General features: G+C 65.4%; 44 protein-coding genes, 1 tRNA gene, 1 pseudogene and 1 riboswitch (2 of these 47 cut by a window edge). Of the genes and pseudogenes, 16 read left to right on the forward strand and 30 right to left on the reverse strand.

Annotated elements, in window-relative coordinates; translation table 11 throughout:
* Window positions 1-230, reverse strand: partial view of a glycine--tRNA ligase gene (locus JS531_RS03170; protein WP_214312546.1) — the beginning only. Its footprint begins 1246 nt before the window's first position; the window shows 230 of its 1476 coding nt (coding positions 1-230); the start codon lies at window positions 228-230; its stop codon lies off the left edge, out of view.
* A gap of 180 nt (window positions 231-410) precedes the next feature.
* Window positions 411-520: riboswitch (TPP riboswitch) on the forward strand.
* Between the two features lie 83 nt (window positions 521-603).
* Between JS531_RS03170 and JS531_RS03175 the strand changes: the two genes are divergently transcribed.
* Entirely contained in the window at window positions 604-1440 is an 837-nt protein-coding gene (locus JS531_RS03175; RefSeq protein WP_240542016.1) for a hydroxyethylthiazole kinase, read from the forward strand.
* 85 nt (window positions 1441-1525) lie between these two features.
* Window positions 1526-4276, forward strand: coding sequence for a phosphomethylpyrimidine synthase ThiC (thiC, locus tag JS531_RS03180; protein ID WP_214312550.1), 2751 nt, complete (start codon window positions 1526-1528; stop codon window positions 4274-4276).
* An 85-nt stretch (window positions 4277-4361) separates the two neighbouring features.
* Here the strand turns inward: thiC and JS531_RS03185 are convergent, their stop codons facing one another.
* Window positions 4362-5570, reverse strand: coding sequence for an AAA family ATPase (locus tag JS531_RS03185; RefSeq protein WP_214312908.1), 1209 nt, complete (start codon window positions 5568-5570; stop codon window positions 4362-4364).
* Between the two features lie 98 nt (window positions 5571-5668).
* Between JS531_RS03185 and thiD the strand changes: the two genes are divergently transcribed.
* The 3 genes from thiD (at window position 5669) to JS531_RS03200 (ending at window position 8634) form a co-directional block, all read left to right on the forward strand.
* Window positions 5669-6478 (forward strand): bifunctional hydroxymethylpyrimidine kinase/phosphomethylpyrimidine kinase, encoded by an 810-nt coding sequence (gene thiD, locus JS531_RS03190; protein ID WP_214312552.1) that lies wholly within the window; start codon window positions 5669-5671, stop codon window positions 6476-6478.
* Window positions 6479-6495: 17 nt separating this feature from the next.
* Window positions 6496-6960 (forward strand): thiamine-binding protein, encoded by a 465-nt coding sequence (locus JS531_RS03195; RefSeq protein WP_214312554.1) that lies wholly within the window; start codon window positions 6496-6498, stop codon window positions 6958-6960.
* Between the two features lie 267 nt (window positions 6961-7227).
* Complete coding sequence (locus tag JS531_RS03200; RefSeq protein WP_240542007.1) at window positions 7228-8634, forward strand: MFS transporter; 1407 nt, start codon at window positions 7228-7230, stop codon at window positions 8632-8634.
* Window positions 8635-8767: 133 nt separating this feature from the next.
* Here the strand turns inward: JS531_RS03200 and gmk are convergent, their stop codons facing one another.
* From gmk to JS531_RS03250, 11 genes and pseudogenes are all read right to left on the reverse strand, one after another.
* On the reverse strand, window positions 8768-9352 hold the full coding sequence (gene gmk / locus JS531_RS10970) for a guanylate kinase (RefSeq protein WP_236034456.1): 585 nt from the start codon (window positions 9350-9352) through the stop codon (window positions 8768-8770).
* A 222-nt stretch (window positions 9353-9574) separates the two neighbouring features.
* Window positions 9575-10483 (reverse strand): annotated as a pseudogene (gene pyrF / locus JS531_RS10975) (orotidine-5'-phosphate decarboxylase); the annotation flags it as partial.
* Window positions 10484-10520: 37 nt separating this feature from the next.
* Complete coding sequence (gene carB / locus JS531_RS03210) at window positions 10521-13904, reverse strand: carbamoyl-phosphate synthase large subunit (protein ID WP_214312564.1); 3384 nt, start codon at window positions 13902-13904, stop codon at window positions 10521-10523.
* 1 nt (window position 13905) lies between these two features.
* Entirely contained in the window at window positions 13906-15126 is a 1221-nt protein-coding gene (gene carA / locus JS531_RS03215) for a glutamine-hydrolyzing carbamoyl-phosphate synthase small subunit (RefSeq protein WP_346427752.1), read from the reverse strand.
* Between the two features lie 192 nt (window positions 15127-15318).
* A complete protein-coding gene (nusB, locus tag JS531_RS03220; RefSeq protein ID WP_214312574.1) occupies window positions 15319-15732 on the reverse strand; it encodes a transcription antitermination factor NusB in 414 nt (137 codons plus the stop codon).
* Between the two features lie 64 nt (window positions 15733-15796).
* Complete coding sequence (gene efp / locus JS531_RS03225; protein ID WP_214312576.1) at window positions 15797-16354, reverse strand: elongation factor P; 558 nt, start codon at window positions 16352-16354, stop codon at window positions 15797-15799.
* A 242-nt stretch (window positions 16355-16596) separates the two neighbouring features.
* The gene (gene tuf / locus JS531_RS03230; RefSeq protein WP_214312578.1) at window positions 16597-17796 is read right to left on the reverse strand and encodes an elongation factor Tu; all 1200 of its coding nucleotides are present in this window, start codon (window positions 17794-17796) and stop codon (window positions 16597-16599) included.
* A 138-nt stretch (window positions 17797-17934) separates the two neighbouring features.
* The gene (gene fusA / locus JS531_RS03235; protein ID WP_214312592.1) at window positions 17935-20061 is read right to left on the reverse strand and encodes an elongation factor G; all 2127 of its coding nucleotides are present in this window, start codon (window positions 20059-20061) and stop codon (window positions 17935-17937) included.
* 30 nt (window positions 20062-20091) lie between these two features.
* Window positions 20092-20562, reverse strand: coding sequence for a 30S ribosomal protein S7 (gene rpsG / locus JS531_RS03240; protein WP_214312600.1), 471 nt, complete (start codon window positions 20560-20562; stop codon window positions 20092-20094).
* A gap of 5 nt (window positions 20563-20567) precedes the next feature.
* Entirely contained in the window at window positions 20568-20939 is a 372-nt protein-coding gene (rpsL, locus tag JS531_RS03245; protein WP_094667405.1) for a 30S ribosomal protein S12, read from the reverse strand.
* Between the two features lie 360 nt (window positions 20940-21299).
* A tRNA-His gene (locus JS531_RS03250) sits at window positions 21300-21375 on the reverse strand.
* A 660-nt stretch (window positions 21376-22035) separates the two neighbouring features.
* On the opposite strand from JS531_RS03250, the gene JS531_RS03255 reads away from it, so the two are divergent.
* Window positions 22036-23073 (forward strand): aminotransferase class I/II-fold pyridoxal phosphate-dependent enzyme, encoded by a 1038-nt coding sequence (locus tag JS531_RS03255; protein ID WP_214312602.1) that lies wholly within the window; start codon window positions 22036-22038, stop codon window positions 23071-23073.
* 34 nt (window positions 23074-23107) lie between these two features.
* Here the strand turns inward: JS531_RS03255 and JS531_RS03260 are convergent, their stop codons facing one another.
* The gene (locus JS531_RS03260) at window positions 23108-24283 is read right to left on the reverse strand and encodes a glycosyltransferase (RefSeq protein ID WP_214312604.1); all 1176 of its coding nucleotides are present in this window, start codon (window positions 24281-24283) and stop codon (window positions 23108-23110) included.
* Window positions 24284-24301: 18 nt separating this feature from the next.
* Window positions 24302-25495 (reverse strand): aminotransferase class I/II-fold pyridoxal phosphate-dependent enzyme, encoded by a 1194-nt coding sequence (locus JS531_RS03265; protein WP_214312606.1) that lies wholly within the window; start codon window positions 25493-25495, stop codon window positions 24302-24304.
* Between the two features lie 234 nt (window positions 25496-25729).
* Here JS531_RS03265 and purT point away from each other — a divergent pair, with 234 nt between their 5' ends.
* From purT to JS531_RS03280, 3 genes are all read left to right on the forward strand, one after another.
* Window positions 25730-27037 carry a formate-dependent phosphoribosylglycinamide formyltransferase gene (gene purT / locus JS531_RS03270; protein WP_214312608.1) on the forward strand — a complete coding sequence of 436 codons (1308 nt, stop codon included), beginning with the start codon at window positions 25730-25732 and terminating at the stop codon, window positions 27035-27037.
* A gap of 103 nt (window positions 27038-27140) precedes the next feature.
* Complete coding sequence (gene purC, locus JS531_RS03275) at window positions 27141-27893, forward strand: phosphoribosylaminoimidazolesuccinocarboxamide synthase (protein ID WP_214312610.1); 753 nt, start codon at window positions 27141-27143, stop codon at window positions 27891-27893.
* A 99-nt stretch (window positions 27894-27992) separates the two neighbouring features.
* Window positions 27993-31745, forward strand: coding sequence for a phosphoribosylformylglycinamidine synthase (locus JS531_RS03280; RefSeq protein ID WP_214312618.1), 3753 nt, complete (start codon window positions 27993-27995; stop codon window positions 31743-31745).
* Window positions 31746-32023: 278 nt separating this feature from the next.
* Here JS531_RS03280 and JS531_RS03285 read toward each other — a convergent pair whose 3' ends face one another.
* Both JS531_RS03285 and JS531_RS03290 read right to left on the reverse strand, forming a co-directional pair.
* On the reverse strand, window positions 32024-32686 hold the full coding sequence (locus JS531_RS03285; RefSeq protein ID WP_214312620.1) for a DUF4230 domain-containing protein: 663 nt from the start codon (window positions 32684-32686) through the stop codon (window positions 32024-32026).
* A gap of 157 nt (window positions 32687-32843) precedes the next feature.
* A complete protein-coding gene (locus tag JS531_RS03290) occupies window positions 32844-33671 on the reverse strand; it encodes an FxLYD domain-containing protein (RefSeq protein WP_240542008.1) in 828 nt (275 codons plus the stop codon).
* 588 nt (window positions 33672-34259) lie between these two features.
* Here JS531_RS03290 and JS531_RS03295 point away from each other — a divergent pair.
* Both JS531_RS03295 and JS531_RS03300 read left to right on the forward strand, forming a co-directional pair.
* Entirely contained in the window at window positions 34260-34892 is a 633-nt protein-coding gene (locus JS531_RS03295; RefSeq protein ID WP_214312626.1) for an XRE family transcriptional regulator, read from the forward strand.
* 60 nt (window positions 34893-34952) lie between these two features.
* Window positions 34953-35513 (forward strand): DNA-deoxyinosine glycosylase, encoded by a 561-nt coding sequence (locus JS531_RS03300; RefSeq protein WP_214312628.1) that lies wholly within the window; start codon window positions 34953-34955, stop codon window positions 35511-35513.
* A gap of 20 nt (window positions 35514-35533) precedes the next feature.
* Here JS531_RS03300 and JS531_RS03305 read toward each other — a convergent pair whose 3' ends face one another.
* Complete coding sequence (locus JS531_RS03305; RefSeq protein ID WP_214312630.1) at window positions 35534-36745, reverse strand: SPFH domain-containing protein; 1212 nt, start codon at window positions 36743-36745, stop codon at window positions 35534-35536.
* 26 nt (window positions 36746-36771) lie between these two features.
* Window positions 36772-37311 carry a hypothetical protein gene (locus JS531_RS03310; RefSeq protein WP_214312632.1) on the reverse strand — a complete coding sequence of 180 codons (540 nt, stop codon included), beginning with the start codon at window positions 37309-37311 and terminating at the stop codon, window positions 36772-36774.
* A gap of 384 nt (window positions 37312-37695) precedes the next feature.
* On the opposite strand from JS531_RS03310, the gene JS531_RS03315 reads away from it, so the two are divergent.
* Window positions 37696-38343, forward strand: a complete 648-nt coding sequence (locus JS531_RS03315) for an XRE family transcriptional regulator (RefSeq protein WP_236034446.1) — start codon at window positions 37696-37698, stop codon at window positions 38341-38343.
* A gap of 36 nt (window positions 38344-38379) precedes the next feature.
* Here JS531_RS03315 and JS531_RS03320 read toward each other — a convergent pair whose 3' ends face one another.
* Both JS531_RS03320 and JS531_RS03325 read right to left on the reverse strand, forming a co-directional pair.
* Window positions 38380-38598, reverse strand: a complete 219-nt coding sequence (locus tag JS531_RS03320; protein ID WP_214312634.1) for a hypothetical protein — start codon at window positions 38596-38598, stop codon at window positions 38380-38382.
* Complete coding sequence (locus JS531_RS03325; protein WP_240542009.1) at window positions 38595-40241, reverse strand: type VI secretion protein ImpB; 1647 nt, start codon at window positions 40239-40241, stop codon at window positions 38595-38597. The genes JS531_RS03320 and JS531_RS03325 overlap by 4 nt, the downstream gene beginning before the upstream one ends.
* 212 nt (window positions 40242-40453) lie before the next feature.
* Here JS531_RS03325 and purF point away from each other — a divergent pair, with 212 nt between their 5' ends.
* The 3 genes from purF to purD all read left to right on the forward strand — a co-directional run bounded on the left by purF (window position 40454) and on the right by purD (window position 44479).
* Window positions 40454-41998 (forward strand): amidophosphoribosyltransferase, encoded by a 1545-nt coding sequence (purF, locus tag JS531_RS03330; protein ID WP_214312638.1) that lies wholly within the window; start codon window positions 40454-40456, stop codon window positions 41996-41998.
* 105 nt (window positions 41999-42103) lie between these two features.
* Complete coding sequence (gene purM, locus JS531_RS03335; protein ID WP_214312646.1) at window positions 42104-43141, forward strand: phosphoribosylformylglycinamidine cyclo-ligase; 1038 nt, start codon at window positions 42104-42106, stop codon at window positions 43139-43141.
* Between the two features lie 66 nt (window positions 43142-43207).
* Window positions 43208-44479 carry a phosphoribosylamine--glycine ligase gene (gene purD, locus JS531_RS03340; protein ID WP_214312648.1) on the forward strand — a complete coding sequence of 424 codons (1272 nt, stop codon included), beginning with the start codon at window positions 43208-43210 and terminating at the stop codon, window positions 44477-44479.
* A 166-nt stretch (window positions 44480-44645) separates the two neighbouring features.
* Here purD and JS531_RS03345 read toward each other — a convergent pair whose 3' ends face one another.
* The 6 genes from JS531_RS03345 to purE form a co-directional block, all read right to left on the reverse strand.
* Window positions 44646-46067: an aldehyde dehydrogenase family protein gene (locus tag JS531_RS03345; protein WP_214312650.1), complete on the reverse strand. Its 1422-nt coding sequence runs from the start codon at window positions 46065-46067 to the stop codon at window positions 44646-44648.
* Between the two features lie 144 nt (window positions 46068-46211).
* Window positions 46212-48260, reverse strand: coding sequence for an LTA synthase family protein (locus JS531_RS03350; protein ID WP_240542010.1), 2049 nt, complete (start codon window positions 48258-48260; stop codon window positions 46212-46214).
* 280 nt (window positions 48261-48540) lie between these two features.
* Complete coding sequence (locus tag JS531_RS03355; RefSeq protein WP_214312654.1) at window positions 48541-49458, reverse strand: zinc ABC transporter substrate-binding protein; 918 nt, start codon at window positions 49456-49458, stop codon at window positions 48541-48543.
* 217 nt (window positions 49459-49675) lie between these two features.
* Window positions 49676-50089 carry a Fur family transcriptional regulator gene (locus tag JS531_RS03360; RefSeq protein ID WP_214312663.1) on the reverse strand — a complete coding sequence of 138 codons (414 nt, stop codon included), beginning with the start codon at window positions 50087-50089 and terminating at the stop codon, window positions 49676-49678.
* 9 nt (window positions 50090-50098) lie between these two features.
* Complete coding sequence (gene purK / locus JS531_RS03365) at window positions 50099-51316, reverse strand: 5-(carboxyamino)imidazole ribonucleotide synthase (protein WP_214312665.1); 1218 nt, start codon at window positions 51314-51316, stop codon at window positions 50099-50101.
* Complete coding sequence (gene purE / locus JS531_RS03370) at window positions 51300-51797, reverse strand: 5-(carboxyamino)imidazole ribonucleotide mutase (protein ID WP_214312667.1); 498 nt, start codon at window positions 51795-51797, stop codon at window positions 51300-51302. Before purE ends, purK begins: the two co-directional genes overlap by 17 nt.
* Before the next feature lie 258 nt (window positions 51798-52055).
* Here purE and JS531_RS03375 point away from each other — a divergent pair, with 258 nt between their 5' ends.
* Window positions 52056-54143 (forward strand): 1-deoxy-D-xylulose-5-phosphate synthase, encoded by a 2088-nt coding sequence (locus JS531_RS03375; RefSeq protein ID WP_214312668.1) that lies wholly within the window; start codon window positions 52056-52058, stop codon window positions 54141-54143.
* Window positions 54144-54249: 106 nt separating this feature from the next.
* Here the strand turns inward: JS531_RS03375 and JS531_RS03380 are convergent, their stop codons facing one another.
* From JS531_RS03380 to JS531_RS03390, 3 genes are all read right to left on the reverse strand, one after another.
* A complete protein-coding gene (locus JS531_RS03380) occupies window positions 54250-55791 on the reverse strand; it encodes an ABC transporter permease (RefSeq protein WP_214312670.1) in 1542 nt (513 codons plus the stop codon).
* Complete coding sequence (locus JS531_RS03385) at window positions 55788-57143, reverse strand: CARDB domain-containing protein (protein WP_240542011.1); 1356 nt, start codon at window positions 57141-57143, stop codon at window positions 55788-55790. Before JS531_RS03385 ends, JS531_RS03380 begins: the two co-directional genes overlap by 4 nt.
* Window positions 57144-57248: 105 nt before the next feature.
* A protein-coding gene (locus tag JS531_RS03390; protein WP_236034450.1) for an ABC transporter ATP-binding protein crosses the window boundary here: on the reverse strand, window positions 57249-57671 show its 3' portion. The gene runs 285 nt beyond the window's last position; only the last 423 of its 708 coding nucleotides appear in the window; its start codon lies beyond the right edge, outside the window; it ends in the stop codon at window positions 57249-57251.

A 57671-nucleotide genomic window follows, 5' to 3' on the forward strand; every position in this document is an offset into this window, starting at 1 on the left:
GCGACCCACACGGGGGTCGGCAGGATGATGGACGTGTCGACGCCGACGACGTCGGGACGGGTGACGACCATCGAACGCCACCATTCGCGCTTGATATTGTCCTTCAGCGCGACGCCGAGCGGGCCGTAATCCCAGGCGGAACGGGTTCCGCCGTAGATCTCGCCGGCGGGGAACACGAAACCGCGACGCTTCGCGAGGGATACGACTTCATCAAGTTTGGACTGAGCCACAATGCACCTTCTGGTTTGAACGGTTTGGGGTCTTACAACCGCTTCAGCCTACCTGCATACGCCGACCGGCCGCCGACCGGCCCCGCTACCACGCCTCGCCGGGACCCGCCAGAGGCGACGCCCACGGATGTGCGATTCCGTCACATCTTGTCCATATCGCCCCCTAGCGTCTGAAACGATAACGAAATGCAGGGGAACCCGCGGCACTCCGGCGGGTTGAGATGGGCGCACGGCCCGACCCTTTGAACCTGTTGGTTAAGACCAGCGTAGGGAGCAGTGACAGATGAGCGATTTCTCGCATACCCATCGCAACGGCTGCGATGCCGATTCCCACGTCCCGTCCGACGACCGCCTCGCCGAGCTTCGCGAACACATGAGGCACGCCGTCGAACAGGTGCGGGCCACGACGCCGATGGCCCAGTCGTTCACCAACTTCGTGACCATCAACCTCGTCGCCAACGCCCAGCTCGCCGCCGGCGGCGCTGCGGCCATGAGCTTCCTGCCGGACGACGTCATCGACACGGCGGCCATCTCCGGTGCCGACTACATCAACGTGGGCACGTTGCTGCCGTTCTACAAGGACGCGCTGCCGAAGATCGCCCGCGCGTTCCACAAGGCCGGGCACCGGTGGGTGCTCGATCCGGTGGCCGCCGGCATCGGCGAGACGCGCACCGAGATTCTCAGGTCCTTCCGCGCCGCTCCCCCGACCATCGTGCGCGGCAACGCCTCCGAAATCATCGCCCTGACGGATATGTGGGGACTCGCCGAAGAGGCCGAACCCGGCAATACGCCGGTCAGCCGCCCTGCGGGAGTGGAATCGGTCGACGAAGTCGACGCCGCGATCGAACCGGCGAGGCGACTTGCCCGTCATCTGGCCTCCCTCGCGCCTGACGGCAAGGCAGCGGTGGCCGTCTCGGGTGCCGTCGACCTCGTGACCGATGGAGCGACCGTCTACCGGCTGCCCGGCGGCAGCCCGATGATGACGAAGATCACCGGCGCCGGCTGCTCGCTCGGCGGCGTGACCGCCGTCTATCTCGCCGTGACCGACCCCCTCGTCGCCGCGCTCGCCGCGACCGCCCTCTACAACCGTGCCGGCGAGACCGCCGAGGCGGCATCGCATGGTCCGGGCTCGTTCCAGGTCGCATTCCTCGACGCCCTGTGGAATACGACCCCCGATCAGGTGGCCGCAAGCGAGATTCACCTCGCCTGAGTTCCACCGGCGGACCCACGGCGACCATCAGGACCCGCCATCCGCTACCAGACTTGATCCAACAACCAACCAAAAGGAACAAGAAATGAGCAACGAATATCCCTACGCCTCGATGCGCGATTCGTTCGACCTGTCCGCGTACTTCGTGGCGGGCCCCGAGGACTGCAAGGGCCGTCCGCTGACCGACGTGGTCGACCAGGCCCTGCGCGGCGGCGCCACGTTCATCCAGCTGCGCGCCAAGGGCGCCGACGCCTCCGAGCTGACGGACATGGCCCGCGACATCGCGCAGATCATCGAGGACAACGGGAAGTCCGACTCCGTGGCATTCGTCATCGACGACCGCGCCGACGTGGTGTGGCAGGCCCGCCGCAAGGGCATCAAGGTCGACGGCGTGCACATCGGACAGACCGATATGGAACCGCGCGAGGCCCGCGCCCTGCTCGGCGACGAGGCGATCGTGGGCCTGTCCGCCGAGACCGAGTCGCTGGTCCGTCTCATCAACGAACTGCCAGACGGCTGCATCGACTACATCGGCGCCGGCCCGCTGCACGTCTCCTCCACCAAGCCCGAGGCCTCCGTGGGCGGCAACGACGGATCCGGCAAGACCCTGGACGCACGTCAGATCGACACCATCTGCTCCGCCTCCGACTTCCCGGTCGTGGTCGGCGGCGGCGTGACCGCGGCCGACATGGCCATGCTCGCCGGCACCAAGGCCGCCGGCTGGTTCGCCGTCTCCGCGATCGCGGGCGCCGGGAACCCGGAGGAAGCCACCCGTGCGATGGTCGAGGGCTGGAAGGCCGTGCGCGGCGACAAGCGTCACGGCTACGCGCCTCGCATCGTCACCCACACGCCGGCCGCCGACACGCAGGCCACGCAGGAGGGCGCCGCCAAGCCGGGCGCCGAGGCCACCGAGAAGAAGTTCACGAACGCCAAGGAAGCGAAGGAGGCGCAGAAGCTCGCCAAGCAGCAGCGCGTCGACATCGCCGCCCGCGGCTCCAAGCAGCGCGACAAGGCCCACATCCGCAAGACGAAGTCCGTACCGTTCTCCTACGAATACGGCTCCTACGCCCTCGAGGTGCCGTACACCGAGATCAAGCTCTCCGACACGCCCGGCGTCGGCCCGAACCCGCCGTTCATCGACTACAACACCGAAGGTCCGAAGTGCGATCCGAAGGAGGGCTTGAAGCCCCTGCGCCTCGACTGGATCCGCGACCGCGGCGACGTCGAGGAGTACGAAGGCCGCGCCCGCAACCTCGAGGACGACGGCAAGCGCGCCATCAAGCGCGGCCGTGCCACGAAGGAATGGCGCGGACGCAAGCACCAGCCGCTGCGCGCCAAGGACCACCCGATCACCCAGATGTGGTACGCCCGCCACGGCATCGTCACCCCGGAGATGAAGTACGTGGCCGAGCGCGAGAACTGCCCGGTGGAGCTCGTACGCTCCGAACTGGCCGCCGGCCGCGCCGTCATGCCGTGCAACATCAACCACCCGGAGGCCGAGCCGATGATCATCGGCTCCCGCTTCCTCACGAAGCTCAACGCGAACATGGGCAACTCCGCCGTCACCTCGTCCATCGACGAGGAGGTGGAGAAGCTCACGTGGGCCACCAAGTGGGGCGCCGACACCGTGATGGACCTGTCCACCGGCAACGACATCCACACCACCCGCGAGTGGATTCTGCGCAACTCCCCCGTGCCGATCGGCACCGTGCCGATGTACCAGGCGCTGGAGAAGGTCGAGGACGACGCCTCGAAGCTCAGCTGGGAGCTGTTCCGCGACACCGTGATCGAACAGTGCGAGCAGGGCGTCGACTACATGACGATCCACGCCGGCGTGCTGCTGCGCTACGTGCCGCTCACCGCGAACCGCATGACCGGCATCGTCTCCCGCGGCGGTTCGATCATGGCCGACTGGTGCCTGCGCCACCATCAGGAGAGCTTCCTGTACACGCACTTCGACGAGCTGTGCGACATCTTCGCCAAGTACGACGTGGCGTTCTCGCTCGGCGACGGTCTGCGCCCCGGCTCCCTCGCGGACGCCAACGACGCGGCGCAGCTCTCGGAGCTGATGACGCTCGGCGAGCTCACCCAGCGCGCGTGGGCGAAGGACGTGCAGGTCATGATCGAAGGCCCGGGCCACATCCCGTTCGACACGGTGCGCATGAACATCGAACTGGAGAAGGCCGTGTGCTCCGGCGCCCCGTTCTACACGCTGGGGCCTCTCACCACCGACACCGCCCCCGGCTACGACCACATCACGTCCGCGATCGGCGGCGTGGAGATCGCCCGTTACGGCACCGCCATGCTGTGTTACGTGACCCCGAAGGAGCACCTCGGTCTGCCGAACAAGGACGACGTCAAGCAGGGTGTGATCGCCTACAAGATCGCCTGCCACGCCGCGGACATCGCCAAGCACCACCCACACGCGCAGGATCGTGACGACGCGATCTCGAAGGCCCGCTTCGAGTTCCGTTGGCTCGACCAGTTCAACCTGGCGTTCGACCCGGACACCGCGATCGCGTTCCATGACGAGACGCTGCCCGCCGAGCCGGCCAAGATGGCGCACTTCTGCTCGATGTGCGGTCCGAAGTTCTGCTCGATGGCCATCTCGCAGAACATCCGCAAGGCGTTCGGCGGTGCGGCCGCCCAGGAGCAGATCGTGAAGGATTCGCTCGCCGGCCGCATCCCGGCCTCCGCCGACACCGCTTCGGCCGCGGCCGACGGCGTCGTCTCCGCCAACGTGCTGAGCCCCGAGGAGATTCGCGCCGGCCTCGACGCGATGAGCGAGAAGTACACCGCCCAGGGCGGCAAGCTCTACTCCACCGCCACCGAGTAATCCGGCCTCCTCGACCGGTCCGATGATGAAGCCCTCTCCTCGTTCCCGGGGAGAGGGCTTCATCATCGGGTGCGATTCCCTGCGGCTATCCCCGATGCGCGCGCAGCTCCGGGCGGCGTTCGACGCGTTCGAACGCGGTCGTGAGATCGGCGGCGCGGATCGCGGCGCGACAGTCCTTGGCGGCGACGAGCGCAGCCTCCGTCCAGATGGCGCATACCTCGGCGCCGCTCCACCCTTCGGTGCGCCGTGCGATGTCCGCGAGGGGCAACTCCCCCTCGGTCGAAAGCGCACGTTCCTGCACTTCGAGGATTGCAAGTCGATCGTGCTCGCTCGGCATCGGGAACGGAATCTGCCAGTCGAATCGGCCCGGGCGCAGCAGCGCCGGGTCCACATCCTCGATGCGGTTCGTGGCGGCGACGACCACCACGTTGCCTTTGGACGCGAAACCGTCCATGAGCGTCAACAACTGCGCGACGAGACGCTTGCCGACGCCGTTCGTGTCGGTGTCGCGCGAGGAGGCGATCGAATCGATCTCGTCGAAGAAGATGATGGCGCGCTGGTCGGCCTGCGCGGCGGCGAAGATCATGCGCAGCGTCTCCTCGCTGTCGCCCACGTATTTGCTCACGATGGTCGGACCGGAGACGAGGTAGAACTGCGCGTCGGCCACGTTGGCGATGATGCGCGCCAGATGCGTCTTGCCGGTGCCGGGTGCTCCGGTGAAGATCACGCCCTTGATCGGTTTCGCGCCGATGGCACGCATCTGCACGCTGTTGCCGAGCTGCGTCTCGATGAGCTCCTTGGCACGCGTGACTACCTGCTCGTAGCCGCCGAACGACGAGAACGTGAGGTCAGGGTCGGCGCTCGGCGTGATCCGATACTGTTTGATGTCGTCGTCGTGGTCGGATTCGCCGGGTCGGATGGCCGTCGGCCACAGTACGCGTTCGATGCCGAACAGGTCGGTGAACTCGACCGTGTTGCCGGGGGTGATGTCCACTGGATAGTCGCCTTCGAGGAGCTCCAACCCATCCGAGGTCTCCAGCACGACCGCGTCCTCCAGAGCGCGGCGCACGACGCCGACGCGGGGTTTCACCGGCCAGACGGAGGCGGGCACCTTCGTGTAGAAACCGTCGCCGACGAGCAGCACGTCGCCCACGTCGAACACCTCCTGACGCGGGAACGTGAGTTGCGTGCTCCGCCCGTTCGGCATCGTCGCGTAATAGGCGACGCGCCCCTCGTCGAATCCGGTGATGCGCGCCAGCACGCCGTCGCGGCGCAACACGTCGTCGGTCATGATACCCCTCTCTCGTAGGCTCACACCATCACACCACAAGGACGTCGGATATTCAAGGAAAACTGGTGAAAAACCGGCGCTTCGCGACTAAGCTGTGTCATATGTCAACTCAAGCAACCACGACCCTTCCCCCCGTACTCGCCATCTCCGGTTCGGACTCCTCCGGCGGCGCCGGCATGCAGGCCGACCTCAAGACCATGCTCGCCAACGGCGTGTTCGGCATGAGCGCCATCACTGCGCTCACCGCGCAGAACACCACCGGCGTGCGCTCCATCCAGGACACCGAGCCGAACATCCTCGCCGATCAGATCGACGCCGTGTTCGAGGACATCCCGCCGGTCGCCGTCAAAATCGGCATGGTCTCCGCCACCGACATCATCGATGTGATCGCCGACCGGCTTACGTTCCATCACGCGACGAACGTGGTGCTCGACCCTGTCATGGTCGCGACCTCCGGAGCGAAGCTCATCAGCGACGACGCGATCGCCGCGCTCACGTCGAAGCTGTTCCCGCTGGCTACGGTCATCACTCCGAACATCCCCGAGGCGCAGGAGCTCACCGGCATGGCGATCGTCGACGCCGATTCGATGGAGGCGGCGGCGCGCGCCCTCGTCACGCGCTACGGCTGCGCGGCGCTCGTCAAGGGCGGTCATCACACGAACGACGCGAACGACGTGCTCGCCGAGGCCGACGGCACGGTCACGTGGTTCGAGGGCGACCGCGTGGACAACCCGAACACGCACGGCACCGGCTGCACGCTGAGCTCCGCGATCGCGTCGAATCTCGCGAAGGGCGAGACGCTGCCCGAGGCGATCCGGCATGCGAAGGAGTATCTGACCGGCGCGTTGAACGCGATGCTCGACCTGGGCCACGGTTCCGGCCCGATGGACCATGCGTGGCAGTGGCGGTGAGAGAAGGAGGAATGACGATGACGCAGAACGATGACGCCACCGGGCGCACCGCTTCGGACGCGCGTGACGCGGCGCTCGCCACGGCGACCGATCGTTTCGCCGTGAGGCAGGAGGTCCCCATCGACCCGAAGACCGGCAAATCGTATCTCAACACGGTGGCCGCAATCCAGGTGTCGGTGACGGGCGCGGGCGCCGAGGTCTCCCCCTACGTCACGCAGGCCATCGAGGTGATCCGAGACTCCGGCCTCCCGCAGGAGACCAACGCCCTGTTCACGGACGTGGAGGGCAACCTCGACGACGTGCTGCACGTGGCCGGCGAGGCCGCAAAGAAACTCGCCGAACAGGGCTACCGCACGAGCCTCGTGCTCCACATGGACATCCGCCCCGGCTTCACCGGCCAACTTACGGAGAAGCCGAAGCTCGCCGACGCGATCATCGCCGAACGTCGGTCCGCGGCCGTCAAGGAGCAGCCGGAGCACTGATCTCCGCCATTCCGTTCATCTGATCCATCTGATCCGCCCGGTCCGCATCGAGGGGCCTGTCGCCGGTCACATAGTGACCGGCGACAGGCCCCTCGTCGTCATCCTCCTAATCTATGGTGCAGGAAATTCGCAGGCGGGTCACACAATGACCGTCGCGATCCTGGATTCAGGCTCCGCACGCTATGGCCTGTCCGTGTCCCGCACAACAGGAGCGACGGCAGGCAGGACGTGCGGGCCAAGGGTTCGCAGTATAAGAGGTAATTCATCATGACCGCTGCCGAAGGGCAGAGCATCACCGCCACGGCGGGGCACAGCGGCGCACGGGGCGCCACGGATCATTCGAAGGCAGATTCGAAAACACGACATTCGGAGCAGGTACAGGACATCATCTCACGCGTGGACAGGGCCAACGAGACCCCCATGTTCCACCGCATCGTGGCGCTGGTCGCCGCGGGCATGCTCATGGACAGCATCGACGTGTACATCGGAAGCGCGGTCGCCAGCAGCGCGCTGGCCACCCACTGGTCCACCGTGCAGCAGAATTCCACGTTCATGTCGGCCGGTTTCCTCGGGCTGCTCATCGGCTCGTTGCTGGCTGGTTTCGTCGGCGACCTCAAGGGGCGCCGAGTGGCTTATCAGATCAACCTGCTGCTGTTCGGCGGCTTCACGTTCCTGGGTGCGTTCGCGCCATCCATGCCGGTCCTCGCCCTGTGCCGTCTGGGCGCGGGGCTCGGTCTGGGCGCGGAGATCGTCACCGGGTTCGCCATGGTCAACGAGTTCGCGCCGATGAACCGCCGCGGTCATTGGTGCGCGATCGTGTCCCTGGTGGCGAATTGCGGCGTGCCGATCGCCATGTTGCTGTGCGCGTGGATCATCCCCCGGTGGTCGTGGCGCCCATTGTTCGTGGGCATCGGCCTGATCGCCGCCGTGATCTGGTGGCTGCGTCGCGACATCCCCGAATCGCCGCGTTGGCTCGCCGTGCATGACCGTTATGAGGAGGCGGACGCCATTGTCCGCCGCATGGAGGCCAACGGCTCCCGTCCGGTGGATGCGGCGGCGACGTCCGCCGATGCGGCCGCCCAGACCCGCAATGCGGGCGGCCGCTCGCTGGGTGTATGCCTGCTGGTCGCCATCGTCGCCGTGGGCGCCACCAACGTGTGCTCGTACGCGTTCACCTCCTGGGTGCCGACGATTCTCGTCAAGCGCGACATCAACCTGTCCAGCTCCCTGATCACGTCCACGCTGATGATGTTGGGCGCGCCGGTCGGCTGCCTCATCGGTTCGCTGCTCATCGACCGTATCGGCCGCAAGCGCACCATCGTGCCCGCGTTCCTGTTCACCGGCGTGTTCGGCATGCTGTACGCGTTCCAGACCTCCACCGTCGGCGCCATCGTGGTCGGGTTCCTGCTCATGATGTGCCTGTACACGCTGATGGCGTCCGTGGTGGCGGTGTATGCACCGGAATTGTTCGCCACGAAGGTGCGTTTCCGTTGCGTCGGTCTGGCCAACGCCATCGCGAAGCTGCTCAACGTGCTCATGCCGATGGTGGTCGGTTGGATGCTCACCGCGCTCGGCGCCACGTCGATCTTCGTGGCGATCAGCGCCATCGCCATCGCGTCGATGCTGGTGGTGGGCTTCTTCGGCGCGGAGACGTCGCAGCGTTCGGTCGGCTGATTCGCGATTCGTCCGCGATTCCGCCCAGATATGACGGAGGGCCGGTCCCGTGGTACGGGATCGGCCCTCCGTCGTCATGATGGGATGTGGCCACCCGCGAACCGTCGCACGGCGTTCGCGGAAGCCGCGTCCGTCATTCCTTGATGCCGTACTCCTTGGCGATGAGGCTCCACAGTTCGCCCGCGGCGCGTTCGACGTCATCGTTGATGATGGTCACGTCGAATTCGCCTTCGGCGGCGAGCTCGACCTTGGCGGTCTCGAGACGACGCTTGCGCTGCTCCTCGGTCTCGGTGCCGCGGCCGGTCAGACGGCGTACGAGTTCGTCGAAGCTGGGCGGCGCGATGAACACGGTCATCACGTCGAGCCCGAGTTCGGCGGCTTTCTCCTTGACGCGGCGCGCCCCCTGCAGGTCGATTTCGAGAATCGTGGGGGTGCCCACCGCGAGATGCTCCTCGAGGGGCTTCAACGGAGTGCCGTAATGGGCCATGCCATGCACGAGTGCGGTTTCGAGGAACTCCCCCGCCTTCTCCTTCTCGGCGAATTCCTCTTCGCTCATGAACCAGTAATTCACGCCGTTGACTTCGCCGGGACGGGGGTCGCGGGTGGTGGCGGACACGGACACCCATACTTCGGGGTGCTTCTTGCGCAGCGCCACTTCGACGGTGCCCTTGCCTACACCGGCGGGTCCGGTAAGCACGAGGAGACGTCCTCCGCGCAGCGCCGAGGCGTCGTCCTCCTTGGCGTCGGTTCCCGGCGCGACGTCGGCGGCGGGAGCGCCGTCCACGGACGGTTCCGGCGTGGCGGTTTCGACGGCGGCGTCCGTTGCTTCGGTCTTGTCTTCGGTCACGTTTTCCGTTCCTTGATGATCGTTGTCGGCGTTGCCGCCGGCCGGCTTCATGTCCACGATGGTGGCGGTGTCCGACTGCTCGTCCCCGATTCTGGTGGCCTCGAGCAGCGCCTGCCGCACGTCCAGGGAGATGGCTTCGGTCGCTTCGCTCAACGCGGAGATGTCCGGCCCGTGGGAGGCGATGAAGCGGGAGACGGTGACGAGCACGTTGCCTCTGGTCCCCTTGAACACGGTACGCAGGTCCTTGGCGTCGGCGCCCTGCCAGCCGTAGCCGGGAGACAGAATCGGACCGGTGAACTTGGCGGGGTCCACACCGGTTTCGGTGATCCACTGGCCGATGGTCGCGCCGATGACGAGGCCGACGGAACCCATGCCGTCCACGTTGCGGTTGTTCTTCTGCGCGGTGGCGGCGATGCCGTACGCCACCGTTTTGCCCTCGTAGTCGCCGCGCTGTCGGATGGCGCTCTGCAGGCTGCGTCCCTCGTCATTGGAGGTGAGGGAGGCGATGAACACGCCGCGCCCGTTGTCGAGCGCGTCGTCGATGAGCCCCTGCAGGGACCTCGCGCCGTAGTACGGCAGTAGCGTGATCGCGTCGGCCCTGAGCGGGGCGCCCGGCTTGAAGTAGGCGTCGGCGATGGCGGAGATCGTCGTGGACAGGCCGCCGTGCAGGCAGTCCACGATGGTGATGATGCCCATCTGCCGGGCCGCGTACAGCACGCGTTCCAGCGCGGCGAATCCCTTCGAACCGTACCGTTCGAACATCGGCGACTGGAATTTGACGGCGGCGGCGCGTCCGTTCGCGGCCTGCAGCATGCGCATGGCGAACATCTCCGCGCCGTCGGCGTCGACGTTGTAGCCCCAATCGGTCAGGAGCTTTCGGTGCGGGTCGATGCCCACGCATAACGGACCGTACTTGTCCATCGAATTGCGCAGGCGCAGACCGAAGTCCGAACGCCTCGCGAGCCGTTCCTTGTCCTGTTCCTCAATGGGGCTGTCACTCATCGCGATCCCTTCCTTCGTGTGAGAGGAATTCCGTTGGTCAGAAATCCTTGCTTTCCAAGGCGAACAACTGCTTCGAATGCTCCTGGATGCTCATGATCTGGTAGTCGTTGCGCTTGACCGCCTCGATGGCCAGCAGCACCGCGGAGAACTCGGTGATGGTGGTGAACTGCGGCAGGTCGGCGGCGATGGCGGCGGCGCGGATGGAGTATCCGTCGGAACGCGAGCCTCTCGAGTTCGGCGTGTTGAGGATCATGTCGATCGCACCTTCCTCGATGAGTTCGACGACGTTCTTGCCGACGGATCCCTCGGCATGCACGACCTGCACCGGAGCCTCGGGGTCGGAGTCCACGCGGGTGGAGATCTTGTCCACGATCTTCGATTCGATGCCGTAGCGGCGCAGCACGGACGCGGTGCCCTCGGTCGCCCAGATGGTGAATCCGAGCTCGACGAGACGCACGGCCATGAGCGGCAGCTGGCGCTTGTCGGTGTCGTTGACGGAGATGAACACGTTGCCGTGGGTGGGCAGGCCTCCCTCATAGGCGGCGAGCTGGCTCTTGGCGAACGCGTGCGGGAAGTCGCGGTCGAAGCCCATGACCTCGCCGGTGGAGCGCATCTCCGGTCCGAGCAGGATGTCGACGGTCTTGCCGACGGGCGTACGGAAACGCTTGAACGGCAGGACGGACTCCTTGACCGCCACCTGCTGGCCGCGGTGCATGACGCCGCCGTCGCCCTTGGGCAGCAGCAGGCCGTTGGCGCGCTGGTCGGCGATGGTCTCCCCCGCCATGATGCGGGCGGCGGCCTTGGCCAGCGCCACGCCGGTGGCCTTGGAGGCGAACGGCACGGTGCGGGAGGCTCGCGGGTTGGCCTCGATGACGTACAGGGTGTTGGCCATGAAGGCGTACTGCACGTTGATCAGGCCCTGCACGTTGCAGCCCTTGGCGATGGCGTAGGTGCCCTCGCGCAGACGACGAATCTGGTCGTCGGACAGCGTGGACGGGGGCAGGGTGCAGGCGGCGTCGCCGGAGTGCACGCCGGCCTCCTCGATGTGCTCCATGATGCCGCCGATGTACAGCTCCTCGCCGTCGAACAGGGCGTCGACGTCGATCTCGATGGCGTCCTGGAGGAACTTGTCGATGAGCAGCGGCGAGGGCAGACGTCCGGAGACGACCGTATCGGCCTGGGCTTCGGCCAGGGCTCGGTTCACGTACTTCTCGAGCTGCGCGTCATCGTAGACGATCTCCATGCCGCGGCCGCCGAGCACGTAGCTCGGACGCACGAGCACGGGGTAGCCGATGTTGCGCGCGGCCTCCTGGGCTTCCTCGAGGCTGAGCGCGGTGCCGTAGCGCGGCGCGTTCATCTTCGCCTTCTTGAGCACCTCGCCGAACAGCTCGCGGTTCTCCGCCAGGTCGATGGCCTCCGGGGTGGTGCCGAGGATCGGCACGCCCGCGGCCTTGAGGCGCGCGGCGAGCGAAAGCGGCGTCTGGCCGCCGAGCTGCACGATGACGCCCTTGACGGGGCCCATCCTCTTCTCGGCCTCGTAGATCTCGAGCACGTCCTCGAAGGTGAGCGGTTCGAAGTAGAGACGGTCGGAGATGTCGTAGTCGGTGGACACGGTCTCCGGGTTGCAGTTGACCATGATCGTGTCATAGTCCTTGCCGAGCTCCTGCACCGCGTGTACGCAGGTGTAGTCGAACTCGATGCCCTGGCCGATGCGGTTCGGGCCGGAGCCGAGGATGATCACGGCCTCGCGTTCGCGCGGCTTGACCTCGCTCTCGTCCGCGTAGCAGGAGTAGTAGTACGGCGTGGCCGCGTCGAATTCGGCGGCGCAGGTGTCGACCGTCTTGTACACGGGCTTGAGACCGTAGGTCCAGCGCAGTTCGCGGATGGTGTTCTCGCCCTCGTCGCCCAGATTGCGCAGGTGCGCGATCTGCAGGTCTGACAGGCCGGCGAGCTTGGCGCGGCGCAGCAGCTTGCGCGTGAGCGTCTCGGCCTCACGCACCGCCTGAGCGGTCTCGTTGATGAGCGTGAGCTGCTTCAGGAACCACGGGTCGATCTTGGTGGCGGCGTACAGCTGCTCGATGGTGGCGCCGCCCCAGATGGCGCGCATGATCTGCAGGTAGCGGTGCTCGGTGGGCACGTGCACGGCCTTGAGCAGATCGGCGACCTCCTCGGCGGAGGGCTTGTCACCATCCCAGCTGAAGCCCATGTGACGCTTGTCGATGGAACGCATGGCCTTGCCGAGGGACTCCTGGAAGTTGCCGGCCAAGGCCATGGCCTCGCCGACGGACTTCATCGACGTGGTCAGGGTCGGGTCGGCACCCGGGAACTTCTCGAACGCGAAGCGCGGCACCTTGGTGACGACGTAGTCGATGGTCGGCTCGAAGGAGGCGGGCGTGGACTGGGTGATGTCGTTGCGGATTTCGTCGAGCGTGTAGCCGAGGGCCAGCTTGGTCGCGATCTTGGCGATCGGGAAGCCGGTGGCCTTCGAGGCGAGGGCGGACGAGCGGGAAACGCGCGGGTTCATCTCGATGACGATGATGCGTCCGGTCTCGGGGTGGATGGCGAACTGGATGTTGCAGCCGCCGGTGTCGACGCCGACGCCGCGGATGATGGCGATGCCGATGTCGCGCAGCTTCTGGTATTCACGGTCGGTGAGCGTGAAGCAGGGGGCCACGGTGATGGAATCGCCGGTGTGCACGCCGACGGGGTCGACGTTCTCGATCGGGCAGACGACCACGACGTTGTCCTTGCGGTCGCGCATGAGCTCGAGCTCGAATTCCTTCCAGCCCTCGATGCCTTCCTCGATGAGGACCTCGTCGGTCGGCGAGTAGTGGATGCCCGCGCCGGCGATGCGGTGGAGCTCCTCCTCGTCGTGCGCGATGCCGGAGCCGAGACCGCCCATGGTGAAGCTCGGGCGGACGACCAGCGGGTAGCCGAACTCCTCGGCGATGCGGTCCACTTCGGCGAGCGTGTGCGCGATGCGGGAACGTGCGGATTCGGCGCCGGCCTCGTCGACGACCTTCTTGAACAGCTCGCGGTCCTCGCCGCGGTCGATGGCCTCAAGGGACGCTCCGATGAGCTCGACACCGTACTTCTTGAGCACGCCGGCCTCGCCGAGGGCCATGGCCGCGTTCAGCGCGGTCTGGCCGCCGAGGGTGGGCAGGAGCGCGTCGGGGCGTTCCTTGGCGATGATCTGCTCGAGGATCGGCGTGGCGATCGGCTCGATGTAGGTGGCGTCGGCCATCTCCGGATCGGTCATGATGGTGGCCGGGTTGGAGTTGACGAGGATGACGCGGATACCTTCCTCCTTGAGGACGCGGCATGCCTGGGTGCCCGAGTAATCGAACTCCGCCGCCTGACCGATGACGATCGGGCCGGATCCGATGACCATCACGGATTTGATGTCGGTGCGCTTCGGCATATCACTTACCTTCCTTGGAGTTGGTGCGCTCTGCGCGCGGGTTGTTCTTCATGAGCTCGCAGAAACGGTCGAACAGGTAGGCTGCGTCGTGCGGGCCGGCGGCGGCCTCCGGGTGGTATTGGACGGAGAACGCGGGGATGTCCACGCACTGAAGTCCTTCGACCACGTCGTCGTTGAGGTCGATGTGGCTGACGAACACCTTGCCATACCTGCCGTCCTCGAACGGAGCGTCGACGGTCTCGCCAATCGGCGCGTCGACGGCGAAGCCGTGGTTGTGCGCGGTGATCTCGATCTTGCCGGTGGTCATGTCCTTGACCGGCTGGTTGATGCCGCGATGACCGAACTTCAGCTTGTAGGTGCCGAAGCCGAGCGCACGGCCGAGCAGCTGGTTGCCGAAGCAGATGCCGAAGAACGGGTAGCCGGCATCGAGGACCTTGCGCAGCAGCTCGACCTCCGGACCGGCCTGTTCCGGATCGCCCGGGCCGTTGGAGAAGAAGACGCCGTCCGGGTTGAGCTCCTCGATCTCCTCGAACGTGATGGTGGAGGGCACGACGTGCACGCGGCATCCACGTTCGGCCATGCGGTGCGGGGTCATGCCCTTGATGCCGAGGTCGACGGCGGCCACGGTATACAGCGGCTCCTTGCCCTCGTATTCGCCGCACGGTTCGATGGTGTAGGTCTCCTTGGTGGACACCTCGTCGTACAGGCTCAGACCCTGCATCTGCGGGGTGTCCTTGACACGGGCGAGGAGCTCATCGAGCTCCCTCACGTGGCCGGAGTCGTCCACGAGGGCGTCGCCGGAGAAGATGCCGGCGCGCATGACGCCCGCGGAACGCAGGTGACGTACGAGCTTGCGGGTGTCGATGTCGGCGAGGCCCACGATGCCGTTAGCCACGAGATCGTCGTCGAGGCTGCCTTCGGCACGCCAGTTGCTCACGTTCGGGGAGGGTTCGCGCACCACATAGCCGGCCACCCAGATGCGGGAGGACTCCGGGTCCTCATGGTTGACGCCGGTGTCGCCGATGTGCGGGAAGGTCTGCACGACGATCTGGCGGTCGTAGCTTGGATCGGTGAGCGTCTCCTGATAGCCGGTCATGCCGGTGGCGAACACGATCTCACCCGTGGTCGCACCGCGGGCACCGTATGGCTCTCCCACGTACACCTGGCCGTCCTCCAGCACAAGGACCGCGTCGTCCTTGGAATAGTTTGCGTTCTCGCTCACCAAAACCCCCTTTGTGATCACTCGGGTTATCCGTAACTTAGGTTATCGGCCAGCGCAGACTCACACGCCGCGTGTGCGGTATGCGTCCGATGCGCCGGCTGCGGCCGCGTTGGTGCGGCCATCGCGTCGTCGTGCGACGCGTCCGCTCATGAAAACGCCTCCCGTGTTGCGGGGAGGCGTTTGAAGCAATGACTAATCGATCGGCTTTTCCTTGGCCGTGCAGATGGCGGACAGCAATCCGTGGATGAACGCGGGCGAGTCGTCGTCGCACAGCGTCTTCGCGAGGGACAGCGCCTCGTCGATGGCGACCTTGTCCGGCACCTCGTCGTTGAAGAGAATCTCCCATGCGGCGATACGCAGGATGTTGCGGTCAACGACGCCCATGCGCTTGACCTTCCACCCGGTGGAGTGCTCGTCCAGGGTGGAGTCGATATCGGCGATGTGCTCGGCAACGCCTTTGACGATGTCGATGGCGTACTCCGGCAGCGGCGTCTGCGCGCCAGGCGTCTCGATGCGCTCCTCCAAAAGGGACAGGATGTCCTGTCCCTTCTCGTCCGCTTCGTACAGCGTGTTCAGAGCCCTTTTTCGTGCGGTGGAACGTGCCATGCCTCTGCTGGTCCTTCTTCTTGGTGCTGGTCTGCCGGTCTGCTGTTGGCCTGATGCGGTCGGATCAGTTCTCGCGGCCCAGGTAGGAGCCGTCGGTGGTGTTGACCTTGACCTTCTCGCCTTCGTTGATGAACAGCGGGACCTGAATCTCGGCGCCGGTCTCGACGGTGGCGGGCTTGGTGCCGGCGTTGGAACGGTTGCCCTGCAGGCCGGGCTCGGTGTGGGTGATGGTCAGGACCACAGACGCCGGCAGCTCGACGCTCAGCGGGGTCTCGTCGTGGAAGGAGACGATGCAGTCGGTGCCTTCGAGCAGGAACTTGGTGTCGACGAGGGACTTCGGCACGTAGACCTGGTCGTAGGTGGTCATGTCCATGAAGACCAGGTTGTCTCCATCCTCGTAGGAGTACTGGAGGTTGCGGTTGTCGACGGTCTCGAACTCCATCTTCATGCCTGCGTTGAAGGTCTTGTCGACGATCTTGCCGGACAGGACGTTCTTGATGGTGGTGCGCACGAAGGCGGGGCCCTTGCCCGGCTTGACGTGCTGGAACTTGAGGACGGTCCACAGCTGGCCGTCGAGGTTCAGGACGGATCCGTTCTTGATGTCATTGGTAGTCTGTGCCACGATTCTCACCTATGTTTCTAGTGTCGAGGGCTTACCCAAAATTTGCCTTGGCTATTATGCCATCACCCCTCTACCGCGACACGGCGGCGAGGATGATAAGAACACGGTCGGTTTCCTTGCCCGGAGGCGTAGGACATCTCCACAAACGGTCGAATATACGAATGGGTCCCGGAACCAAAGTGGTTCCGGGACCCATTCAGCACGCTAGTTCAAGCGCGTCGCGAAGATCGCTCCGATGTGAATCAGGCGAGGATCTTGGTGACACGGCCCGAGCCGACGGTGTGGCCACCCTCACGCACGGCGAAGGTGAGGCCCTCCTCCATGGCGATGGGCTGGATCAGCTCGACGGTGAAGGTCGCGTGATCGCCCGGCTGGACCATCTCGACGCCTTCCGGCAGCTCGATGACGCCGGTGACGTCGGTGGTGCGGAAGTAGAACTGCGGACGGTAGTTGGAGAAGAACGGCGAGTGACGGCCACCCTCGTCCTTGGTGAGGACGTAGACCTCACCCTCGAACTTGGTGTGCGGGGTCACGGTGCCGGGGGCAGCCACGACCTGGCCACGCTCGACGTCCGTACGGCCGAGGCCACGGAGGAGCAGACCGGTGTTGTCGCCGGCCTCGCAGGCGTCCATCGTCTTGTGGAAGGTCTCGATGGAGGTCACGGTGGTGTTCTGGGTCGGACGGATGCCGACGATCTCGACCGGGGAGTTGACGGCCAGCTGGCCACGCTCCACACGGCCGGTGACGACGGTACCACGGCCGGAGATGGTGAAGACGTCCTCGATCGGCATCAGGAACGGCTTGTCGAGGTCGTGGACCGGGGTCGGGATGTACTCGTCGACGGCGTCCATGAGCTTCTTGATCTGCTCGACCCAGTGCTCGTGATCCGGGGCGTCATCGTGCAGGGCGCCGTAGGCGGAGACGTGGATGACCGGACAGTCGCGATCGAAGCCGTTCTCGTCGAGCAGGTCACGGACCTCTTCCTCGACGAGCTCGATGAGCTCCTCATCGTCGACCATGTCGCACTTGTTCAGGGCGACCAGGATCTTCGGGACACCGACCTGACGGGCGAGCAGGACGTGCTCGCGGGTCTGGGCCATCGGGCCGTCGGTGGCGGCGACCACGAGGATGGCGCCATCCATCTGGGCGGCACCGGTGATCATGTTCTTCACGAAGTCGGCGTGGCCCGGGCAGTCCACGTGAGCGTAGTGACGCTTCGCGGTCTGGTACTCGATGTGGGCGATGTTGATGGTGATACCGCGGGCGGCCTCTTCCGGAGCGGAATCGATCTGGTTGAAGTCGTACTCCGGGTTGACATCCGGGAACTCCTCGTGCAGCACCTTGGAGATGGCCGCGGTCAGAGTGGTCTTGCCGTGATCGACGTGGCCGATGGTACCGATGTTAACGTGCGGCTTAGTACGCTCGTACTTTTCCTTTGCCATTACTTTGTCCTCCTGGACGTTTCGTAGGGTTACTGGGTTTCTGGGTTTCGTGCCACATTGATGAGCCAGAACCCAGTCAGCGGTACACGATATTACCGCTGACTGGAGACGTGACGCAAATCAACGTAGCTACGCGTGTCACTCGCCGCGCTGGGCCTTGATTATCTCGTCGGAGACGCTCTTCGGCACCTCGGCGTAGGAGTCCATCTGCATGGTGAACATGGCGCGGCCCTGGGTCTTCGAACGCAGGTCGCCGATGTAGCCGAACATCTCGGACAGCGGGACCTTGGCGTCGATGACCTTGACGCCGGTGGCGTCGGTCATGGACTGGATGTTGCCACGGCGCTGGTTGAGATCGCCGATGACTTCGCCCATGTACTCCTCCGGAGTACGGACCTCGACAGCCATGATCGGCTCGAGGATGACCGGCTTGGCCTTCGGGGCGGCTTCCTTGAAGCACATGGAGCCCGCGAGCTTGAAGGCCATTTCGGAGGAATCGACCGGGTGCATCTGGCCATCGGTGACGGTGGCCTTGACGCCCACCACCGGGAAGCCTGCGAGGATGCCGGATTCCATGGCTTCCTTGACGCCCGCCTCGATGGAGGGGATGAACTCCTGGGAGATGTGGCCGCCGGTGACGGCGTTCTCGAACTCGAAGGTCTTGCCCTCGGTGGTCTCGAGCGGCTCGAAGTTCATTAGGACCTTCGCGAACTGGCCGGAACCACCGGTCTGCTTCTTGTGCGTGTAGCCCTGGTCCATGACGGCCTTACGGATGGTCTCGCGGTAGGCGACCTGCGGCTTGCCCTGGGTGCACTCGACCTTGAACTCGCGACGCATACGGTCGACGATGATGTCGAGCTGAAGCTCGCCCATGCCGGCGATCAGGGTCTGGCCGGACTCCTCGTCCGTGGTGACCTGGAACGTCGGATCCTCTTCGGCCAGCTTGGCGAGGGCGATGCCCATCTTCTCCTGGTCGGCCTTGGTCTTCGGCTCGACGGCCACCTGGATGACCGGCTCCGGGAAGGTCATGGAGTCGAGGGTGATCGGAGCGTCGATGGCGCACAGGGTGTCGCCGGTGGTGACGTTCTTGAGGCCCACGAAGGTGTAGATGTTGCCGGCTTCGGCGGCATCCACCGGGTTCTCCTTATCGGCGTGCATCTGGAAGATCTTGCCGACGCGTTCCTTCTTCTCACGGGTGGAGTCGAGCACGGAATCGCCCGGCTTGACGGCGCCGGAGTAGACGCGCACGAACACGAGCTTGCCGTAGAACGGGTGGGTGGAGATCTTGAAGACCAGCGCGGAGAACGGATCGGTCGTGACCGGCTTGCGGTCGATCTCGACGGACTCGTCGCCGGGCTTGTAGCCCTTGATGGCCGGCACGTCCTCCGGGGACGGCAGGTAGTCGACGACGCCGTCCAGCATCGGCTGGACGCCCTTATCCTTGAAGGCGGAGCCGCAGAAGACCGGGAAGGCCTTCTTGGCGATGGTGAGCTCACGCACACCCGCGCGGATCTCCTCCTTGGTCAGCTCGCCGGACTCGAAGAACTTGTCCATGAGTTCGTCGTTCGCCTCGGCGGCGGCCTCGACGAGCGCCTCGTGGTATTCCTCGGCCTTGTCGGCGAGATCGGCCGGGATGTCGGTGACGTCGTACTTGGCGCCGAGGCCCTCGGTGCCGTTCCAGACGTAGGCCTTCATCTCGACGAGGTCCACCACGCCGGCGAAGTCGTTCTCGGCGCCGATCGGCAGCTGCATGACGATCGGGTTGGCGCCCAGCTTCTCCTTGATGGTGTCGACGGAGTAGTAGAAGTTCGCGCCGAGCTTGTCCATCTTGTTGATGAAGCAGATGCGCGGCACGCCGTACTTGTCGGCCTGACGCCACACGGTCTCGGACTGCGGCTCCACGCCTTCCTTGCCGTCGAAGACGGCGACGGCGCCATCGAGCACGCGCAGGGAGCGCTCCACCTCGGCCGTGAAGTCCACGTGGCCCGGGGTGTCGATGATGTTGATCTGGAACTTGTCCTTGGTGTCGTGGGACTGACGGTTCCAGAAGCAGGTGGTGGCGGCGGACTGGATGGTGATGCCGCGCTCCTGCTCCTGCGCCATGAAGTCCATCGTCGCGGCGCCATCATGCACCTCGCCGATTTTGTAGCTCTTGCCGGTGTAGTACAGAATACGCTCGGTGGTGGTGGTCTTACCGGCATCGATGTGAGCCATGATGCCGATATTGCGGATCATGTGAAGATCCGAAAGGACGTCTAGCGCCATGAGTTTTCCTTAACTCTCGTTCTACTTGAATTACCAGCGGTAGTGGGCGAAGGCCTTGTTGGCCTCTGCCATCTTATGAGTATCCTCGCGACGCTTGACAGAAGCGCCGAGGCCGTTGGAGGCGTCCAGGATCTCGTTGGCGAGACGCTCGGCCATGGTCTTCTCGCGACGGGCGCGGGAGAAGTCGGTCAGCCAGCGCAGGGACAGGGTGTTCGCGCGGTTCGGCTTGACCTCGACCGGCACCTGGTAGGTGGCGCCGCCGACTCGGCGGGAACGCACCTCGAGGGACGGACGGATGTTGTCCAGGGCGCGCTTCAGCACGGCCACGGGCTCCTGATCGGTCTTCTCCTTGACCATGTCGAGCGCGGAGTACACGATGTCCTCGGCGATCGACTTCTTGCCGTCAAGCAGGATCTTGTTGATGAGCTGCGCCACGACGGTCGAACCGTAGATCGGATCGGGCAGCACCTGATGCTTCTTGGAGGGTCCTTTACGTGACATATCTCTTACTTCGCCTTCTTTGCTCCGTACAGGGAACGACCCTGCTTGCGGTCCTTGACACCCTGGGTATCGAGCGCGCCACGCACGATGTGGTAGCGCACGCCCGGCAGATCCTTCACACGGCCGCCGCGCACGAGCACGATGGAGTGCTCCTGCAGGTTGTGGCCCTCGCCCGGGATGTAGGCGGTGACTTCCACGCCGGAGGACAGGCGCACACGGGCGACCTTACGCAGAGCCGAGTTCGGCTTCTTCGGGGTGGTGGTGTAGACACGGGTGCACACGCCGCGGCGCAGCGGGCTGCCCTTGAGCGCCAAAGTCTTCGACTTCTTCGGCTTCGGCGAACGTCCCTTACGGACGAGCTGTTCGATAGTAGGCAACTTGAATTCTCCGATTCAGTGTTATCTCTTGTTTCCGTGAGGCCCGCAGCATCGTGAGCCACACTTCCCCTGGATTCCGGAAACCAATCCGAATCGGAAAGTAAGCCACGGTCCACCGGCCCGATGGCCCGCCCCTCTCTCGCCGCCGCATTGCTGCGCGCGATCCAAACGATTCGCGGGATATCCCGACCCGCACGCCTGTCACATAAGGCATGCCGTCGGCACACACGAATATCCATGATACGGAGACCCTGGACGACGACACGCCACAATCTGAAATCCCCATCCGCTACCCGATGCCACGGCGCCGGGCGACGCGGGATATGCGAAACCCCCGAGGCGATGCCTCGGGGGTTTCCCTGGGGTGGCTAACGTGGCTCGAACACGCGACCTTCTGAACCACAATCAGATGCTCTACCAACTGAGCTATAGCCACCATGCGGTGTCTCCGACCGGCTTGCACCGGTTGTTGACAACAGGTGGTTACTGTACACGAGTTTCGAAGCCTGTCCAAACTCGGCGTGTCGCACTGTGCAAACAACCACGGTTTGTTCGTTTCATTTCCGTAAAAACGGAATCGTGTTCGTTTTTGTTTGTTTGTATGATACGCGCTCAGCATTACTGCCCATTATGTTTTCAGCGTGTCAAGCTTGTTTTTATGTTCACTTATGATGTATACTGCAAATCGAAGGCCGGAGTTTAAGATCGGCCGAGGATTCGGCAGGTCGCAACGAAGCGCAGAACGTCGTAAGACCACAAGCGCAACGCCTTCGATATAAGTGAAGAACAACAGAACAGAGCGAACATTGGTTCGCAACGAGGCGCGGCAAGGACATACGGCGATCGCCGGGCCGCGATGAACGAGATGGCTGTGTACTGTGTGAATGGATGGCGGCAGGCGCCGGGCAATGCGGTCCGCACCGTGCCGCACGGGTAGATGGAAACGACGTACCATCCCTTCCCCATACGATGGCCCCGGAACTTTTCCCTTCAGTTCCGGGGCCATCTTCTTCCTTCTTTCCCTCTCGCGCATGCGCATGACGCCACGCCGCGCGTCGTACGCATGCGGCCCCGGCCGGGGCATACACTCGTTCTCATGCTTTCCTTCGAAAACGATTATTCGCGCGCCGCGCACCCCGCGATTCTGGACGCGCTCACCCGCATCAACGACGGCCTCTACCCCGGATACGGCTCCGATGGAATCTGCGAGTCCGCCAGGGCGAAGATCCGTGCCGCGTGCGGCGTCCCGGAAGCCGACGTCTGGTTCCTCGTCGGCGGCACGCAGGCCAACCAGGTCGTCATCGATGCCGTCACCCCTCCATACGCGGGCGTGGTCACCGTCGAATCAGGACACCCGAACGTGCATGAGGCCGGTGCCATCGAATACTCCGGGCACAAGGTCCTCACGCTCCCCCACCACGACGGCAGGATGGACGCGGACGAGCTCGATGAGTATTGCGCCACGTTCTACGCGGACGCCAACCATGAGCACATGGTCTTCCCCGGCTGCGTATACGTCTCCATCTCCACCGAATACGGCACGATGTACACCAAGGCGGAGCTGGAGCGTCTCGCCGAGGTCGCACACCGATACGACATGCCGCTCTTCATCGACGGCGCGCGCCTCGGATACGGCCTGACCTCCACCGGATGCGACATGACGCTGCCCGACCTCGCCCGCATCGCCGACGTCTTCACCATCGGCGGCACCAAGGTCGGTGCGATGTTCGGCGAGGCGGTGGTCTTCACGAACCACGGCGCATTCGGCAAGGCGCCACGCCACTTCCTCACGCTCGTCAAGCAGCACGGGGCGCTCCTGGCCAAGGGGTTCCTGCTCGGCGTGCAGTTCGACACGCTGTTCACCAACGACCTGTACTTCCACATCGCACGCAACGCCAACCAACAGGCGGACCGCATCCGCAAGGCGCTGCGCGACAAGGGATACACGCTCACGTTCGACGCGCCGACCAACCAGATCTTCGTCACGCTCGACCAGCCAACCATCGACCGGCTGTCGGCGCACGTACGTCTCGGCTTCATGGAGAAAGCCGACGACACGCACACGGTGATGCGCATCTGCACCAGCTGGTCCACCACGGACGAGGAGACGGACGCGCTCATCGCGCTGCTGTGACGCGTCGGTCGGCGCAAGGCCGCGTCGGTCCGCATCAGCTGTCGGCGATGGCCTCGCGCTCCATATCGACGAACCGGTGGACGGACGCCTCCACCGAATAGTGTTCGCACGTGTGCTCCGCATACCGGGCTCCCCAACGCGCGAGCTCGTCCGGATGATCGATCCACCAGTCGATGCGCCGGGCGAGGATCGCAGCATCCCGCACGGGGAACAGTGATTCGTCCAGCAGCGCGAACTGGCTCGCCGCGGACAGCTCCGATGCCGCGATCACCGGGACGAGTCCGCAGGCCATCGCTTCGATGACGCTCACCGATTCGATGTCCGCGATCGAGCAGTGCACGAACAGGTCGCAGGACCTGAGCAGGGCGGGCATGTCGGCGTTGCGGTGGAACCCGATGTCGGCTCTGCGCTTGAGACGCCGGTTCGCACGGAAGGTGAGGTACCGCTTCAACGGCCCGGTGCCGGCGATGACGAGCTGGATGTCGCTGGCGTGCCGGCTCATCGAAATCGCCTTGATGAGCGTGATCTGGTCCTTCTCATGGGCGAGTCGCCCGGAGGCGACGACACGGAACGGCACATGCGCGGGCGCCGACGGGTCCAACGGTCTGCGCGCGGTGAACCGCGGCGAATACCCGTTGGAGATCACATGCATTACGCCCTTGTACCCGTGTTCGCGCAGCAGGCTCGCGGTCATCTCGGTGGGCGTGTGGACGTGGCCGACACGCTTGTAGAGCCACTGGCGGAACAACCAGTACAGGAAACGCTCCATACCGGGGATGTAGCGCAGCGGCCCAGCGGAGTACAACACGTTCTCCGGCTGGAGGTGGAATCCCGCCGTCACCGGAATGCCCATCTGGCGGGCGACCTTCGCGGCGCGGCGACCGAACTTGAACGGCATGTAGATGTGCACGACGTCGACGCCGTCGAATGCGGCGCGAAACAGGGTATCGCTCGGTTCGGCGAACTGCATCTGCTGCTTGGCGGCGACCCACGAGACCAGCGGCACCCTGTTCACGCGCGCCGGGAATTCCGGCGCGCCGATGCCGACCAGCCGTACGTGGTGTCCCTGACGCTCCAGTTCCGCGGCCCATTGCAACGCCGAATTGGAGGTGCCGTTGCCCTGGTTGCCGACCGTATCGACCACCAGCGCGATGGTCAACGGCCGGTCGATGCTCTCCTCATGCTCTGCTTCATCTCCGTGTTCACGCATTGCTCCAGTCTACGTCGCCTACGACAGGGCCCCGGCGATGCGGGACACGGCGGCGTACAGATCGCCTTCGGGGCGCAGCAGGCTGAACCGCACGTAGCCGTCCGAATGCGGCCCGAAGCAGGAGCCGGGGATGACGGCCACACCGGCATGTTCCAGCAGCCACGACGTGAATCCGTCGGACGTGCCGTGTCCTTCGGGCACCCGCGCCCAGAGGAACAGGCCGCCCCGGACCTCGGTCACGTCCAGTCCGGCCTCGCGCAGTCCCTCGCCGAGCACCTCCGCGCGATGGCCATAGGTCACGGCCAGCCGGGAGACCGAGCGCAGGTCGCTCTGCAGCGCGACGGCGCCCGCCTGCTGGACGACGCTCGGTGCGAGCACGGTGGTCTGACGGTGCACGGCCTTCGCGGCGGCGAGGATATCGGCGTTGCCGGCGATCCATCCACCACGCCAGCCGGCCACCATGAACATCTTCGACAGGGAGCCGAGCTCGACGGCGACATCCATGGCTCCGGGCGTCTCGAGAATGCTGGGAGAGGGGTCTCCGCCGAATTCGATGCCCGCGTACGCGAAATCGTTCATGATTGCGAAGCGGTGCGCATGGGCGAGTGCGACGGCCTTGCCGTAGAACTCCGGCGTGGCGACCGCGCCGGTGGGGTTGTTCGGGTAGTTGAGGATCAGGAGTTTCGCACGGTCCCACAAGGCCGGATCGACGGCGTCGAGGTCGGGCAGGAACCCGTGCGCCGGATCGGCGGGAATCGGCACGAAACGGCCTTTGGCGATGGCGGTGGAACCCTCGTACTGCGGGTAGTACGGGTCGACGGCCACGACCACGTCGTCTTCGTCGATCAGCGCGTCGATGACGGTGGAGATGCCGACGGACGCGCCGGCGACGGCAAGCAGCTGCGTACGCGCAGCGAGCGTCACGTCGTAGCGTTCCGCGTACCAGTCGCGTATCGCGGCGAGGTATTCGGGGACGCCGTCGAACGGCGGGTAACGGAAGAAGGAGGGGTCGTGCGCGGCGTGGGCGAGCGCGTCCTGCATGAACGAGGGAGGAACACCGTCCGGATTGCCTTTGGACAGGTCGATGATGCGCCGGCCGGCGCGGACCGCCGCCGCGACGCGGGCGTCGGCTTCGGCGAACGGGTTCGGTGGCAGTCCCGCCGCCCTTCGTGAAATCAGGTTTCCGATGAGCGGCGGATTGTCGTTCCCCATTGTCTCTCCCCGCGGGTTCCTTGAACGTTGGCCCGATCGTCTGTTTCGATCGATCGGTGACACCCACCGTACGCCCCGGCGGCACGCGCGGCCACGGCGTGTCTATACGCGGTATTTATGGAGGGTTATCAGGACGCGTCCGACGGATGAAATCGTCTTCCGACCGGTGCCGCGGGTCCCATGGCGGGAAGGGGCCGGCGTGGCGCGGCGCGGCGCGATGCGACAATGTGTCGCATGACCGATAGCGTGAACGTTTCCTCTGATTCCCCGTCCACTTCCTTCTCCCCCGCCGATGGCCGCGGGCGCGTGCTGGGCACGCCGCTCGGCGCGCATCCGACGCGCGTGCTGTTCCTCGGTTCGGGCGAGCTCGGCAAGGAGGTGACGATCGAGCTCATGCGGCTCGGCGCGTGGGTGTGCGCGGCCGATTCGTACGCGGGCGCGCCGGCCCAGCAGGTCGCGCATGAGGCCCGCGTGCTGGACATGGCGGACTCCGGCGAGCTGCGTGCCCTGTTCGACGAGGTGCGGCCCGACATCGTCGTGCCGGAGGTGGAGGCGATCGCCACGTCCGAGCTGGCCGACGCGGCCGCCCGCGGCATTCAGGTGGTGCCGAGCGCCGAGATTGCGGCGATCTGCATGGACCGCGAACGTCTGCGCGTCATCGCGCATGAGGAGTTGGGATTGCCGACCACGCCGTACCGTTTCGCCGGTTCGCTCGAGGAGCTGCGCGAGGGGGCCGCGACGGTGGGGTATCCGTGCGTCGTCAAGCCGGTGATGAGTTCGTCCGGCCACGGCCAGTCGGTGGTGCGTTCGGCCGATGCGATCGACGCCGCGTGGACCGAGGCGCAGGAGGGTCGTCGCGCCGCCGGCGAGGGGGGCGTGTCTCGTGTGATCGTCGAGGCGCTGGCGCCGCTCGACTACGAGCTGACCGTGCTGACGGTCTCGTCGTCGGCCGGCATCGTGACGTGCGCGCCGATCGGGCAGCGTCAGGAGTCGGGAGACTACCGCGAATCCTGGCAGCCGGCGACGGCTTCCGACGCCGTGCTGGCGGAGGCCGGCCGCATCGCGCGCGCGGCCGTCGAGGGGCTGGTCGCGAAGGCGAGGACAAGCGGCGAGACCGGCTGGGGCGTGTTCGGCGTGGAGCTGTTCGTACTGACCGACGGATCGGTGCTGTTCAACGAGGTGTCCCCGCGTCCGCATGACACGGGCATGGTGACGATGGCCTCGCAACGGCTCAGCGAGTTCGCGCTGCACGCGCGCGCGATTCTCGGTCTGCCGATCACGGAGGGGCATGTGGCGCTGTCGATGCCCGCCGGCTCCGTGGCGGCGAGCCATGCGATCGTGGTCGCCGGCGACGGCGAGGCGGAGTTCTCGAATCTTTCCGGAGCGCTGGCCGAGGCGGGCACCGACCTGCGTGTCTTCGCCAAGCCGGAGGTGCACGGCCATCGCCGCATGGCGGTCGCGCTGGCTATCGGAGGCTCCGCGGACGAGGCCCGCGTCAAGGCGGCCCGCGTGGCCGATGCGCTCGACATCGAGGTGCGGTGAGTCCCACGGAAACGATGCGCTGCACGGCGGCGTCGTTATCCCCGGCGATTGGTACCCTTTTACCGTTAGTTCACCCAGATATTCCACTCCTGAAAGGCGAGTAATGGAGAAACTGGAAATGCTCTACAAGGGCAAGGCCAAGAAGATGTACGCAACCGACGACCCCGACGTGCTGTGGGTCGAATACATGAATCAGGCGACCGCCGGCAACGGCGCGAAGAAGGCCCAGATCGAAGGCAAGGCCAACCTGAACAACCACATCACCTCCGTCATCTTCGACCTGCTCAAGGCCCGCGGCGTGGACAGCCACTTCATCAAGCGTCTGTCCGACACCGAGCAGCTGGTGAAGAAGATGGACATGTACCCGCTCGAGATCATCATGCGCAACACCGCGGCCGGCTCCTTCGCCAAGCGCTATGGCGTCGAGGAGGGCACGCCCCTCAAGAAGCCGATTCTCGAGTTCTGCCTCAAGTCCGATGATCTGGGCGACCCGTTCATCAACGACGACGGCATCGTGGCCCTCGGTCTCGCGACCGAAGAGGAGCTCGCGGAGATCTCCCGCATCGCCCGCGCCGTCAACGAGGGGCTCAAGGACATCTTCTCCAAGATCGACGTGCAGCTCGTGGACTTCAAGATCGAGGAGGGCAAGACCTCCGACGGCACCATCCTGCTCGCCGACGAGATCACCCCGGACACCTGCCGTCTGTGGGACCTCAAGGACAAGTCCGGCAAGATCGAGCACCTCGACAAGGACCTGTTCCGCCGCGATCTGGGCAACATCATCCCCGCGTACGAGGAGATCTACGGCCGTCTGGTCAAGCTGGCCGAGGCCGAAGGCATCGAACGCGCCGAATGATTCTTCCGCTGGCTCCCCTTTCATGACTTCATGAGGGGAGCCAGCTCGTTTTCCCGCATAAGACTTCCAAGACGACTTCCACCAAGGAAAGGATCCCCTATGGTTTTCCGCGTGTACGTGGAGAAGAAGCCCGGCTTCGACGTCGAGGCCCAGCAGCTCGGCACCGAGCTCAAAACCATCCTCGGCATCACGGGGCTGAAGCACATCCGCATCGTCAACCGTTATGACGTCGAAGGCATCGACAAGGCCCTGTTCGACAAGGCCACGCCGACCGTCTTCAGCGAGCCGCAGGTGGACGACGTGTACGCCGACCTGCCGGAGTTCGGCGAGGCGTCCGTGTTCGCCACCGAATTCCTGCCCGGCCAGTTCGACCAGCGCGCCGACTCCGCCGCCGAATGCATCCAGCTCATCTCGCAGGGCGAGCGTCCGGTCGTCCGCTCCGCCAAGCTGTACGCCCTCGAAGGCGATCTGACGGACGCGGACGTCAAGGCGATCAAGCATTACGTCATCAACCCGGTCGAGGCGCGTGAGGCGTCGCTCGAGACGAAGAAGACGCTGAAGACCGCCGTGCCGACCCCCGGCAAGGTCGAAGTCATCGCCGGATTCAACGAGATGGACGCCGAGACCGGCCAGCGGTTCATCGACGAGCGCGGCCTCGCCATGGACCTCGCCGACCTCGAGTTCTGCCAGAAGTACTTCTCCGAAGCCGGACGCGAACCCACGATCACCGAGATCAAGGTGATCGACACCTACTGGTCCGACCACTGCCGTCACACGACGTTCGGCACGATCCTGACCGACGTCGCCATCGACGACGACGTGGTCAAGGCCGCGTTCGAACGCTATCTGGAGCTGCGCCGCGAGCTCGGTCGCGAAGAGAAGCCCCTGTGCCTGATGGACATGGGCACGATCGGCGCGAAGTGGCTCAAGAAGAACGGCATCCTCACCGGCCTCGACGAGAGCGAGGAGATCAACGCCTGCACCGTCAAGGTGAAGGTGGACGTCAACGGCCATGACGAGGACTGGCTGTTCCTGTTCAAGAACGAGACGCACAACCACCCCACCGAGATCGAGCCGTTCGGCGGCGCGGCCACCTGCATCGGCGGCTGCATCCGCGACCCTCTGTCCGGCCGTTCCTACGTGTACCAGGCGATGCGCGTGACCGGTGCCGCCGACCCGACCGTGCCGGTCTCCGAAACGCTTGAGGGCAAGCTCCCCCAGCGCAAGCTCGTGACGACCGCCGCCGCCGGATACTCCTCCTACGGCAACCAGATCGGTCTCGCCACCGGTCAGGTCAACGAGATCTACCACCCCGGATACGTGGCCAAGCGCATGGAGGTGGGCGCGGTCGTGGCCGCCACTCCGGCGGACCACGTACGCCGCGAGACCCCCGCTCCCGGCGACAAGGTCATCCTCCTGGGCGGTCGCACCGGCCGCGACGGCATCGGCGGCGCGACCGGCGCCTCAAAGGCGCACAACGTCGAATCGCTCGAACTCGACGGCGCCGAGGTGCAGAAGGGCAACGCGCCGGTCGAACGCAAACTGCAGCGCCTGTTCCGCCGCGGTGACGCCTGCCGTCTCATCAAGCGCTGCAACGACTTCGGCGCCGGCGGCGTGTCCGTGGCGGTCGGCGAGCTGGCCGACGGCCTGTACGTGAACCTCGACACCGTGCCGAAGAAGTACGAGGGCCTCGACGGCACCGAACTGGCGATCTCCGAATCGCAGGAGCGCATGGCCGTGGATGTCGCGGCCGAGGACGTCGACGAGTTCCTGAGCTACGCACGCGAGGAGAACCTCGAGGCGACGGTGATCGCCACCGTGACCGAGGACCCGCGCATGGTGATGACCTGGAACGGCGACGAGATCGTGAACCTCTCGCGCGAGTTCCTCGCCTCCAACGGCGCCCCGAAGCACCAGGCCGTGCACGTCGAGGCGCAGCAGGCGTACGAGACGCCGGCCGCATGGCGTTCCGGCTCCCTCTCCGACCGCATGCACGCCCTCGTCACCGACCTCAACGTGGCCTCCAACAAGGGCCTGTCCGAGCGCTTCGACTCCACGATCGGCGCGGGCACCGTCCTCATGCCGTTCGGCGGCGTCAAGCAGCTCACCCCGAACGAGGCGATGGTCGCCAAGTTCCCGGTGTTCGGCGAGACCACCACCGCCTCCGCGATGGCTTGGGGCTTCAACCCGTACATCATGGAGAAGAACCAGTTCACCGGTGCCTACCTGTCCGTCGTCGAATCGCTGGCCAAGCTGGTCGCGGCGGGCTTCGAGCACGAGAAGGCGTATCTGAGCTTCCAGGAGTACTTCGAGAAGCTGCGCGACGAGCCGGAACGCTGGGGCAAGCCGACGGCCGCCGTGCTGGGCGCGCTGATGGCGCAGATCGACCTCGGCGCCGGCGCCATCGGCGGCAAGGATTCGATGTCCGGCTCGTTCGAGGCGCTTGACGTGCCGCCGACGCTAATCTCCTTCGCCGTCGCCGTGGGCAGCATGAAGCGCGCCACCTCCCCCGAGTTCAAGGGCGCCGGCCACCGCGTCGTGCGCATCGCGCCGCGCACCCTCGCCGATGGCCTCACGCCGGACAAGGACGCGCTACTCGACGCGTTCGGCCTGGTCGAGGAACTCACCGACTTCGGCACCGCGCTGGCCGTGTCCACTCCGGGCTACGGCGGCACCGCCGAGGCGCTGTTCAAGATGACCGTCGGCAACGGCATCGGACTGACCCTGAACGACGACATCGCCCTCGACGACCTGTTCGCGCCGGCCTACGGCTCGTTCATCGTCGAGCTCAAGGACAACGAGAAGATCCCGGCCGTCTCCAACCTCGTCGAGGTGGGCGAGATCGGTGTGACCTCCTCGGAGTACGAGTTCGTCGCGGGCGGCGAGACCATCGACCTCGCCGAGCTGCAGAACGCGTGGGAGGGCGGCATCGAGTCCGTGTTCCCGTACCGTTCCCACGGCGCCGAGAAGACCGAGACCGTCGAGACCGTCGACTTCCACGCCGAATCCGCCGGTGTGAAGAAGACCGTGTACGCGGGTGCGGGCGTGGCTAAGCCGCGCGTCATCATCCCCGTGTTCCCGGGCAACAACTGCGAGTACGATTCCGCGGCCGCGTTCGAACGCGCCGGCGCCGAGGCGCACACGCTGGTCGTCAACAACCTGACGCCCCAGGCCGTGGCCGAGTCCGCCGCCAAGCTGGTCGAGGAGATCAACAAGAGCCAGATCGTGATGATTCCGGGCGGCTTCTCCGGCGGCGACGAGCCGGACGGCTCCGCCAAGTTCATCACCGCGTTCTTCCGCGCCCCGGCCGTCACCGAGGCGGTGCGCGACCTGCTCAAGAACCGCGATGGCCTGATGCTCGGCATCTGCAACGGCTTCCAGGCGCTCATCAAGCTGGGTCTGGTGCCGTTCGGCGACATCGTCGACATGACCGCCGAATGCCCGACGCTGACGTTCAACACGATCGGCCGCCACCAGAGCCGCCTCGTGCGCACGCGCGTGGCGTCGGACCTGTCCCCGTGGCTCGCGAAGACCTCCGTGGGCGACGTGCACACGGTCGCCATCTCCCACGGCGAGGGCCGCTTCGTGGCCTCCGACGAGGTGTTGGCGCAGCTCAAGGCCAACGGCCAGATCGCCACGCAGTACGTGGACGAGTCCGGCGTGCCGGGCATGGATCTCGCGGTGAACCCGAACGGTTCGATGCTCGCCGTCGAGGGCATCACCAGCCCGGACGGCCGCGTGTTCGGCAAGATGGGTCATTCGGAGCGTTCCGGCAACGGTCTGTACGTGAACGTCCCGGGCGACAAGTACCAGCCGCTGTTCGAGGCCGGCGTCGAGTACTTCGCCGCGTGATGATCTAGCGTCCGTATGGACAAAAGGGAGACCTTCGGGTCTCCCTTTTGTCGTATGTTCAGGCCGGTCCGGTTCCCCGTTTTCGTCCGATCGGAATCGGGAACCGGCGCCCTGTTCACATGGACACCGGGTTCCCCGGTATTCCGCCGCTGCGAGGAATCATCGACGTTCGGTGATGCGCGGTTCCGGTTCCCGATTCCGGGACGCCGGGAATCGGGAACCGGCGGATACGAAAAAAGGGAGAGGCTCTAGGCCTCTCCCTCATGCGACTGGGATCGTCACGACTTCGGCTCGATGGTGGTCACGTTCACCGTGTAGCCGTCCGTTTCGGACAACGCTCCGAACAGCAGCTTCCTGACGACCTCCTTGCCGTGCTCGTTGGCCGATTTCAGCAGCTCCGACCGGTCCAGATCCTTCTCGCACTGCTTCTTCGCCACGTCCAACGCCTTCTTGGTGTCCTCGGCATCCATCTGATTCAACGGCGTCGACGACTTGTCGAAGAAACGCAGCTTATCGGAGTCGATGGAGATCGATTGGACCGTGGGAGCGGGAAGCGTCACGTCGACCGTCTTGTCCTTGACCTCGATCTTCGCCTTGGACAGGTCGAAGCCGGCGCGTGCCTCATAGATGTAGAACATCGTGAACTGCTTCGTGGTGAAGACCGTATTGCCGTCCTTGTAGGTGACGAACCCGTAGTCGCGCTCCACCATCGTGGTGAGATCCTGGACCTCCTCCAGCTGCCGATGGACGACGTCGTTGGTGATCGATGCCTCCTTCGGCACGAAGATCTTGTAGGTGGTCACACCACCGACGGCGACCAGCACTACCGCCAGCATCGCGTAGATGACGGCCTTAATCTTCCAGTTCCACCATCCGCGCTTTTTGGTTCTGCGTACGTAGTCCAGTGGGTTCTTCTCATCGATTTTCTGCTGTTCGGTCATAATCCTCCATGATTACAGATACCCGCGATTACGTAGATACGTCTCGTAATCGCGGGTATGGGTTTTCGTTTCCATTGTTTTTATGCCGTCCGTGGCCGTCCCCCATCGCGGGGCGGGACGGCCACGGACCGTGGGTCGGTCGATGGACTTGGGGACGTCAGTCCTCGACCTCGTAGTCGCTGACGGATACCTTGACCTGTGCGGCGTCGTTGGTGCTCATCGCCTCGAATTTGACCTTCTCGCCCTTGGGCCAGCTGGACGTCGAGGCGTACGTCTCCTCGACCTTCACGCCATCGGCGCCGTAGAGGGCGACCAGCAGGGTCACGCTGCCGAAGTCGATGCCGGTCGTGTTCTCGATGACCGCCGAATAGGTGTACATGCCGTATCCGTCATCGGTCTTCTCGAAGGTGGTCGAGGAGATCAGGTTGTTGAGCGCGTCCTCCGTCTCGGTCTTCTTCTGCACGGACGAGCCGTTGGCGACGATGTCGTTCAGCGATTCCTGATATTTCTCGTCCACCTTCAGGCCGTAGTCGTCGACGAAGGTCTTGAGCAGCGCGGAACGCTTGTCGTAGACCTTCGTCCACTGTTCCGTATAGTCGGCGCTCATGTACGAGTTGTTCTTCACGACGTCCATCGAGTCGTCCAGAAGGTTGAGGTAGGCGATCACGTTCTCCTGCAGTTTGGAGTCCTTGAACTGCCGTGACTTCAACCCCTTGTCGGTGTCGATCTCCGCCTGGACGGCGGCCTTGACGTACTCGCTGGAGTCGTCCTCGTTCTTCTGCTCGTACTGCTCGATGACGTCGGACCGCTTCTGGAAGCCCTCGGCGATGATGCTCATCGCCTCGTCGTCGGCGTAGTCCGGGCCCTCGTCCTTCGTCTGGGCGGAGGACGAGCAGGCGGCTAGCCCGATGGTCATCGCGAGGCACACCGTCGCGACGGCGACCGTCCGTCCGCAGGCGCGGATGCGTGATGCCAATGTGTTCATCGTGATGTTCCTTTCCGTTGTGTCGATGCGAGTGGCTCCGCGTCCGCCGATGCTCGCGGCTCCGGGGCCGCGGTCCTCTCCACTCCCCCCATGTTCCGTATGGGAGGCCCTCTCGGGCGGGCCGGTGGGATTGGCCGGACCGTCTGCGTCGGTGTTCCCGTCGCCCTCCCGTTGCCGTGCGAGGTCGCGGGCGGCGTCGTCGACCGCCCTGAGTCCCCGTAGTATGGTCGTTGCCAATTGCGCGAACATGATGCGTCATTCATTCCCTTTCCGACGTGTATCCTCCGGCTTCCGCGCGCGATTCCGGGATTGGAACCGTGCGGCCGGCAGACCCGTCGTTGCAGGGCGTGTTTTTTTCGCGAGCTTCGTCCCTTGGCCGTCCACGGGCGCGGCCGTTCCGTCGTCCCATCGGGTGTCCCCTCGGATTCCGGACCGGCCGTTATTCGTCACTTTCAGCATGAAACAGCGGAAATATGCTGTCAATGACGTACGATGTTATAAAAATGTTCATTTATCAGGAAGTAAAATACCTTGGATGATATAACCCGACATCGCGCGGCCACATGGCGCCGACGACTGAAGTCGTGCATGGAGGAACGGGGGCTCACCCAGCTCGCCTTCGTCGGCGAGCTCAACCGCCAGTACCTCACCCGTTACCATCAGAAGGACGTGAGCCGGTGGCTCAACACCGGCAACCGCACGTCGTCGGGCGAGATCGGGTTCCCCAAATACGAGACGATGGCGATGATCGCCGATTTCTTCGACGTGGACGTGGGATACCTCACCGGCGAGACCGACCGGAGGACCTTCACCCTGGATCGGGTGTGCGACTACGTCGGACTCGACGCCGCGTCGGTCGAGGCGGTCCGGCATTGGATCGGCGGGACGAGCGACAGCGACGGCGGCACGGTGCGTCGATACCGCGCGGACACCTTGGACCGGTTCCTCTCATCCCGGGAATTCACCGAACTCGCCTCGAAGCTAACGACCCTGCACGAGATGTCGACGATATGGAACGAGGACCCCGGCAAGTTCGGCATGCTCATGGACTCGCTGGCCGCCGACAGCGAGCTGCCGGTCGGCTTCACGCTGGAGCTCATCGTCGGCGCGTTCTACGGCATGGCCAGCGAATCCTTCTCCCGGCTCGTGCGCGAGGCGTATCCGGCGCCGACCCGGCTCGACGGCGGCGGGGTTCCGGGGCCGGATTCGGAGCGCGGCTAGGATGAGGGGCATGACGGGGATACCGAGCGTCGACGGACGGGAACGGGGGCGTGGAGACGGATGGAGAACGACGGGCGTCTGACGCATGTCGAGCATGGGTTCGGACCGGTGTGGGACGCGAAGTCGCGTGTGCTGGTGCTGGGATCGATGCCGAGCCCGAAGTCGCGCGAGGCGTCGTTCTACTACATGCACCCGCGCAACCGGTTCTGGCCGGTGATGGAGGCGGTGTTCGCCGATCCGTCCGATCCGGGAGACCGCGTCGGGGACACGGCGGAATCACGGCGTACGTTCGCGTTGCGGCATCATGTGGCATTGTGGGACGTCATCGCCTCGTGCGACATCATCAGGGCGTCCGACGCGAGCATCCGCAACGCGGTGCCGAACGACATCAAGCCGTTGTTGGCAAACGCGTCCATCACGCACGTGCTCACGACGGGCATGAAGGCGGCGCAGCTGTACCGCCGTCTCATCGCGCCGGGACTGGCGACGGACGGGTTCGACGTGCCGATGACGCCGCTGCCGTCGACGAGCCCGGCGAACGCCTCGATGAACCTTGCACGGCTGACCGCGGTCTACCGGAGGGCGTTCCGGGCCGCTGGGCTGCCCGTCAGCCTACCGTGATGCGCACGCGCCCGGAGAATTCACAGACCGAGGATCTGCTTCTTCTTCACGTCGAATTCCTCTTGGGAGAGGATGCCGGCGTCCAGCAGTTCCTTGAGTTTCTTCACTGCGTCTAATTGCTCCTCAAGTGACATGGTCGGCGCGGCCGGCCGTGCAGGCGTTGCGGCGGAGGCCGGCGCCGCGGATTCCGCAGGCGCTGCGGCCTGCTGGCCGGGCCAGGTGCCTGCGCCCGGAGCCCCCGGCATCTGGGCCGCCGGACCGAGACCCTGGGCCATGTTCATGCCGAAGACCATGCCGCCCATGTCGCCGAGCCCATGGTTCTGGATGCCCTGCGCGATCTTCTGCTGGGCCGCCATGTTGCCGGCCTGCATGGAGATGTCCTCATACGCCTTCATATCCATGTGCTGCTGCGAGTAACGCTTGACCAGCTCGCGCGATTCGGGAGTGAATTCGATGCTTTCGATGCCGATGCCCGCGAGGGCGAAGCCGAACCGCCCGGGCCACGTGCCGGCGTTGCCTCTGTCGGCGGCGACGCTCTTCGCGATCTCGTTGGATTGTGCCGGCAGCTGGGAGATGCGGTACCGTTCGGACAGCGCATTGACCGCGACCATGAACGACTGCAGGAATTCGGAGAGCACCTGCGAGCGCGCCCGCGGATTGTCGAACGTATAGCAATCGACGTTGGCGGGTACGAAGTTGCACACGAACCTGACCGGATCGGTCACCTGCAGGGACATGACGCCGCGTGCGCGGATCTCCAAATCGGTGCCGTAGAAGCGGTCATGATAGACGAGCGGCGCCGGGGTGCCGAATTTGACGCCGCGGATCTCGCGCAGGTTGATGAAGGCGACACGCTTGTTGACGGATGGCTGGCCGCCGAACGCGAAACGGTCACCGATGGCGTCGAACACCGATTTGCCGATGCCGTCGCCGTTGAAGATGGTGCTTTCGCCGTTCTGGTACTCGTAGCCGCCGGCTTGGGTGATGACCGATTCGATGCCGCTTTGGTCGTAGATGAACGCGGCCGTTCCCACCGGCACGTAGATCTTGGAGCCGTTGGAGATCACGCCTTCGGATCCGCGCGTGTTGGAACCGCGACCGCGATTGGTCTGCCGAAGCACGCCCGGCATCACCACCGTATGCTCGTCGAACGGGCCGACGGTGATGATGTCCTTCCACATGTCGGCGAACGTGCCGCCGAGCGCTCCAGCGAATGCCTGAATCAACGCCATGATGCTGCCTTTCTATTCGCCGCCGGTCACAGTTGGCGTGGTGTGTCGCAGTACGGGCACTGCACGGTGTCCCCTGCTGCGCCTGTGAGCGTCGCACCGCAACCGTCGCATTGCGCCGTGGTGCGTTGCCGTCGTTCCAGGCCGAGCTCCTTGGTGAACGAACCGACGGTGTCCTTCAGCGTGCCGCCGAGAGCTTCTGCCATGCCGGCGAGGAGCCCCCCGTCATCCGTGGAGGTGTCGACGTCCTTTCCGGTGGCCAGCAAGCGCAGGTATTCGGAGAGCCGTTTGGCGTCACGTCTCGATTTCAATCCGATGACGACACGCCCTTGGTCGGTGGTGACCTCCACCGCTCCGTCGGCGTTGATGCGGACTTGGGCGTTGTCGTCCACCACTGCGATCCGATTGACCGGATAGGTGCGGATCTCTTTGAAATTGGTTTCGAAGAAGGACAGGATGCCGCAGGTCAGGTTCCGGTCCGTGAGCAGCACCTGCGCCGATTTGCCGTCGATGAACGCGTCTGCGGCCATGATCTCCCGTTCGCCGGGGTTCGCCTTCAATGTCGGCATGATGTCTCTTCCTGTCTTGTCCGGTCGGCGGACGCCGCAGCGGCGTCGTCCCCCATCGGACCGGTATTGTCATGGGCGTGACCGGCGTCCCGGGCGTCCCACCGCGCGTCATGTCCGTGGGGTTCACCCATGTCGCGGGCGGCGTCGTCGACCGCCTTGAGTCCATGGAGGATGGTGGCCGCCAGTCGCGTGAACCGTCGTCCCTTTCGTGTATCCACGCCCATCCTCCTGACGCTATGGGAGAGCGGGCGGCGATGCCTCAGTTGTCTGCTGAGAATGGCGCCCCTTCACTTCGTTATTGTTTCCATCGTGAAGGAGGCTAAATATTCTGTCAATGACGTAATATGTTATAAAATCAGTCAGAGAATCAGAGGTTTTTATATCATGGATGATATTCCACGCCACAGCGCCGCCATATGGCGCGAACGATTGAAGCAGTGCATGGAGGAACATGGGCTGACGCAGCTGTCGTTCGTCAGCCAACTCAACAACCAGTATCTGACCCGATACCACCAGAAGGACGTGAGCCGGTGGCTGAACACCGGCAACCGCACGGCGTCCGGCGAAATAGGATTCCCCAAGTACGAGACCATGACGATGATCGCCGACTTCTTCGGCGTGGACGTCGGCTATCTCACCGGCGAGACCGACGAACGCACCTTCGACATGAGCCGGGCGTGCGCCTACACCGGCCTGCGCAGCACCTCCCTGGATGCCGTCCGCCGATGGGTCTTCCAGGAGGCGGACGACCCCGTCATGCAGCGCTATCGCGTGGACACGTTGAACCGGTTCCTCTCCTCGCCGCGCTTCGCGGAACTGCTCGCCAAGCTCATGACGCTGCATGAGATGTCGACGATCCGGAACAACGAGCCCGATAAATTCGGCACGCTGATGACCAGCCTGGCCGACGACAGCGAGTTGCCTGCCGGCTTCACGCTGGAGCTGATCACCGGAGCGTTCCTCGGGCTCGCCAGCGAATCGTTCTCGCAGCTCGTGCGCGAAGCGTACCCCATCCCCAAGGCCGAAGCATAGGGCCGAGGCATAGGAGGTCGGCGGACGCCGGCACGATCACGCCCCGAAATCACTGTCCCCTTGGGCCTCGTCCTTGGCGATGCCCGCCTCGACGTTCCGCGCCGTCTCGGCGATGAGCGCCTCATAGCCGGCCAGCGCCGCGAACGGCATGAACTGGGCGGCGCGGTTGCGTCTGGACATCGGCGGATGTCGCCGGGAGACATGGTGCGGCAGGTCGATGATGTCGTCATAACGGTGGGTCTCGTGCAGTGTCATGCGCGATGTCCTCCGATCTGGTTGTTGCGGGCGATGCCGGTGGCGCCCGGCTCCATGTCCATCGCCTTGACGACAGCGTTGCGTCCGTAGCGGCGTTTGATGGCGAGCATCGCCCGCTGCACGCTGTCGCCCCTGTCCGCGCCCGAAGAGAGGGAGGTTCCATCGGCGACCGTTCCCCCGCGCCCGCCCGGTCCTTTCCCGTCCGGCACGTCCGTTCCGTCACGTTCCGTCTCGCCGACGTCGAACAGATCGGGCTGATCGTAGCGTTTGCCCGCGGCGAGGTCGGCCGGCGAGGTCAGATTCTCGGCGACGACGGAGAGACGACGCACCAACAGCGCCGGGTCGGCGATGCGGTCGAACAACGCGGCCATGGCCTTGCGGATCAATTCGGCCGAGGCGGTGTACTCCCCCAGTCCGGCCGCGCCGGCGGCAGGCTTCGGCACACGACGTCCGTAATGGTCCACGGACACGGGACCGCGGTAGTCCTTCGCCGCGCGACGTGCGATGGACCGAACCGATTCGTCGACGCATGAGTCGAGACGCGCGGGGTCGACGGCACCGGAATCATAGCCGACGGCGAGCGCGATGCGGTTCGTGCGCACGCCTTTGCCGGTCAGGTCGAGGGCGAGGGAATCGGCCATCTCCTTGACGATGAGACGTGCGGTGGCGTGGTCGGTGGGCCCGGTGAGCACCTGGCCCACGCTGGAGCTGTGGGATTCCGGCTCATAGGCCTTGATGTCGGCGATGGTGCACGGCTCCCAACCCCAGGCGTGGTCGATGAGCAGCTCGGCGTTGACGCCGAACATGCGGTAGAGCAGTTCTTCGTTGTAGTAGTCGGAGGCGCGCCCCACGGAGCAGCGGGCGACGCTTCCCATGGTGGGCAGACCGGCCTTCTCGAGTCTTCTCGCATAACCGCGGCCGACCCGCCAGAAGTCGGTGAGTGGACGATGATCCCACAGCAGCCGCCGGTACGACGTCTCGTCGAGTTCGGCGACGCGCACGCCGTCGGCGTCCGCGGGCATGTGCTTGGCGACGATGTCCATCGCGACCTTCGCGAGATACAGGTTGGTGCCGATGCCGGCGGTGGCGGTGATGCCGGTCCTGGCGAGGATCTCGGCCACGATGGCCCGCGCCATGCCGTGCGGCGTGAGGCCGGACGACCTCAGGTACGGGGTGGCGTCGATGAACACCTCGTCGATCGAGTAGACGTGGATGTCCTGCGCCGAGGCGTATTCAAGATAAATCGAATAGATGTCGGCGCTGACCTTGAGGTATTCGGCCATGCGGGGCATGGCGACGATCATCGTGGCCTCGAGGCCGGGCGAGCGGGCAAGCTCGCCCGCATCCCACGACGAGCCGGCGAACCGTCTCCCGGGGGCGTGCAGCAGACGTTCGGCGTTCACCCGGGAGAGGCGCTCCTTCACGGCGAACAGCCGGTCCCTGCCCGGGATGCCGTACGCCTTGAGCGACGGCGAGACGGCCAGACAGATGGTCTTGTCGGTGCGACTTTCGTCCGCCACGACCAGATGGGTGGTCAACGGGTCGAGTCCGCGCGCATGGCATTCGACGGACGCGTAGAAGGATTTCAGGTCGATGGCGAGATAGACGCGACCACGCGCCGACGACACCGCATCATCGCCCATCGCCCTCACCTCCCATCCATCGGAACGGACCCTCACCATACCACGCAAATCGAACATTTGTTCGACTTGCGTGTGTCGCCCCGTTTTTCCCCGGAATGACCACATAGCGGGACGAACACGCCGGCGGGGCGCGGGTCTGATGTAGCCGGCGATTGGTAGGGTGAACAGGTAGTGAACTCCATGTCTGACCACGTTTGAAAAGGAGCTTTGGCTTGTCGGCTGAACTCGAAGACATTCATGAGGAATGTGGCATCTTCGGCGTATGGGGACACCCCGACGCCGCACGACTCACCTATTTCGGACTGCACGCGCTGCAGCACCGCGGCCAGGAGGGCGCCGGCATCGTCGCGAACGACCACGGCCATCTCACCGGACACCGCGGCCTGGGACTGCTGACCCAGGTGTTCGGCGACGAACGCGAGATCGAACGTCTCAAGGGTAGCCATGCAATCGGCCACGTGCGCTACGCCACCGCCGGATCCGGCACCACGGACAACATCCAGCCGTTCATCTTCCGCTTCCATGACGGCGACGTGGCCCTGTGCCACAACGGCAACCTCACCAACTGCCCGTCACTGCGCCGCAAGCTCGAGGACGAAGGTGCCATCTTCCACTCCAACTCCGACACCGAGGTGCTCATGCACCTCATCCGCCGCTCCCTGCAGCGCACCTTCATGGACAAGCTCAAGGAGGCGCTCAACACGGTCCACGGCGGCTTCGCCTACCTGCTCATGACCGAGGACGCGATGATCGGCGCGCTCGACCCGAACGGCTTCCGCCCGCTCTCCCTCGGCAAGATGAAGAACGGCGCCTACGTGCTGGCCTCCGAGACCTGCGCGCTCGACGTGGTCGGCGCCGAGCTCGTGCGCAACATCCGCCCGGGCGAGATCGTCGTCGTCAACGACCACGGCTACCGCATCGTGCAGTACACGAACAACACGCAGCTGGCCATCTGCTCGATGGAGTTCATCTACTTCGCCCGCCCCGACTCCGACATCTACGGCGTCAACGTCCACTCCGCCCGCAAGCGCATGGGCGCAAGGCTCGCCGCCGAGGCCGGCGTCGACGCGGACATGGTCATCGGCGTGCCGAACTCCTCCCTGTCGGCCGCGTCCGGCTACGCGGAGGCGTCCGGCCTGCCCAACGAGATGGGCCTCATCAAGAACCAGTACGTGGCCCGCACGTTCATCCAGCCGACGCAGGAGCTGCGCGAGCAGGGCGTGAGGATGAAGCTCTCCGCCGTGCGCGGCGTCGTCAAGGGCAAGCGCGTCGTCGTCATCGACGATTCGATCGTGCGCGGCACCACCTCCAAGCGCATCGTGCAGCTACTCAAGGAGGCCGGCGCGGCCGAAGTGCACATGCGCATCAGCTCCCCGCCGCTCAAGTACCCGTGCTTCTACGGCATCGACATCTCCACCACCCGCGAGCTCATCGCCGGCCACAAGTCGGTCGAGGAGATTCGCGAGTACATCGGCGCCGACTCGCTCGCGTTCCTGTCGCTCGACGGCCTGATCGAATCGATCGGCCTCAACGCGGACGCGCCGTACGGCGGTCTGTGCGTCGCCTACTTCAACGGCGACTACCCCACCGCGCTCGACGACTACGAGGCCGACTTCCTCAAGTCCCTCACCCCGGAGGACCGTGTGCGCCTGCCCGAGTTCGCATTGTACAAGAGCAAGTACATCGGCAACGAGTACACCGTGCAGCCCTCAGCGGAAGACGAACCGGCCGAGCACGACGGCGACGGCATCGCCTGAAGATCGTGTGTCAGGCGGCCGAGACCCGATGAGGCCGGCCGCCCGACGGACAGACAACACATAGCGGATAACTGAATACCCGAACCCAAGAAAGGCCAACCCCCAATGCCCAAAGCATATGAGAACGCCGGCGTGAGCGTCGAAGCCGGATACGAAGTCGTCAAGCGCATCAAGTCGCATGTGGCGCGCACCAACCGCCCGGGCGTGGTCGGCGGCATCGGCGGCTTCGGCGGCCTGTTCGACCTCGCCTCCCTCGGCTATCAGGAGCCGGTCCTCATCTCCGGCACCGACGGCGTGGGCACCAAGCTCGTCGTGGCCAAGATGGCGGACAAGCACGACACCATCGGCATCGACTGCGTGGCCATGTGCGTCAACGACATCGCCGCCCAGGGCGCCGAACCGCTGTTCTTCCTCGACTACATCGCATGCGGCAAGAACGACCCGGCCCTGCTCGAGCAGGTCGTCGCCGGCGTGGCCGATGGCTGCGTGCAGGCCGGTTCCGGCCTGATCGGCGGCGAGACCGCCGAGATGCCCGGCATGTACGACGAGGACGAGTACGATCTGGCCGGCTTCGCCGTGGGCGTCGCCGAGAAGTCCAAGATCGTCGACGGCTCCGGCATCGCCGAAGGCGACGTGCTCATCGGTCTGCCGTCCACCGGCATCCACTCCAACGGCTTCTCCCTGGTGCGCAAGGCCCTGTTCGAGCAGGCCGGCTACACCGTGGACACCGAGCTGGACGAGTTGGGCGGCGCCAAGCTCGGCGATGTGCTGCTCACCCCCACCAAGATCTACGTCAAGGCCCTCAAGCCCCTGTTCGAGGCGGGCGTCGTCAAGGGCGTCGCGCACATCACCGGCGGCGGCTTCATCGAGAACGTGCCGCGTATGATCCCCGACGGTCTCGCCGCCGAGATCGACCTCGGCACCTGGCCGGTGCTGCCGATTTTCGACGTGCTCGAGAAGGCCGGCGAGATCGACCACATGGAGATGTACAACATCTTCAACATGGGCATCGGCATGGTGCTGGCCGTCGACGCCGACCGCGCCGACGAGACCGTCAAGCTGCTCGAATCCAACGGCGAGGCCGGTTATGTGATCGGCCGCATCGTCAAGGACACCGACGGCACGCAGATCGTGCTCAAGTAACCGCACGGCATTCGTTCAAGGGCTTCCCCGACGGGGAAGCCCTCACCAATGAAAGGACTCGAAAACATGGGACAGAAGGTTCTGGTCATCGGTTCGGGCGCGCGCGAGCACGCCATCGCCCACGCCCTGCAGCGCGGCGGCAGCATCGAGGAGGTGACCGTCGCCCCCGGCAACCCGGGCATGGAGCTTGACGGCATCCGCACCACGCATATCGACCAGTCGAATCATGCGGCGCTCATCGAATTCATGAAGGACAACGGCTACGACTGGGCGTTCGTCGGCCCCGAGGTGCCACTCATCGAAGGCATCGTCGACGACTTCGCCGCCGCCGGCCTCAAGGCGTTCGGCCCGGGCAAGGCCGCCGCACAGATCGAGGGTTCCAAAGACTTCGCCAAGCAGCTCATGGAGCGTCACGGCATCCCGACCGCCAAGTACGCGACCTTCGACGCGCTCGAACCGGCCGTCTCCTACGTGCGCGAGCACGGCGCCCCGATCGTCGTCAAGGCCGACGGCCTGGCCGCAGGCAAGGGCGTCACCGTCGCGATGGACGAGGACACCGCCGTCGCCGCGCTCGACGACATCTTCATCGACCACCGCTTCGGCAACGCCGGCGCGAAGGTCGTCATCGAGGACTTCCTCGAAGGCCAGGAGTTCTCGCTGATGAGCTTCGTGAACGGCACCGAGTTCTGGCCTATGCCGATCTCCCAGGACCACAAGCGCGCCTACGACGGCGACAAGGGACCGAACACCGGCGGCATGGGCGCCTACAGCCCGGTCCCCCAGATTCCGCAGTCCGTGGTCGACGAGGCGATTGAGACGATCGTCAAGCCCATCGTCGAAGCAATGGCGGCCGAAGGCACGCCGTTCACCGGCATCCTGTACGCGGGCCTCATCGCCACCGCCGAAGGCCCGAAGGTCATCGAGTTCAACGCCCGTTTCGGCGACCCGGAGACCGAAGTCGTCCTGCCGAAGCTCACCTCCGATCTGGGTGAGGGCATCCGCGCCATCCTCGACGGCGGCGACCCCGAGTTCACCTGGGACGACGAACGCGTCACCCTTGGCGTGGTCCTCGCCTCCGACGGCTACCCGACGAACGTCGTCAAGGGCGCGAAGATCCCCGCCATCCCGGTCGACGAGGATTCCCACGTCTACTACGCCGGCGTCGCCAAGGACGGCAACGGCGAGCTCGTCGCCTCCTCCGGCCGCGTGCTGTTCGTCGAGACCTCCGCGCCGACCATCAAGGACGCGCAGGACAAGGTGTACGCCGTCATCGACGCGCTGCCCACCGACGGCATGTTCTACCGTCACGACATCGGTTTCAAAGCCCTGAACGCATAATCACGGAGTGTCCTCGGCGTTGCGGGAGACTCGACGTGCCTTCGTATGCCTTCGTCTCCCGCGCCTTGAGGCCACACACGTGATCCCACGTTCAGTCCGGGCGAACGAGGTTTCGTAACAAGGCGCCGCTGAGTATCACTCAGCGGCGCCTTCCTATACGGGCCGGTCAGCCCAGCCGACGCAACACGTCGATGACACGGCGCGTCATCGCGTCGAACGGCGGATACACCAGACGCAACGTGTCCGGGAAGGAGGGCTTCACGGTCACCGTCTTCACGTGACTGAACGTGAGGAACCCGACCTCGCCGTGGTAGGCGCCGATGCCGGACGCCCCCACGCCGCCGAACGGCAGTCTCGAGGACATGAGATGTCCAAGCGGCAGTCCGAACCCCAACGCCCCGGACGACGTGCGCCGTTCGAAGGCAAGGCGCGTGGCGCGGTCGCGGGAGAACACGTAGGCGGCGAGCGGACGCGGGCGGCCGTTGACGAACGCGATCGCCTCGTCGGCGTCACGCACGGGGATGACCGGCAGAATCGGGCCGAATATCTCCTCCCCCATCACCGGCGCATCCGGATCGGTGCCATACAGCACGGTGGGCGCGATGTACCTGTCGCCGCGGTCGATCGTCCCGCCGCAGACGAGGCGCCCTGCGGGGTCCGGACCGGACGGGGATGACGACGCATGCTCCGGCAGCAAGGCGCACAGACGGCCGAAATGACGGTCGTTGATGATACGGCCGTAATCGGGCGAACGCTGCGGATCGTCGCCGTAGAATTCCGTCACGGCCACGCCGATGCGCTTCGCCAACGCCTCGGCGACGTCCGACGTGGCGAGCACATAGTCCGGCGCGACGCAGGTCTGCCCGGCATTCGTGAATTTGCCCCATGCGATGCGCCGCGCCGCCACGACGAGATCGGCCGTGGCGTCGACGAAGCAGGGCGACTTGCCGCCGAGTTCCAACGTGACCGGCGTGAGATGCTCGGCGGCCGCCCGCATCACCACCTTGCCGACCTTGCCGCCGCCCGTGTAGAAGATGTGGTCGAACGGGAGCCGCAGCAATGCGCCGGTCTCGTCGGGTCCTCCCTCGATGACGGCCACGGCGTCAGGGTCAAGGTATTCGGGGATGAGCGCGGCGAGCAGCCGCGACGTGGCCGGCGCCAGTTCGGATGGTTTGACGCATGCGGCGTCGCCGGCGGCGAGCGCGTCCGTCAACGGCTCCAACGCCAGCAACGTCGGATAGTTCCACGGCGCGATGATGAGCAAGACGCCCTTCGGCTCGGCGACGGTCCATCCCATGGCGGGCTGAAGCATCCACGGCATCACCTTGGGACGGCGGCGCGTCCACGCGTGGAGATGGTCGCGGACGAATCGCGCCTCCGAGGAGACCAGCATGAGCTCCGTGAGCATGGTCTCCTCCGCGGGCTTGCCCAGGTCGGAGGCGGCGGCCCGGACGAAATCGTCCCGATGTTCGCGGACCATGCGGCGCAGGGCGTCGAGTTGCCTGCGGCGCCATGCGGGCGGACGGGTGCGGCCGGAAGCGTAACCGGCCTTCAGCCTTGCGAACGTCGTCTCGATGTCGACGGTCATCACACGCTCCTTCCCCTGACGGCGGCGGAACCGCAAGCTTTACGGCAGTGGCACCGCAATTTCGGACGGGGCTACGCCCCGCGTTTTCCGGCGTGCCTGTCGGCACGCGACACCGCCTACAGATAGCCCACCGGGCTGTGTGCTTTACGGCAGTGTCATGAAAGCGGTGTCCTTGAGGTAGTTCTTGCCGTCGGTGATGTCGTATTGGATGAGTCTGTAGTCAGCGAGCAGCTGCTTGGTCTCGGCGTCGAAATCGCTTTCGGCCATCGGCGTGCCGCTGGCGTCGAGGTAGATCGCCTGGCCTTCGGGGATGCGGTCCCAGCCTTGGATCTTGTTGACGACGGGCGGCTCCATGGCCGAGACCTTCTGGTGCATGAGCGTGAGGAACGCCAGATAGGGCGAGACCTTCGCATCCATATGCTGCGCGGCCTGGGCCACGAAGAAGTTGGGCGACGAGTAGTCAGCGTCGTCGAGCTTCACGCCCTTGGATGAGGACGCCTTGTTCGACCAGATGAAGTAGTCGGTCAGGTGCAGGGCGAGCGAGTTGTTCTCGTCCTGGCTGGCGGACGAGTAGATACCGGGCAGGTGGTCGCCGTAGAAGACGACGGTAATGGGCTTGTCGATGGCGTCGAGCTGGTCGAGGAAGTCGGCGGTGGCCTCGTCGGTGATCGATTCGCCCTTCTGGTAGGTTTCGATCGATTCGAGTTCGTCCTTGCCGAGCGGCTTGCCGGTGGTGGATTCGGCGGTGAAGTCGTTGTCCTTGTACCACTCGTGGTAGGGCATGTGGTTCTGCATGGTGATGACCTGCAGGAACTGGTTGGCGTCGCTCTTCTCGACCTCCTCCACCGTGCTCTGGTAAGTGGCGGCGTCGGAGACGTAGGGGCTGTCGTCGATCTTGTCCTGATGGGCGATGACGTCCGGTCCGGTGAGCGTGTAGAAGTGGGAGAACCCGAACTTCTTGTAGTTGGTGGCGCGCGAGTACATGGACGATTCGTACGGATGCAGGCCGATGGAGTTCTTCGCCGCGCCCCACATCTGGTTGATGGTGGGCGTCCAGTGCTCGCCGGGCACGAGCTGCTGGTAGGGGCTCGTGAGCGAGGAGTCGAAGTTGGCCATGGACAGGCCGGTCAATCCCATGTATTCGAGGTTGGCGGTGCCGCCGCCGTATCCGGAGGAGAGCATGAGTCCGGAGGTGGTGCGCTCCTTGATGGCGCGGATCTTCGGCATGGAGTCCTTGTTGACTTTGAGACCGGGCACGCGTGAGGTGTCGGAGAAGGATTCGGACAGCACATAGATGACGGTGGAGTCGGTCAGGCTGGACTTGCGGGTGGCATTGATGCTCTTCGCCGCCTTCGTGTACCTGGCGGCCACCTGCTTCATGGTCTCCTCGGAATAGTCGGACGGTTTGTCCATGACCTTGGGGTTGACCTGGCGCATGAACGCGACGAGCGGGCCGTTGCGCTGCGCGTCGTAGACGGAGTCCCACATGGACGGTTTGTCGCCCATCACGGTGGCGAGGTTCTTCGCCCAGGAGCCCACGGTGCTCACCTGCATGGCGTACAGGCCGAAGAACATGCCCGGCAGGAGGAACAGCAGCAGGCGGGTCACGGCGTTCACCGAGGCGGATTGCCGTCCTTCGCCGCGCAGCAGGCGTCCGTGCCGGGAGTCGAGATGGTTGAGGAGTACGAACACGGCGATGAACACCGCGAACACGGCGATGGCGATGAGGATGGTCCAATGGGCGCCGGCGGGCATGAAGCCCATGAGGTTGCCGGCGTCCGCCTTGAGGAAGTTGAGGTCCGAGGGCAGAACCGCCTCGTAGCGGATGGAAATCTTGAAGTGCTCGATCACGGCGACGACGATGGCCGCGGCGACGAGCAGCGGCGTGGCGATCCAGAACCGGTTGAACAGCATGAGCAGCATGAGGTACAGCAGCCCGACGAGCAGGATGTTGAGCAGGAACACGAAGTTCAGGTCGGTGAACATCTTGCCGACGAAGTCCCAGCCGACCTCAGGGCTGGAGAGAGTGACGCGCGACGAGGCGCCCACGCTCACGCCGACCTCGAGGATGGCGACGGCGGCGATGTCGAAGACGATGAAGAGCACGCCGTACAGCCATCCGGGGAAGGGCCTCGGCTTGATGCGGCGCGTCGCCTTGCCGTTGTCGATGCCGGTGTCCGATTCCTGCTTCATGCTGCCTTCCTCACCCATATGCATGGTTTCCCGTTGCGTCCGTTTCCCTCCGTGCCGGCCTGTGCTCGGCATGGATTCACCTGATGTTCAATGGCATATTGTCTTCCAGCAACCTTGGAAACGCCACGGGGACATCCGGTTCCACACGTTTTCTCAACCATTCACTGTAGTGGAAAGGGTGCCTCGGGTCATCCCCGAGGCACCCTGGTTCTCCTCCGGGTGCGACCCCGATGACGATGCGGCCATGCCGTCATGGCCGCATCGTCGCGTCAGCCCGCGGTCACTTGGCCGCGTCGGCGAAGTCGTCGACGAGCGCGTCCATCCAATCGAGCAGGTCGTCGTACTGCTTGGGCATCTGTTCGGTGAGTTCGACGGTCGGCACGTTCCCCTCCTTCGCGGCGGAGACGATCTGCTTGGTGGTGGAGTTCTCCTCCTGCGTGTTGAGCACGAGCGTCCTGATGGACTTGCCGTCCTTCAGGGCTTCCTGGAACGCCTTGATGTCGGCGGCGGTCGGTTCGCTTTCGTTGGCCGACGCCTGCGCGTAGCCCTTCGGCGTGGCGTCCTCCATCCCGAGGTCGTCGGCGAGGTACCAAGCCACGGATTCGGTGGCCGCGTACGGCATGCCCTTGGTCTTGGCGGAGGCGTCCTTGATCTTGGTTTCGAGCTGATCCTCCTTGGCGTGCCAATCCTTGTTGAGCTTGGCGTAGTCACCCTTGTGGGCGGGATCGGCCTTCTGGTAGGCGGCGGTGATCGCGTCGGCGGTGTTGGAACGCACCTTGGCGGAGAACCACACGTGCGGGTTGTCCCCCTCCTTGACGCCGCCCGCCTCGGCGGCGTCGACCAGCGTGGCCTTGGTGGAGGCGACGGCCTTGGACGCCCACGGGTCGTAGTCGGCGCCGTTGACGACGGCGACGTCGGCCGCGCCGACCTTCGCGACGTCCTGTGCGGTGGGCTCGTAGTCGTGGGCCTCCACGTTGGTCTTGGTCATGATGGCGGTGACGTCGACGTGTTCGCCGCCGAGGTCGCGGGCGACGGAACCCCACTGATTGATGGACGCGACGACCTCGACCTTGCCGCCGGACGAAGCTCCGGAAGCGGAGCCGTCGTTGGACGACGAGCCACAGGCGGCCATGGAGAACAGCGCCGCGGCGGCCGCGGCGACGGCAAGCACACGTTTGGCATTGGACATGATGGACATGCTGGTTCGTTCCTCTCTAACGCATCGCCGCCCCTTCCGGGCGGCTTTCGGAATGAGAGCATAACACGTATTGAGAACCGTTATCAATATCGACATGTCGGCGTGTCGCACCGCAACATTCCAGCATCATGATCGACGGCAAGGCGCCACGGTATGCGAAAGCCCCGTCCGAAGACGGGGCTTCATACGTCGATGAGACGGAAGGACGCCGGACCGCTCAGGCGTGGACCGTGCCGGAATCGATCTTCTGACAATCCGGACACAGGCCGAACACCTCAAGCGTATGGCTTTCCACGGTGAACCCGTGCTTGGCGGCGACGCCGCGCAGCCACGCCTCGTTCGGCGGCTCGATCTCGACGGTGCGGCCACAACGCTTGCACACCAGATGATGGTGATGCGCGTCGTCGCCGCACAGACGGAACAGCTGCTGGCCGTCGAGCCGGATCGTGTCCGCGGCGCCGGAATCGGCGAGCGCGTTCAGCTGCCGGTAGACGGTGGCCAGACCGATCCTGAGCCCCGAATCCTCGAGCCTGCGGTGCAGGTCCTGCGCGGAGATGAACTCGTCGCACGCGGCGAGCGCCGTGTGGATGGCGTCCTTCTGCCTGGTCTGTCGTTCGATGTGCTCAACCATGCGACGACGTCACGCCTTCTTCGCAGGGGCCGAAGGCTGCACGAACGGACGCGCGTACGGCTTGAGGTCGTCCCAGCAGCCGGTGGCCTCGAGTTCGGCGACGGTGCGCGCCGTATCGTCGGTGAGCACGGTGATGTGGCCCATCTTGCGGTTGTGGCGCAGCTGCGCCTTGCCGTAGTCATGCACGTTCCACTCGGGGTGGGTGGCGATCTCGGCGCGGGTGGGCAGCACGTGCTGGCCGAGCACGTTGACCATGACGGCCGGGCTCAGGAGCTTGGGCTGGATGAGCGGCCATCCGGCGATGCCGCGGATGTGCGCGTCGAACTGGTCGATGGAGCACGCCTCGATGGTGTAGTGGCCGGAGTTGTGCGGGCGCGGCGCGAGCTCGTTGACGATGACGCGGCCGTCCTTGGTGATGAACAGCTCGATGGCGAGCGTGCCGGCGAGCTCGAAGCCCTTGGCGAGCGCCAAGGCCATCTCGTGCGCGGTGTTCGCGATCTCGGGGCTCACCTCGGCGGGGGCGATCGTCATGTGCAGGATGTTGTTGCGGTGGTCGTTGCGCACGATCGGGAACGTCACGTAGTCCTTGCCGTTGCCGGACACGAGGATGGACGCCTCGAACGCGAAGTCGACGAAGCCTTCGAGGATGGACGGCGGGAAGCCGCCGCCACGATCGCCGCGGGCGCGGATCTTCTCCAGATCCATGTCGTTCTTGAGCACATGCTGGCCGTGGCCGTCGTAGCCGCCGGAGCGGGTCTTCAGGACGCAGGGGTAGTGCAGGTCGTCGATGGCGGCCTCGAGCTCGTCGAAGTCGTTGACCTCGCGCCAGGGCGCGGTCTCGATGCCGTGCCTGTTGATGAACGTCTTCTCGTTGATGCGGTCCTGGGTGACGCGCAGCAGGTCGGTGCCCTGCGGGGCGGCGACCAGGTGGCGCACCTCGTCGATGGATTCGGCGTCGACGTTCTCGAACTCGTAGGTGAGCACGTCGGACTTCTCCGCCAGATCGTGGATGGCGGTCTTGTCGTCGTATTCGCCGACGATCTGGAAATCGGCCACCTGCGCGGTGGGGCAATCCGGGGTGGGGTCGAGCACACCGATGCGGAAGCCCATGTATTTGGCGGACAGGGCCATCATGCGGCCGAGCTGGCCGCCGCCGATGATGCCGATGGTCGAGCCCGGCTGGAGCATCTGGGTGGCGCCGTGGGTTTCCTCAAACAAGCTGGGCATTGGATTCGGCCACCTTCTCCTTCAGTCCGTTGCGGTAGTCCTCGAGCTTGTCGGCGAGTTCCGGCTCGAACGCGGAAAGCATCTGGACGGCCAGCAGGCCGGCGTTGGTGGCGCCGGAGTTGCCGACCGCGGTGGTGGCCACCGGGATGCCGCCGGGCATCTGCACGATGGACAGCAGGGAGTCCCAGCCGGACAGGGCGTGGGAGCGCACCGGCACGCCGATGACGGGCAAGGTGGTCTGCGCGGCGATCATGCCGGGCAGATGGGCGGCGCCGCCGGCTCCGGCGATGATGACCTTGAGGCCGTTGGCACGCGCGTTGTGCGCGAAATCGGCCATGAGCTCCGGAGTGCGGTGGGCGGAGATCACCTGCTTGTGATAGGCCACACCGAACTGGTCGAGGATGTCGCAGGCGCGCTTCATGGTCTCCCAGTCACTGGACGATCCCATGACGACGGCGACTTCGGGCTTGCTGTCCGTCATTATCATTACCTCCGCGTTATTGAGAATACGGGTTTTACTGTACTCCCCTTGCGCGAATTCGCCACCGGGCGGTTCCGTCCCTCTTCCGGGCCGTCCGGCGCGGACGGGACATGCCGATGACTGTCCGGCCATTTACGGAGATGTTGGGGGCATTGCCTCCCCGTGGGGAAGCATGGGCGGCCCGGCGTCTAGGCTGTCCCACGGCATGGCCCGCAGGCATCGTCCACGGGCATTCGATCGGGAGGAGACGGGAAGCATATGGCGAACGGCATCATGGAACGGATTTCGGGACCTGCCGACGTCAAGGCCCTCTCCCATGGGGAGCTGCATGCGCTGTGCAAGGAGATCCGCGCCGCGCTGCTGCGGTACGGCCGCGAGCACGGCGGGCACATCGGCTCGAACCTCGGCATGGTCGAGGCGACGGTCGCCCTGCACCGCGTGTTCGATTCGCCCCGTGACCGCATCGTCTTCGACGTGTCGCACCAGAGCTACGTGCACAAGATGCTCACCGGACGCGCCGCCGCCTACCTCGATCCGTCCCGGTTCGACGAGGTGACCGGCTTCACGAACCCGGATGAGAGCGTGCACGACCAGTTCGTGCTGGGTCACACCGGCACGTCGATCTCGCTGGCGTGCGGTCTGGCGAAGACGCGCGACATGGAACGCGCCGCCGGCGATGCGGACGGTATGGACTCCGGCATCGGCAACGTGGTGGCGGTGATCGGCGACGGGTCGCTGAGCTCCGGCGTCGCGTTCGAGGGGATGAACAACGCGGCCGAGCAGGGCGGCAACCTCATCATCGTGTTCAACGACAACGAGATGTCCATCGCGGGCGATTTCGGCGGCATGTACGGTCCGCTGGCGCGCCTGCGCGCGTCGGACGGCACGGCGCAGCCGAACATCTTCAACGCGTTCGGGCTGGACTACCGCTACGTGGCCGACGGCAACGACGTGGACGCGCTGGTCGCCGCGTTCGAGGAGATCAGAGACATCGACCATCCGGTCGTCGTGCACATCCACACGCTCAAGGGGGCGGGTTTCGCGCCGGAGCCGACGGACGCGAAGGACGCATCGGACGTCGCGGCCCACGGCGTCGGATCCGCGCACGCGACCGACACCGGCGTCAACGCGACCGACAACGTGGGCCACACCGAACCATGGCATTCGGACCACTGCAACCTGTCCGACCATGAGCCGCACGAAGGCCAGTGCGAGGCGTCGCATTGGCAGACGCCGGACAAGGCGATCGGACGCCCGGAGGACCCGCGCAAGCATTACGGCAAGATCGCGATGGCGGCGCTGGAACGCCGCTTCCCCACAGAACCGGGTCTCGTGGTCATCTCCCCCGCCACGCCGGGGTCGAACGGCATCACGCACGAATTCCGCGAGCGCGCGGGCGCGCACTACATGGACACCGGCATCACCGAGGCGCATGCGGTGACGGTCGCCTGCGGCATCGCGAAGGCGGGCGGCACGCCGGTGGTGGCGACGACGGCCTCGTTCTTCCAACGCGCGTACGACATGTTCTTCCAGGAGATGAGCCTCAACCGCTCGCGCGTCACGATCCTCGACTTCCTGGGCGGCCTGTCCGGTTCGGACAACACCCATTCGGGCGCGTACGACGTGACGATGTTCGCGAACATCCCCGGTGTGACGATGCTGCTGCCGACCTCGCGCGAGGATTATCTGGATGCGCTGGCGTGGGCGACCACGCCGGCGACCGTTCCGGCGGGCGCGGACGGGGCTCCGGACGGTCCGGTGGTCATCCGTGTGCCCGGCGAGGCGATTCTCGCGGCCGAGCGCGCCGGCGAGGCGCTGGGGCATGCCGCGACGCGGGCGTCCGGCACCCACGGCGTCCACGGCACATCCGACATGCTCTCCTACCGGACCACCCGCCACGGCTCCACGGTCGCGCTCCTGGGCCTCGGCAACGCATATCCGCTGGCATGGCACACGGCCGAGTCGCTCGCCGCGGAGGGCATCGACGCGACGGTCGTCGACCCGCGCCAATGCACCACGCTGGACACGACGGCCCTGGAATCGTTGCGTGACGACCACCGGCTCGTCGTCACGTTGGAGGACGGCCAGCTGGAAGGGGGTTGGGGCGAGAAGGTGACCGCCTACTACGCGAACCACCGCATGCATGCCGCCGAAACCGACAGAACTAACGAAACCGCCGGAACCGATGACGGCCGCGGCGCACGGGACCCGCGGAACCCGCGGGTCATCAACGTCGGCGCGGAGAAGGAGTTCACCGACCGCATCCCGCTCGCCGATCTTGACGAACGCTACGGCCTGACCGTCGATGCCGTCACGGCACGCGTCCGCAGGGCGTTGGCCGACTGAGCACCCGGGACCGGCCGGGGCCGGCCGAAGGACCGTCCGGCGCATCGCCGCCTGCGTCGCCATCCACCTCCTCCGGCATGCCGGCATGCCCGCGCGCCGGCACGTCTCACTGACTGTCCCTGATGGCGTCCAACGCGGGGATTCTGACCGCCTTGTTGGCCGGGCCGAACCCGAACAGCAGGCCGATGCAGGTGGCGAAGACCACCGCGAACAGGTACAGCCACCATGGGATGACCGAGTAGCGGGTCACGTCCTCGCCGCCGGCTATCGCATGCCAGAGCATCATGCCGAACGATTCCCCGCCGTCCCCGGATGAGCCGGACGAGACGCCGGAGAACGCGTCCGAGGACATGCCGAAGATCGCCATGCCCGCCATGTTGACGCACAGCGAGACGAACGCGCTCAGCACCGCGCCGACCACACCGCCGAGAAGACCGATCGCGCCGGCCTCGGTGAGGAACATGACGCGGATGTCGTGCACGGTGCAGCCGAGCGCCTTCATGATGCCGATCTCACGTGTGCGTTCGGACACGGACATGACCATCGTGTTGGCGATGCCGATGGCGGCGACGAGCAGCGCCACCGCGCCGATGCCGCCCAGGATGAGCTGGATGACGCGCGTCTGCTCCTCCATCTGCTTGCGGATGTCCTCGTACGAGGACGTCTGATAGCCCATGGCCTTGAGCGCGGATTCCACTTCGGGGACCTGCGACAGGTCGGTCGCCTTGACGTACACCTGGTCGTAGGTCGCGGATCTCGCGGCCGACGACGTGGGGTCGATCTGCGCGATGAGCGCCTTCAACGCCTTGAGGTCCATGATGAACCCCTGCACGGTGGCGTATCCCTTGTTGTAGTCGCTCGCGACCACGCCCGTGACCGTGAGGTCCACGGTGACGTTCTTCGGGTCGGCGCTCGCGCCGGTCGTGCCGGAACCGGACGAGCCGCCGGAGGAACCGCCATACAGGTTCTGCACGTACGGGTCGCCGGAATAGTCGACGCCGGAGGTCAGTGTGAGCGGCGTGGTGAGCAGGTCGAAGAACGGATCCTCGGTCTCGGGCGCCTCGCACCGGTCCGTGGCCGCGTTGTAGGTGCAGGAGCCGTCCTCATAGGAACGTTGGGCGCCGTTGTTCAGCGAGTCGAGGAAGCCGTAGGCGGTCCATTCCCCGGCCAGGACCTGGCCGTCCCGCAACGGTTCGGATCCGTCCTTGAGCGTGAAGCCCATCGTGTCGAGCTGGGACATGTCGATGCCCATGATGGAGACGCCGTCGAAGATGTAGCGTCCGCCGGCCCCCGCCTTCGCGGTCGCGTTGTACGGAAGGGTCACGACCGGGGTCACGCCGGCGACGTCCGGGATCGCGCGGAACGATTCGACCGCCTTGTCGTCGAGTTTGACGGCCTCGCCGGAGCCGGACGAGGACGAGCCGCCGCCTTCGACCTCCATGCCGCCGGCGGTGTACACGGTGACGATGGACAGGTCGCCCATCGACTTGAGCGTCTTCTCGTTGCGCTCGTTGATGCCCTGGGCGAAGGACACCATGAGCACGATCGAGCAGCATCCGACGATCACGCCCAGCACGGTCAGGAACGTACGCGATTTGCGTCGGAACAGGTTCTGCGCGCACAGACGCAGGATGTCGGAGAACCTCATGCGCGCTCCTTGCGCGCGCGACGTGGACGGGAGTCCATCGGACCGTGACCGTCCGTGGAAGCGGACGGGGCTTCGGAGACGGGGGCGACGGCCGAGGACGGATCCGGCGCGGGCAGGGAGGTGAGGTCGAGGACCTGCGTGGGCTGGGCGTCGGATGCCGCGGACGGAACGGACGGGGACAACGGATCAGATGACACGGACGCGGACGCCTCGGACGCGTCGGACGTATCGGCATCGGACGCCGGCGTCTTACCCCAGTCGTCCCAATCGTCGGCTTCGGCCTGCGCCGCCTCTTTGCGCTTCCTGCGGCGACGGACCACGACTACCGTCACGACCACGGCGATGCCCACGACGATCGCCGCCACGGCCCACACCCACCAGGGGACGCCCGCGTCCGCGGTCGCGTCCTCCACGGTCATGTCCGTCTCGTCCACAGCCGGCGCCTCGGCGACGTCGACGGTGACCGGGAATTCCTTCGACTGCGGCTTGCCGTCGGAATCCTCGTAGACGATATGCAGCTTGGCTTCGATCGAACCGGAGGCGGTCGGCGTGAACGCGAAGCCGATGGAACCGCTCGCGCCGGACGCGACGTTGCCGACGTACTGCGTCTTTGTGGTGGTCTCGAGTCCCTCGCCCTCGATCGACGCCTCCACGTTGGCGATGTCGCCCTTGCCCTTGTTCACGTAGTTCATGGTGATGGTGGTCTCGGTGCCGACGGTGGCGTCCTCGGGCGGGACGGGGTCGTCGAGCTGGAAGCGGTCCGGCTGGGAGACGGGCACGGAGATCTTGATGTCGGAGGAGCTGGAGGAGCGGGAGCCGCCGTCCACGTACTCGTAGCGGAAGCCGACGGTGACGCCCTGCGCGCCGCTCGTGGCGCTGGACAGGGCCTGCATGGGCACGCTCTGCGTGGCGGAGCGGCCGGCGTAGAGCGCGTCGACGTAGAAGGTGTTGGCGCCGCCGGCGATGGCGAACGCGTCGCCGCCGTCCACGGTGACGACCATGTTGCTCACCGCCACCTTGCCTTTGTTCTGGAACGTGAACGTGAGCGTGAAGTCGCCGCCGACCGGCACGGAACCGTCGCCGTACGTGAAGTTCGTGATGATGACGTTGGGTACGGGGCCGGAGATCGGCGCGACGTCCTCCCCCGTCGCGCCGGCGGACGCGTTGTCCGACGCCGCGTCGTCCGCGTACGCCGTGCGGACCGGCTCGGCGATGGATGCGGCGATGGACGCGATGCCGCCGGCATGATGCGTGGTCGTCGGCGCCGGCGCGATGGCGGGTGCCAGGACGATGGAGAGCGCGGCGATCATGGCGGCCGTCATGGCGGCGATGCGCGTGCGGAGGGTGGTCATGGGCGTGCCCTTTCTGTCTCTACTGTCTCTTCTCTTGCGTGTCTCTTGCGTGTCTCTTGCGTGTCGCGTCTGCGGGCGGCGCGGCGTCCGTCGGGTCGTCGTCCGTCAGCGTCCCGTCATGCGGTCGTCGATGATGCGGCCGTCGAGCAGGGTGACGATCCGGTCCGCGTAGGCGGCCATGTTGTCGTCGTGCGTGACGAGGACGATGGTCTGGTCCAGGCTGCGGGCGAAGGAGACAATCATCTCCATCACGTCGACCTTGGTCTTTGAATCGAGGTTGCCGGTGGGTTCGTCGGCGAACACGACCTCCGGCTTGGCGACGAACGCGCGGGCGATGCCGACGCGCTGCTGCTGTCCGCCGGACATCTGCGTGGGATAGTGCGTGAGACGTCCTCCGAGCCCGACCCGTTTGAGGATGCCCCGCGCGGCCGCCTCGCGCCGTTCCTTGGGCACACCGCGGAACATGAGCGGCATGGCCACGTTCTCCACGGCGTTGAGGTTGGGCAGCAGGTTGTACGACTGGAACAC

This window comes from Bifidobacterium sp. CP2 (assembly GCF_018555635.1).
GTDB lineage: Bacteria > Actinomycetota > Actinomycetes > Actinomycetales > Bifidobacteriaceae > Bifidobacterium > Bifidobacterium saguinibicoloris.

What these genes read in the sequence shown, in the direction of transcription:
- JS531_RS03290 (WP_240542008.1), bottom strand. Translation starts at nt 33,671, where the DNA reads ATGAACACATTGGCATCACGCATCCGCGCCTGCGGACGGACGGTCGCC.
- JS531_RS03285 (WP_214312620.1), bottom strand. Translation starts at nt 32,686, where the DNA reads ATGACCGAACAGCAGAAAATCGATGAGAAGAACCCACTGGACTACGTA.
- JS531_RS03260 (WP_214312604.1), bottom strand. Translation starts at nt 24,283, where the DNA reads ATGCGTGAACACGGAGATGAAGCAGAGCATGAGGAGAGCATCGACCGG.
- JS531_RS03200 (WP_240542007.1), top strand. Translation starts at nt 7,228, where the DNA reads ATGACCGCTGCCGAAGGGCAGAGCATCACCGCCACGGCGGGGCACAGC.
- JS531_RS03300 (WP_214312628.1), top strand. Translation starts at nt 34,953, where the DNA reads ATGGAGAACGACGGGCGTCTGACGCATGTCGAGCATGGGTTCGGACCG.
- purK (WP_214312665.1), bottom strand. Translation starts at nt 51,316, where the DNA reads ATGCCCAGCTTGTTTGAGGAAACCCACGGCGCCACCCAGATGCTCCAG.
- JS531_RS03360 (WP_214312663.1), bottom strand. Translation starts at nt 50,089, where the DNA reads ATGGTTGAGCACATCGAACGACAGACCAGGCAGAAGGACGCCATCCAC.
- thiC (WP_214312550.1), top strand. Translation starts at nt 1,526, where the DNA reads ATGAGCAACGAATATCCCTACGCCTCGATGCGCGATTCGTTCGACCTG.
- purC (WP_214312610.1), top strand. Translation starts at nt 27,141, where the DNA reads ATGGAGAAACTGGAAATGCTCTACAAGGGCAAGGCCAAGAAGATGTAC.
- rpsG (WP_214312600.1), bottom strand. Translation starts at nt 20,562, where the DNA reads ATGTCACGTAAAGGACCCTCCAAGAAGCATCAGGTGCTGCCCGATCCG.
- JS531_RS03265 (WP_214312606.1), bottom strand. Translation starts at nt 25,495, where the DNA reads ATGGGGAACGACAATCCGCCGCTCATCGGAAACCTGATTTCACGAAGG.
- purM (WP_214312646.1), top strand. Translation starts at nt 42,104, where the DNA reads ATGCCCAAAGCATATGAGAACGCCGGCGTGAGCGTCGAAGCCGGATAC.
- JS531_RS03295 (WP_214312626.1), top strand. Translation starts at nt 34,260, where the DNA reads ATGGAGGAACGGGGGCTCACCCAGCTCGCCTTCGTCGGCGAGCTCAAC.
- purT (WP_214312608.1), top strand. Translation starts at nt 25,730, where the DNA reads ATGACCGATAGCGTGAACGTTTCCTCTGATTCCCCGTCCACTTCCTTC.
- JS531_RS03310 (WP_214312632.1), bottom strand. Translation starts at nt 37,311, where the DNA reads ATGCCGACATTGAAGGCGAACCCCGGCGAACGGGAGATCATGGCCGCA.
- JS531_RS03375 (WP_214312668.1), top strand. Translation starts at nt 52,056, where the DNA reads ATGGCGAACGGCATCATGGAACGGATTTCGGGACCTGCCGACGTCAAG.
- fusA (WP_214312592.1), bottom strand. Translation starts at nt 20,061, where the DNA reads ATGGCGCTAGACGTCCTTTCGGATCTTCACATGATCCGCAATATCGGC.
- JS531_RS03255 (WP_214312602.1), top strand. Translation starts at nt 22,036, where the DNA reads ATGCTTTCCTTCGAAAACGATTATTCGCGCGCCGCGCACCCCGCGATT.
- JS531_RS03305 (WP_214312630.1), bottom strand. Translation starts at nt 36,745, where the DNA reads ATGGCGTTGATTCAGGCATTCGCTGGAGCGCTCGGCGGCACGTTCGCC.
- purD (WP_214312648.1), top strand. Translation starts at nt 43,208, where the DNA reads ATGGGACAGAAGGTTCTGGTCATCGGTTCGGGCGCGCGCGAGCACGCC.
- JS531_RS03325 (WP_240542009.1), bottom strand. Translation starts at nt 40,241, where the DNA reads ATGGGCGATGATGCGGTGTCGTCGGCGCGTGGTCGCGTCTATCTCGCC.
- carB (WP_214312564.1), bottom strand. Translation starts at nt 13,904, where the DNA reads ATGCCGAAGCGCACCGACATCAAATCCGTGATGGTCATCGGATCCGGC.
- JS531_RS03315 (WP_236034446.1), top strand. Translation starts at nt 37,696, where the DNA reads ATGGATGATATTCCACGCCACAGCGCCGCCATATGGCGCGAACGATTG.
- JS531_RS03320 (WP_214312634.1), bottom strand. Translation starts at nt 38,598, where the DNA reads ATGACACTGCACGAGACCCACCGTTATGACGACATCATCGACCTGCCG.
- thiD (WP_214312552.1), top strand. Translation starts at nt 5,669, where the DNA reads ATGTCAACTCAAGCAACCACGACCCTTCCCCCCGTACTCGCCATCTCC.
- JS531_RS03350 (WP_240542010.1), bottom strand. Translation starts at nt 48,260, where the DNA reads ATGAAGCAGGAATCGGACACCGGCATCGACAACGGCAAGGCGACGCGC.
- JS531_RS03385 (WP_240542011.1), bottom strand. Translation starts at nt 57,143, where the DNA reads ATGACCACCCTCCGCACGCGCATCGCCGCCATGACGGCCGCCATGATC.
- JS531_RS03195 (WP_214312554.1), top strand. Translation starts at nt 6,496, where the DNA reads ATGACGCAGAACGATGACGCCACCGGGCGCACCGCTTCGGACGCGCGT.
- purE (WP_214312667.1), bottom strand. Translation starts at nt 51,797, where the DNA reads ATGACGGACAGCAAGCCCGAAGTCGCCGTCGTCATGGGATCGTCCAGT.
- JS531_RS03355 (WP_214312654.1), bottom strand. Translation starts at nt 49,458, where the DNA reads ATGTCCATCATGTCCAATGCCAAACGTGTGCTTGCCGTCGCCGCGGCC.
- tuf (WP_214312578.1), bottom strand. Translation starts at nt 17,796, where the DNA reads ATGGCAAAGGAAAAGTACGAGCGTACTAAGCCGCACGTTAACATCGGT.
- JS531_RS03345 (WP_214312650.1), bottom strand. Translation starts at nt 46,067, where the DNA reads ATGACCGTCGACATCGAGACGACGTTCGCAAGGCTGAAGGCCGGTTAC.
- JS531_RS03175 (WP_240542016.1), top strand. Translation starts at nt 604, where the DNA reads ATGAGGCACGCCGTCGAACAGGTGCGGGCCACGACGCCGATGGCCCAG.
- nusB (WP_214312574.1), bottom strand. Translation starts at nt 15,732, where the DNA reads ATGGCACGTTCCACCGCACGAAAAAGGGCTCTGAACACGCTGTACGAA.
- JS531_RS03380 (WP_214312670.1), bottom strand. Translation starts at nt 55,791, where the DNA reads ATGAGGTTCTCCGACATCCTGCGTCTGTGCGCGCAGAACCTGTTCCGA.
- JS531_RS03280 (WP_214312618.1), top strand. Translation starts at nt 27,993, where the DNA reads ATGGTTTTCCGCGTGTACGTGGAGAAGAAGCCCGGCTTCGACGTCGAG.